We start from the raw sequence: 52,454 nt of genomic DNA, 5'->3' as shown, positions 1-52,454 counted from the left end.
TATTACTGTATATCTAATAAAATAATTAAATTCTAATTACGGTAAATAAAAACGCCTGAACGATTATTTTTCACTTTTCCTTTTTGGTAAGTTAACTCACCATTTACAAATACACTTTCGATTCCCTCAGCAACTGACATAGGATTTTCAAATGTTGCTGTGTCTTTAATATTCTTTGGATCAAATAAAACTAAATCGGCAAATGCGTCTTGGCGAATCTCACCTCTTCCCGCGAGGTTGTAGCGCTTCGCAGACATTCCGGTCATTTTGTGAATCGCTTCTGGCAGCGCAAACAGTTTTTCATCTCGGCAGTAGTGGCCTAAGACTTTCGGGAAAGTGCCCCACAATCTTGGATGTGGATGCGGGTCATTTGGTAAACCATCAGAACCAACCATGGTCAGCTTGTATTTCAATACGCGCTTTACGTCGTTCTCATCCATGCAGTGGTAAACCGCACCGGCTGGTTGAAGCGCTTTTGCTGCGTCCATCAGTGGTAGGTTCATCTCATCAGCAATCTGCTTAAGCGTTTTGCCTGCATGTTCAGGCTTTGCTTTAGACCAAGTGATGAAGATGTCGAAATCGTCTGTCACCTGTTTCAGATCTAATGTCGAAGAGCTCGCTGAGTATGGATAGCAGTCGCAAGACACATCTTGGTGCTCTGAAACCTTGTCCATCAAATCAAGCACTTCAACAGTTCTGCCCCAGTTGCCTGCACCTGCACATTTAAGGTGAGAGATAACAACCGGTACTTTCGCGTATTGGCCTGTCTCAAACGCCTCTTCCATCGCGCTTAAGATCTCTTCAAATTCGGTACGCATATGCGTGGTATAGATGCCGCCATGGCTAGACAGCACTTTGGCTAACTGCATCACCTCATTCGCGTTGGCTTGCTTCGCACTTGCGTAAGCCAAACCAGAACTCAAGCCTAATGCGCCCTGCTCCATTGCTAAATCAAGGTTGCTTTGCATTGCTGCAATTTCTTCTTCGCTTGCGGTGCGTTGTAGGTCGTCCATCACTTGGTTACGCAGTGTGGTGTGGCCAACTAACGCTGCTACGTTCACCGCTGGTTGCGCTTGCTCTACCGCTTGTGCATACGCCGCAAAAGTTGGGTATTTAAAATCAGCCTGCGCACCTAAAAGATTCATTGGGTCAGGTGGATCGCCAGCCAAAACCGTTGGCGATGCGCTGATGCCACAGTTGCCAACAATCACGGTTGTCACACCTTGGCTGACCTTAGGTAGGCAGTCTGGGTAACGAATTACGTTGGTATCGTCATGTGTATGTACATCGATAAATCCAGGAGCCAATGCTAAGCCTGCTCCCTCAACCAACTGGCCACAATCTTCGTGATCGATTTGACCAATTTCGGCGATTTTTCCATCAAGGATTGCTACATCGGCACAAAACGATTGTTCGCCGGTGCCGTCAAACACCTCTACATTTTTGATTATCGTATCGAACAACATTTTTCACTCTCTCAATCCACTGTGTTGATGGAGCTATATTAGAAATCCAGCCGATTATTTTCAGTGACAAAACACACATAATATTTTAATTTGTGTGATAGTTTCTATCACAAAACACATTATAGATATATTTAAACATTAAATAACAACCACTTAAATCATGTTAGGAATCAGCAATGAAACATAACCCTGCACAAAAAGATGTTATAAAGTATCAAAAAGATAGTTTCATCTTGACTGAAAAAGGCCAAAAAGGGAGAGCAGTATCACAATCTGAGAACGGTGTTTATCGACTGGTTGATGAAGACATTTCGCTTCCGGTAGCAATTATCAAACAATCAGCGTTGACCAATAACCTGAATTGGATGCAATCATTCGCCGATCATCATCAGGTTAAATTGTCGCCACATGGCAAAACATCGATGACGCCTGATTTCTTCCGTCAACAGCTAGAAAATGGCGCTTGGGGAATTACCGTTGCGACACCTGCACAAGCAGAAATTGCAGCAATGGCAGGCGCAAAAAGAATCATCATGGCTAACCAATTGGTAGGTAAAACCAACATGGCGATCATCGAACAGCTTATTAGTGAGTTCGATGTTGATTTCTATTGCTGTGTGGATTCATCGGTAAACGTGCAGCAACTCAACCAATACTTCGCCAACAAAAAGCAGACGCTAAAAGCTCTAATCGAGTTTGGTGTTCCGGGTGGCCGTTGTGGTTGTCGTTCACCTCAAGAAGTTTTAGAACTGGCTCAAACCATTCAAGATACGCCTGCACTTTCGCTAGCGGGTATTGAGGTGTATGAGGGCGTGATTCATGGCGACAATGCCGAGCAAGACATTCGTACCTTCTTAAACCAAGCGCTGACCTCGGTCGAAAGCCTCGCGTCAGATGGCCTAATTGCAGGGCAACCTATCATCACGGGCGCTGGTTCTGCTTGGTATGACGTGGTTGCAGAATGTTTGGCGAACCTAACCGATTACTTGGCGATCATCCGCCCGGGCTGCTATGCCATTCACGACACAGGCATTTACCTAGACGCACAAAGCAAAGTGTTGCAGCGTGCCCAAGCAAACCAAGGTTACGCGTGTGAATTGGGTGGAGATCTGGAATCGGCACTTGAAGTATGGGCGTATGTAATCTCTCGCCCAGAACCGACCAAATTAGTGGTTGGGTTAGGCAAGCGTGATGTGGCCTTTGATGCGGGTTTACCTATTGCCGAACGCGGCTATCGCAGCGGCGAAGCGATCTCAGTGAAAGGGCTGACTGCTACCTCCGTGATGGATCAGCATACTTTTGTTGAAACTGACGGCTCTTCTGAGATTGAAGTAGGAGACATGATTGCCTTCTCAACCTCACACCCGTGTTTAACCTTCGATAAGTGGCGCTACATTGCCATCAGCGATGACGACCATCAGGTAATAAACTGGGTGGAAACCTGTTTCTAAATCGAATTCTCGATAAGCTAGAATCAGCGAAACAATAAGATATACTAACGGGGCTAAGCTTTAGCGACCAATGACTAGGTATTAGCAAATAGCCCCATCAACAAAGGATCAGGATTCTTGAGTTTAGAAGTAGATATCATTTCACAGATAACAGAGCGTTTCCCTGTTCTTCGTGATGCAGAGAAAAAAGTCGCTAAGCTGATCATGGACGACATTGATTTTGCTGCCAATGCCAGCATCACAGAGCTTGCTGAAAGCGCTCAAGTGAGTGAAGCCACCATTACACGTTTTGCTAAAGCGATCGGTTGCAGCAACGTACGTGATATGAAGATTAAGTTGGCTCAGACGCTAACCGTTGGCCAGCGCTTTATCCTCGAACCGGTTGACCAAACGGGTTATCAAGGTATCTACGAATCGATCAAGCAAAGCCTAGACATCAACCGCACCTTGTTCAAAGAGCAAGACGTTGAAACCGCAGTCAGCTGGCTGCATAACGCCAGACAGATCATTGCTATTGGTATGGGTGGTGGTTCAACCATTGCTTCTCAAGAGCTGCAACATCGACTGTTTCGTTTAGGCTACCCAGTGGTGTCGTACAACGATGGCTTGATGTCACGTATGGTTGCTGCTACGGCAGATGCTAATGACGTAATGGTGATGATCTCTGCGACTGGCTTTACACCAGTGATCACAGAAACGGCAGAGCTGGCTAAGCAGTACGGACTTAAGATCATTGCGATTACCCCACAAGATACACCGCTAGCAAAAATTGCCGATATCTTGTTACCCATCAAGCATATGGAAACCGACTTCATCTACAAGCCGTCGGCTTCTCGCTACGCTATGTTGGCGTTAGTGGATGTGCTTTCTATGGGAATCGCAGTCAATCACAAGAACCGTTCGCGCGACAAACTGCGTCGCTTGAAAGTTGCGCTCGATTCTTACCGAGGCGGTGGCGATAGACAGCCTCTCGGTGATTAACGAATCAAGGATAGAATGAGCTTAAATTCACGCGCGCGGCAGTCTTTCACAAGCTCGTATAAGCTCATTTCTAATCCTGTGATTTGGATACCAGCATCCATTAGTCGACGGATTGCCAGATCTTTGTTGAGTGCCGTTCGTGAGCTAACACAGTCGCCAACTACCTGAACCTTGTACCCAAGTTCCAACAACCCCATTGCGGTTTGATAAACACAAATATGAGCCTCAATACCACACACTAACCAAGTCTCTACATCCTTGGCTTGAACCGCCTCAACAAACTTGGGCTCATCACACGCGTTAAACGTGAATTTAGGTATTGGTTTAACATCACTCAAAAGGTCATTGAGTTCATCAACCGTCGCACCTAGCTTCTCTGGATTCTGCTCCAAACGAATAATTGGCAGACCCAAAACCTGTGCGCCCTTAATCAACTTTCCACAGTTAGAAATAAGTGTCTCATTCTCATCAACAAGGCGTGCAAGCTTACCTTGCACGTCCACAACCACCAAACATGTATTTTGTTTCATTAGCATGTGTATTCCTTGTTTTTGGCAGCCTAACTCACTACGCAACCGGATGAGCATTTTTTCTACTATGTAACGATTCAACTTACAAAGCCATACAGTAATAGGTACAAGACTACGGAATAATACTCACCAACGGTCGAAAGGTCGCAAAACAAAAATAATTGATACTGGCATGACATTTAAGAGTGAGTAACAAAAATGAACAAGATAACAAAATCAGCATTAGCACTGGGTTTAATCAGCGCAGTTTCTCTTCCAGCTTTAGCAGCAGGTACTGACGGCGGTGCGTACATTGGTGGCGGACTTAGTGTCTACCAAGATTCTGACACAGACGGTCACGGTAGCTTAGATTCAGATGGCATGGGCTACAACCTATACGGCGGCTACCAATTCAACCGTATCGTAGGTGTTGAACTTGGCTACACAGATTACGCAAACTACAAAAATAGCGCTGAAAAGCTGTCTCCGACGTCTGTTTCTTTGTCAGCAAATCTTGGTTACACATTCGACAACACAATCCGCCCATTCGTATTGGCTGGTTTAAGCTCTGTTGACCTAAACGCAAATAAGAGTGCTGGTTACGCTGATGACAGCGGTACGGGTTTCCACTTTGGTGTAGGTGTTGAATACACGCCAATCGAACACCTAACGCTACGCTTAATCTCGCAAGCGGATGCAGTAAGCGTAGACGACACGGTCCAATTTAAGAACTCTCAGATATCAGCTGGTGACCACACGCTTGCCTTCAAAAGCATTAGCTTCGGTGGTTCATACAACTTCTAATGTGATTGAACCACATAGAATAAGCTGAACATACTAATTCACTTTGCTGTTCCACCTTGTCATGAAGGTCACTCAGTAAAGTAAATTTTTTGTATCTACACACCTTAGCGTCATTTCACTTTAGCCAGTTTATCGCTCAGCGCCTTCTATTTGAGCTTTATGCATTGATATTAGAGTTTTCTTGGTAGCGAGACTAAAATAAAGGGATAAGTGACACAGGAAGACAAGACCTATGAATCTACCACGCTTAAACATGTCGATAAACAAACTCCCTTTCGTTTTGGCAGTGTATTACCTGCTTGTCATTAACTTGCCTATCTCACGCGAACTGTTCAATATTCTTAGTGCCTCACAAGCCGAAAGCATTGGGTTTATCATCTCGATCCCATTTTTCTTTCTCGCCGCATTCAACTTTATCTTTCAAGTATTCAACTGGCCGATATTCGCCAAAGCTTTTTTTATCTTGTTACTACTTACTTCCTCTTTAGTCAGCTACAGCATGTTCAACTACGGCATTTTTGTAGACTATGGAATGATAGAAAACGTCTTCGAAACCAACAGCGGAGAGGCTGCTAGCTACCTAAGCAGCTATTCTATTTTATGGTTTGTTCTGATGGGAGGAGTCCCGTCACTGCTGCTTTTATTTACGGATCTTGAAAGAGAATCTTGGAAAGATTTTGCTATTGGGAAGGCGATTGGATTGCTCTCTTCGTTGATCGTCATTGCCATCATTGCCGGGTTGTTTTACAAAGATTATGTGTCGATTGGTCGTAATAACTCTCATCTTAAAAAGATGATCATTCCGACCGAATACGTAGCATCAACAGTCAAATACATCAATAACACCTACATCAAACAGCCCATCCCCTATCAAGAATTGGGATTAGATGCTCAACTCAAGCCACAAGCAAAAGCGGCAACCAAACCGACCTTATTGGTGTTTGTTCTTGGTGAAACAGCACGTGTATATAACTACCAATATTATGGCTATGAGAAAGAAACCAATGCTCATACCAAACCCTATAATCCGATCTTTTTCTCTGATGTTCAGTCATGCGGAACAGCCACTGCGGTTTCTGTGCCGTGTATGTTTTCTAACATGAACCGAAGCAACTACGATCGCGACAAAGCCTACAACCAAGATAACGTAGTCGACATTATGAACCGCGCGGGCATTCACTCTATCTGGCGAGAGCACGATGGTGGAGACAAGGCGGTCGCACATCGAATCAAAGAGATGACTCTCGTCGCCAAAGACAGCGACCCGCTGTGTAATAAAGATGTGTGCTATGACACAGCCATGCTAGAGAACTTCGAACAAGATACTCAAGTTCTTAAACAAGATAGCATCATTTTCTATCATATCTCCGGATCTCACGGCCCAACTTACTTTGAGCGATACCCAGAAGATCATAAGAAGTTTGTGCCAGACTGCCCACGTTCTGATATCGAAAACTGCACCAAAGAGCAAGTGGTCAACACCTACGACAACACCATCTTGTACACAGATTTCTTTCTATCACAGGCTATTCAGAAGCTAGAGAAACTCACCGATAAGTACAATGTTGCGCTGATGTACATTTCCGATCACGGAGAATCATTGGGAGAAAATGGCGTCTACTTACACGGCATGCCTTATTCATTGGCACCGAAAGAGCAAACCCATGTGCCTATGATAATGTGGATGTCTGATGGTTTCGCCGAGCAGAAAGGGATAAACCAGACCTGCTTAAGAAAGGCAGGCAAAGAACAGAGCTTCTCCCAAGATAACCTGTTCGACTCTTTACTCGGCCTAATGGATGTACAAACCAAAGAATACCGAGAGAACCAAGACATTTTTGCTTCTTGTCGCTAGTGCTTTTGCTTATGTAAACCATCGGAAAACTCGAGTTGCCTGAGCAAGCTCTCAGCAACCTCCCCTAAAAAGAAAAGACCTCGGTCTTTTCTTTTTTTTGTCGCTAACATGGAGCCAGAGTGCTAATTTATAACGACGAAACAATGAGCTACATTTAATAGAGACAATAATGGAAGAGTCCGTCGTACTCCAAAGGCCAACATGTCTTATTAGACTTCATCTCACTCACATCGCTCATTGAACTTACCACGATTAAGCTCAGTTCAATACCGCGCCTGAATGGCGCCGCAATATCAATGTTTACGTCATATCATTAAGGACAAATGAATGGACGCTTTCATAATTTCAAGCTGGCAATTTTCTGAGGGTGTGGCACATGAACACACCACCAGCCCAACCTCATTCGAGCAATCAACTTGGTATCACTGCCAAAGAGATGCTGACGGTTTGAGAGAATGGCTCCACAGTAATACGGTTCCAAATGCCATCATCGATTCATTACTCACCGATGACACCCGCCCTCGATTTGAACAATTTGGTCACGACTGTTTTTTGATGATTCTGCGAGGTATTAATCTAAACGAAGGTGCTAACCCTGACGACATGCTTAGCCTACGCATCTTATGGTACAAAGGCACTTTAATATCGACACGTAAAGTTCCTTCAAAAGCGGTCAGTAATCTGATATCTGATCTCAAACAAAACCAAGGCCCGACATCATTACCTGATGTATTACTGGGCATGATACGTGGAATCAACCACAGTATTTCAACCTTCCTAGCACCCGTCGAACTATTAATTGACGAGTTAGAATCTACATCCAATATCGACATAAGATCCATTAACGCTCTACATTCAAGGCTACTCAGACTAAGGCGTTATTTGAAGCCACAGAAATACGTTTTTGAAGATTTAATGAGTGACCTACCTGCGCCATTGAGTAAGCACAACAGTCATATAAAGAACAGCCTTGATACCATCCTGAGAATTAACGAGTCTGTTGAGTTTTACATCGAACAAATTAATGTATTTTTAGCGAGCCTAAGTCAGCAACAAGCTGAAAAAATGAATAGAAATACGTACCTATTTTCTATCATTGCAGGTATTTTCCTCCCTGCTGGGTTTTTCACCGGTTTACTGGGTGTCAATATCGCTGGGATACCCGGAACAGATAACCCGATAGCATTTCCACTATTTTGCGTTGGGCTGCTCGTGGTCATAGCGGCAGAGGTCGTTATTTTGAAAAAATTGAGGTTTATTTAATGGTTGAGTTTTTGCAATCCAATATGTGGCTTAGACAAGTAGTTTTAGGTTTACTTCTTATCACTGTGTATTGGGTGATCAAACGCTTAGGTAAGAACTGGATAGAAACATTAGCGGAAAATAAGCGTGTCGAATTGAAGCGAAAGCAGTTCGTGATTAAGTGTTTCAATATTGTTCTGTTTCTACTCTTCATCGCTGTGTTTACGATTGTTCTTAACTTGGGTTTTGGTGATATTTCTCTGTTCTTGTCTTCGATATTTGCGGTGCTGGGTGTCGCTTTATTCGCGCAATGGTCGATTCTAAGTAACCTCACAGCCAGCGTACTAATATTTTTCGTCTTCCCTTATCGCATTGGCGACAGAGTAAGAGTCGCGGAGAAAGACGAAGACATCAGCGGTGTGATCATCGATATCACCATGTTCCATGTTATTCTTCGACACAGTTCGGGCAACATTATCACCTACCCTAATAACCTGATCCTACAAAAAGGCGTAATCAAAGTTTTGGTTGAACCGGAAGCAAAAAGTGAAGCAGGTGATACTGAGCTAACCAAAACTGAAAATTCAGAATCATAAGATCTACTGGTGCCTTAGATATCGGCAAGTCAAACAGATAGACACAGCGAACTGATTCGTAAGATATTAAAAGAGCTTAGTTCGACATGGATTGCAAAACTTGGCGATAAAGGACATTAGAGAGAAGCTTCAATAAGGTAAAAAGTCTAACACCCAATACTTACGCCAAACAAGGCGGATTAACCATAGATGTGTATGGTGGAGTGAGATCTGACTAACCCACCTTTTCTCTATGACGAACGCACTGTTTATAACGTACACCTCTGTCTTTTGTGCCCCATTCGTAGCAAGTTTTATTGAGTTTAGAATTGCGACTCCATATACTGAAAACACCATCAGACGGAGGACAAAAATGAATAATAAAAACAAACATATAGTTTTAATTCATGGTCTATATATGCCTGCGTTGATCATGCAGTATCTGGATAGAAACTTCAAAAAACGCGGCTTTACAACGCACAAGTTTGCCTACAACTCGCTGCGTTTCCCTTCTGCAGCCAAACGCCTCAATCGCTTCGTAAATGCTCGCTTTAATGAGTACGATGAGGTCTATTTTTTTGGTCACTCACTCGGTGGCTTGCTGATTCGCCACTACTTTAAGTTCTACCAACCCGACTTTGCAGACACCTGCATTATTACCGCAGGTACGCCGCACAATGGGGCAACCATAGCCAAAACGTTGTCGAATCATGGTCTTGGCTTTATCTTTGGCTCGAGCAAGATGATCTTAAGTGATGGCTTGGGTGATTATGATATTGATGTGCCGATTGGCGTGATTACCGGCACCTATGACGCTGGTGTAGGGCGCATTGTATTGGGCAGAAACCCAGGTGATGGCACGGTGACGCTTGAAGACGCGAACCTGCGAGGCGCAACAGACACCTGCGCCCTCAAGCTCAACCACACGGCGCTTGTCTACTCCAAAGAAGTCGTAACACTGTCGGCTCAGTTCATCGAACACAGAGCTTTTAAGGACGCTTCATAGCTTATTTCCATTAGCTTTTGCGCGTTGACTCCTGTATCGAGCTCTGTTCTCTTATATGTGAAAGACAAAAACAAAAATACCACTCTGCGATAAGAGTGGTATTCAAAGATTCATTACTGAAAGTGAGTGCTTGTTATACTTTCTATACTTGTTACAAGCGATTAACTCGTGTTGGTAGGAACACCTCACCCAACATGCATCGCACCGAACCACCACCAATGTCTTCAATCGTTTTCACGTTAAATGGTAGCAGCTTGCCATGTGTCGAAAGCTGAGCTAGTTGGGCTGGAGAAAACGCATCGTAAGCCGATTGAGACATCGCGATCACCTTGTCGCCATTCACGGTTTCAAGCTGCAGGATGTTGCCACAGAAACGGTTCATCTGATCAATTGAGATAGAGATAACCTGCTTATCTTTAGCAAGCGACTTCACCACAAAGCGGCGTTCAAACTCAGGAATCACTTCATCACAGATCACGCAGAAGTTATCGCCAATCGCCATCATCACATTGGTATGGTAAATCGGTTGGCCAGACGGTAATGCCGTTTGGAACGAGACCACGCGAGAATAACCAATGCGCTTCGCATAATCTTCTAACACTTCGCGGTCACAACGCTGAGAAAGCGCAGCGTAGATGGTCTTGTTGATATGGTCGATAACCATCACGCCCGTGCTCTCTAGATAAGAACCTTGCGCGATGTAAGACTCTAGAGACTCGCTATGGTTAACAATGCGACCCGACGCTTCTAACGCTTCAATAAGAGCATTTAGCTTAACTTCATTCTGACGGTTTTCACACGCCATAGGGAACGTGAATAAGCTTCCATCACTACAGGTACTGAACCAGTTGTTTGGGAAAACAGCATCCGGAGTTTCAACGCCCAATTCTGGGTAATCAAACTCTACAACTTGCACACCTTCTTTACGCAACGAAGCGACCATAGCTTTAAATTCGGCCATCGTTTCTACTTTCACCTCAGCTTCGGTCAGATTAACTCTGTGCTGAAATTCGTTATCACGTGCTGTTTCTTCGTTAAATTTAAACTCTTTTGGTGGCACCATAACAACGCAATTGGCGTTTTGAACATTAGTGATATGAAGTGATTTTTTGTGTAGGTTTAACATTTCAACCGTCCCTATCTTTTATTTACTTAAGAATTGTAAACAACTTGTTACGACAAGATTCACTGAAAAGAATATTTATTTGAATATTTATCCCAAACAATTACTGCAGATCTTAGATTAATCGGTAATTTTTACTGCAAGATAACAGCACATCAGAAAGAACCAACTGTATGCATATTCGTTAAGTCACTTTATGGATAAATATTCTGATTCCATTTTCTCGCCCATCACGAGTTTTGATTACAATTCAATCCATTTAACGTTAGGATTATCACCGTTGCATAACAATCAATTACGTTTGAAATAAGCTTAACTTTTCCTGTCTAATTCAATCTAAAATAAGCGTCATGAAAGACACTCTTTGGACCTTTCCTGTATCGCTTAGACAAAGTTTTAGTGTTTTAAAGCCAAGTGCCTAAATAGGCGCTAGAACAAAATCCATCGAATGACTTAATACTGATAAGAACCCATGGGCGCTTATATAATTTCAAACTAAGACAGTTAAATTTCGAATCAAGACCATAAAAACAAAGCTGCACCAACGATGCAGTCGCTTATAGATGCACTAGTTTATAAAGGGAAATCTATGTACAAGAAATTTGAAGGCTTTACTGAAGCCTTTCCAAAGGGAGAGCCGATACAACCTCCTACTGGCATACTGGCATTCTGCCGCCATTACACTCGAGGTTTTGAAAAACCGTTAATCTTGCTCGGCCTAATGAGCATGACCATCGCGATCATCGAAGTCGCGTTGTTCGGTTACATGGGCCAACTGGTTGATTGGCTATCAACCAGCAACCCAGAAACCTTCTTAGCAGATAACCAATCCACACTCATGGGGCTGGGTGTTCTGTTATTGGTCGTGATGCCGATCTTGATCAGTGTTTACTCGCTTTTGCTTCACCAAACCTTGCTGGGCAACTACCCGATGTCTATTCGTTGGTTGGCGCACCGCTATCTTTTGAAGCAGAGCTTGTCGTTCTATCAAGATGATTTTGCCGGACGTGTTGCCACTAAAGTAATGCAAACATCGCTCGCAGTACGTGAAACCGTGACCAAAATGGTTGATGTGTTTGTTTACGTAACGGTTTACTTCACGGCAATGCTGTTCATGCTAGCCGAATCAGATTGGCGTTTGATGGCTCCGATGCTGATTTGGCTGTTCGTTTACATCGGTATCCAACTGCACTTCGTACCAAAGCTGAAAGACGTATCATCAGAACAAGCCGATGCGCGATCGTTAATGACAGGTCGTATTGTCGATAGTTACACCAACATCGCGACGGTGAAACTGTTCTCACACAGTAAAAGAGAAACCAAATACGCCGAAGAAGGCATGGAAGGCTTCCTAGATACTGTGCACCGTCAAATGCGCTTGGTAACTGGCTTCAACATCTGTGTTGAGTTCGCTAACTATCTATTGGTGTTCAGCATTGCTGGTATCTCTATCTACCTATGGCTAGATAGCGCAATCACCGTGGGTGCGATTGCGATAGCGGTCAGCTTGGCGCTGCGTATTAACGGCATGTCGAAATGGATCATGTGGGAAATTGGTGGTCTGTTTGAAAACCTAGGTACCGTGATTGATGGCATTAAAACCCTGTCTAAACCTATCGCTATCGAAGACAAGAAAGACGCGAAGCCTCTGGACGTTCCACAAGGCGGTATCAACTTCGATAACGTGAGCTTTAACTACGGTGAGAATAAGGGTGTGATCAACAACCTAAACCTCAACATCAAACCGGGTGAAAAAGTGGGCTTGGTTGGCCGTTCAGGTGCAGGTAAATCGACCCTAGTTAACTTACTGCTGCGTTTCCACGATGTAGAAAGCGGCCGCATCCTGATTGATGACCAAGAGATCTCGAGCGTTACTCAAGATTCTCTGCGCAGCAACATTGGTATGGTAACTCAAGATACCTCACTGCTGCACCGTTCGATCAAAGACAACATTCTTTACGGTCGACCAGAGGCATCAGACGAAGAAGTATACGCGGCAACTAAACAAGCACACGCGCATGAGTTTATCGAAACGCTAACCGACCCGTTTGGCAACGTTGGTTACGATGCTCAAGTGGGTGAACGTGGCGTTAAGCTTTCTGGTGGTCAGCGTCAACGTGTGGCTATCTCACGTGTTCTTCTAAAGAATGCTCCATTACTTGTTCTCGATGAAGCAACTTCTGCACTCGATTCTGAGGTAGAGGCAGCGATTCAAGAGAGCTTAATTGAGCTAATGGAAGGCAAAACGGTTATTGCGATTGCACACCGCCTGTCGACCATTGCAGCGATGGATCGCCTGATCGTACTTGATGCCGGCAATATCGTAGAAGAAGGCACGCACCAAGAGCTGATTAACCAGAATGGTATTTATGCGCAGCTATGGAATCACCAAACCGGTGGCTTCATTGCCGATGACCTTGAGCAAGCTACAAACGCTTAATTTTTGTGCTATTTTAAAAGTGCGATGTGATTCACAGCAATTTGTTTATTAGCGGTAAATTACACATGGCAGAATGTTATGTCGTAATTATATAATGACATTAACACCAAAGACGCCTCGCTTGCGCGTTCTGGAATAAGGCTAGACTTCGGGGGGAGGCTAGCCTTTTTTATGCCTGCTATTTGGCGCTCTTTGCTACCTGTCCAATAAACTTCATCGATCCTTTTGTTTTTTTCTTGGCGTTTTTTTCTTAAAATGCGCGCAATATTCTTTCTAGAGATCAACCATGAACAAAAGTGTCTTAACTAACGTTATCGCGTTAGCGCTGCTTGCTGGCGGCTATGCGACAGCAAACCAATACTTGCTTTATGCAGGCCTATTCGCCTTTTCTGGTGCCATCACCAACTGGCTTGCGATTCACATGTTGTTCGAGAAAGTACCCGGCCTATACGGTTCTGGAGTGATTCCAGCGCGCTTTGAAGAGTTCAAGGCAGCCATCAAGCAACTGATGATGGAGCAATTCTTTACAGAAAGTAACATCGACCGCTTCCTAAGCAGCGAGATGACAGGAAAGTCGCTCAATCTAGAGCCTGTGATTCAGAAGATCGACTTTAACCCTGCATTCGACTCACTGGTGCATGTTATCGAGAACTCTCAGTTTGGCGGTATGTTGGCAATGTTTGGTGGCACAGAAGCACTAGAGCCAATGAAAGCGCCGTTTGTTGAGAAGATGCAAGAATCTGTGATTGAAATCAGCAAGAGTGATTCTGTAAAAAATGCCATCAAAGACGAGCTAGAATCGCCTGCGATGATGGATGAAATCAAAGAAAACATTGAGGCGATCATCGATCAGCGCTTGAATGAACTAACACCTAAGCTGGTTAAAGAGATGGTTCAGACCATGATCAAGAAGCACCTTGGCTGGCTTGTGGTTTGGGGCGGTGTATTCGGTGGTGTGATTGGCTTAATCTCTGCGGCCATTACGCTTTAAGGCGAACAAGTTTATCGGATTGCTCTTTATCTGACGCTCAACAAAAAATGGAAGCTTATTGCTTCCATTTTTTATATCTAAATCACGTTGGTAAGCGAAATTAGGCCACTATTTTAGAGTTGCCAACAACTCAGGGTTCACGCCGAAGCCCTTTTTATGCTCTTCAATCACCACTTCACTACGTGTCTGAATCACACCAGGCAAGGTGCCCAACTTCGTTGCCATAAACGCTTGGTACGCCTTCATGTCTTTCACTCGAACCTTGATCATGGTGTCAAAGTCACCCGACAGTGAGTAGCACTCTTCCACCTCAGGCATCATTTCCACGGCTTGGGCAAATTTGTCGAAGATCGAAAAGCTAGTCTGATCGAGACGGATATGGATAAAGACTTGAACATCGAGTCCCAGCTTTTCTGAACAAAGCTCAGCATGATAGCCCGTGATGTAGCCCTCTTTCTCCAATCGCTTGAGTCTATCAGAGCAAGGTGACGTCGTAAGGTTGACCTGTTTTGCCAGTTCAACAACAGGTAAACGCCCTTTCATATGCAGAATTCTTAGTATCTCTTTATCGATACGATCGAGCTGATGCTGAGACATAACATTCCTTAAACATTCTAAATTCCGCTCAGTATATTCCATACCAAGTGCAATCGAAGAAAACCTCGCTCACACATTTAAAAACTAAATGCACGGATGATATTCACGCCAGATATAAACACATACAAATAGATAAGAACCCTTATAAATCAAACTCTGGTTATTAACAAATTATTATAGAAATGACCCGATTAACAAATAAGTTGAGCCGGAAACGAAAGAAAGGATATAGGCCAAAGTGAATAATATAATTATCAAAGAGAAAGGATGACTCTATTATGAAAACGCAAGAACTCGCATATAAACCTTACGGTATTGGTTCATGGACACACGTAACGGTATCAAAAGATGTTGCTCAGGCACTAGCAAATGAATACTCAAACTATGGATGGGAAGTGAAGATTGATGGCAATGCCATTAACAGCGAGATCGCACTAAAAGCGGCTTAAATGACAAAAAACCTCCCAAACGGAGGTTTTTTTGATATCGGTTAGTAAGCACTTACCATTAACTAAGCTAAGCCAACTTGGGGAACAGCACTTCCAGTTTCGCAACGACAATTGCACGTGCGGCAGAAGTGCTGAGTTTCCATATCGTAGTACAGGTTTCCACTAAATAGTTTTGACGTCCATTGCATCATACGGCCAGAAGCTGTCTCGGGCTCTGATTCACAACGTTTCATTATAGACTTATGTAGTGTTGTTTTTTTACATCCTTTGCAATAGAGATCAGGCATACCTTTGTCCTATAGGTCTTTAGTGGTTACTGACAATTGACACATCATGTCCAATTCGGTTCCACAATTCACCGAGCTAATGACAAAAGTGAGCGCCAAGTTCAAAAAATAGCCATTTTTCTGTTTTATTTTTTGACATCACACGCCATTGAGTAAGTTGATCTTTCCCTTCTCACGCAAGATCCTACCGCTTCGATTTACATTGTAAACCCCCATTTCAATATCAGAAAACCTCGAATAAACTTAATTTGAAATAAGACAAAGGTCGTACTCACATAAAAAAATAGAGCCACCGAAGTGACTCTATTGTTCATGTCTTTTGCTAATTCATTGGTATTTTTACAATGTAAATTAGTCTAGCTCAACAAGGTTCTTCTCGAACTCAGCGTGTTGCTTCTTTACTTCGTCTTCAGGCTCGCCAGTAATTAGGCTCACGATAACGATAGAAAGCGTCGATAGGATGATTCCCGGTACGATTTCGTACACATCGAACCAACCGCCCGTGAACTGTTTCCAAAGTACAATCGTCACACCACCAACCACGATACCCGCTAGAGCGCCGTTACGGTTCATACGAGACCAGTACAGGCTCAATACAATAGCTGGGCCGAATGCAGCACCAAAACCAGCCCATGCATAAGATACAAGGCCAAGAACTGAACTGTCTGGCGTCATCGCTAGCACAAGTGCAATTAGAGAGATTAGGATTACCGCGAAGCGGCCTACACGAACGATCTCTTCAGACGTCGCATCTTTCTTAAGTACTTGCTTGTATAGATCTTCTGCCATCGCAGATGAAGAAACAAGAAGTTGTGAATCCGCAGTACTCATGATTGCCGCTAGGATTGCAGCAAGTAAGATACCTGCGATTACTGGGTGGAACATCGCGTTCACAAGAAGCATGAAGATCTTCTCGCCATCGTCTAGCTTAGGCGCGCCAGAGTTAGTCACGTAGATTAGACCAACAAGACCTACTAGCATTGCACCAACCATAGACAGAGCAGACCATACCACCGCGATACGACGCGCTGTTGTTAGGTCTTTGTTGCTACGTGTTGCTTTGAAACGAGCAAGGATGTGTGGCTGACCGAAGTAACCTAGACCCCATGCCGCTAGCGAGATGATCGCGATAGCAGAAAGTGGCTCACCTTTCACATCATTCCATAGCGTGAGAAGCTCTGGGTTGATGTTGTGAAGATCAGTCGATAGCTGACCAAGACCACCGTTCATCGCTGCGATTGGTACAATCAATAGCGCAGCAGACATCAGCAGACCTTGAACCAAATCCGTCCAAGATACCGCAAGGAAACCACCAAATAGCGTGTAAGAAACCACACATACTGTACCGATGATTACCGCTGTTGTGTAATCTAGGCCGAATACTGTTTCAAACAATTTACCACCTGCTACCAAGCCAGAACTTGTGTAGAAAAGGAAGAATAAAAGGATAAAGAAAGCAGAAATTGTTTGGATCAGCTTAGAATTATCATTGAAACGACGAGATAGGAACTCAGGTAGCGTCAGTGACTCTGTTGTAATGCTGTAAGTACGCAGACGCTTAGCACTGATTAACCAGTTCGCCCAAGTACCAACTAGCAGGCCACCAGCAAGCCAGAATGCTTCAAAACCAGCAGCATAAGCGTAACCCGGTAGACCAAGTAGTAGCCAACCACTCATGTCTGATGCACCAGCAGAAAGTGCAGCAGGCCATGGGCCTAGCGAACGACCACCTAGGAAGTAGTCTGTCGAGCTAGAAGTACGTTTGTAAGCAATAACACCGATTGCCAGCATCATAATTAGATACGCAATGAACGTCGTCGTTATTGCAAAACTGTTTTCTATCATTTGATAGTCCTCATTTGTAAAAAGCCTTCCATACCTAATTCAATGCAAGACACTCACCGTAAAGGCAAGCGAGTGCATTGAGTTAGGTATTGAGGCTCCAAGGCACTATGAGTTAAATCCAAAGATGGTGAAACCAACAATGGAGAAAACAAAAGTGCTTAGAGCCAATGTTACTGAAGGTTAGTGAGCTTCGCTTCCAAGTTCGAGCAAGGTCGCGTTACCGCCCACGGCTGTTATATTTATAGTTCGCGTACGCTCGGTAATGAAGCGCAGCGATAGGTGTGGATCATTAGCAACATTCATTGCCGTTAGATCCGTTTCAGCTACTAAACCGACGATTGCACCGTCACGCTTAGCAAGTTGTAAATTGATAGCTTGAGCCGTTTGTGAATTACCCACGTAACCCGCACTTCGTACATCGCAAGACAGCAGCTGTTGAGCAGCGTCGTACGAGGCAACCTGCACCAAGTTCGTCGGTAAATTCGCTTGTTTCGCTGCATCAGCGATCAAGGTGTTGAATTGCACGTCATCACTGCACAATTGCACGCTGTTACCCGCTAATAGTGCTGCGGTAATCATCGCGGTTGCTGTTTGCAGTGCTGGCTCTTTGTCTTGGCAATCATCAACAATCACCAAAGCCACACCACGTCCTGCAGCATACAGCTCGTTTGTTTCACCAGTCGGGCCAGCCATTAGGTGCTGCTCAGAAAGCAGCGCAGAGGCTTGCTCTAGGTGATAAGTTGCCACTGCCGCCAAAGACGTAGATTGGCTTTCGATCTCTGATTTGAATGCAAGTACCTGAGCACTCTTATGATCAAAGTCGGTAAGATTCCATTGTTCCCACGCTAACAAAGCATCAGAAAAACCTGTCACTTGATGAACCATGATACTGCTCCTTATGCCTTGTCTTGTGATTGAGAAAAATGAACATCAGTAAAGCGGTATAGGTAGTGAGGACCACCCGCTTTAGGGCCAGTACCCGACAAACCTTGACCGCCGAATGGTTGAACACCAACAACAGCGCCCACTTGGTCACGGTTGATGTAGCAGTTACCCACACGAATGTGTTTCTCGATCCAACGGTAAGTTGTTTCGTTACGGCTGTGGATACCCATAGTTAGACCAAAACCGGTTTGGTTAATTTGGTCTACTACTTGTGTCAACTCACTCGCTTTGAAGCGAACGATGTGAAGCACAGGGCCAAACTGTTCTTCTGTCAAGCAGCTGATGTCATCGATTTCAAACGCACTTGGTGGAACAAAGTCACCATGTTCACAATCCGTACCTAAAGAAAGTTGAGCCACCTTCTTCTGGGTATTGGTCATGTTTTCTAAGTGCGCCATTAGCTTCTGTTTTGCGTTTTGGTCGATAACAGGGCCAACATCGGTTTTATGAAGGTGTGGAATACCAACACTCAACTCGTCCATTGCACCGTGAATCAATCCAACCACGCGGTCTGCAATGTCTTCTTGGATGTAAAGCACACGCAGTGCAGAACAACGTTGACCTGCTGAAGCGAATGCAGAACGAATAACATCACGAACTACCTGTTCAGGCAGTGCGGTACTGTCGACGATCATCGCATTCTGACCACCGGTTTCCGCGATAAACGGAACAGGCTTAGCGTTACGACTTGCCAATGACACGTTGATACGTTGTGCTGTTGGTGTTGAACCCGTAAAGGCAACGCCCGCAATGGCATCATGGCTGGTAAGTGCACTGCCGATCTCAGCGCCACGCCCCGGTAGTAACTGAATAGTGCCAGCAGGGAAACCCGCTTCATTCATCAGTTCAACGGCGCGAGCTGCAATTAAGCTTGTTTGCTCGGCAGGCTTAGCCACAACCGTGTTACCCGCAACCAAAGCTGCTGTAATTTGGCCAAGGAAGATAGCGAGAGGGAAGTTCCAAGGGCTAATACAAACGAACACGCCACGACCTTGTCGAGAAGCAATTCGTGTTTGGCCATCAAAACCTTTTAGTTCGAAACCTTGTAGGTTATCCGCTTGTTTTGCGTAGTAACGACAGAAGTCGACCGCTTCACGCACTTCATCAATGCTGTCGTGAATTGTCTTACCCGCTTCTTGATGACAAATTGCCACCAGCTCAGCCAGGTTTTCTTCCATCAGATCCGCCAACTTCTCAAGCGCAGCGGCTTTGGTTTCAACCGATGTCGCATTCCAATCAGCAAATGCGGCGTCTGCACCAGTGATCGCTGCGGAAACATGATCAAGGTTTGCAAAAGCCACCTGACCCACGCTAATACGACGATCGTAAGGTGCTGTTACTTGTTCAACATTCTGATCAGCCTTGATCATGCTTTCGGCAAGAGATTCGCCGTTGATCACAGGTCCAGCAGTCCATTGATTGTTCAAAAAGCCTTTTACTTGCTCTTCAAACTGATGCGCTTCGCTCTCGATATCAATGTTCACACCGTATGAGTTCTTACGCTCAGGGAATACCGCTGGCGGCAGAGGAATCTTAGTGTTGTTCAACGTATCGAATGCCAAAAGCATGTCGACTGGATGCTGTGTTAGCTCTGCTACAGGGCAACGAGCATCAACCAAACGGTGTACAAACGAGCTGTTTGCACCATTCTCTAACAGACGACGTACTAGGTATGGCAGTAGATCTTTATGGCTACCAACTGGCGCGTAAATACGTACCGACTGTTGGTAAGCTTCCATTGCATGGTTGTAAAGTGAATCACCCATGCCGTGTAAGCGTTGGAATTCAAAGTCTTTATGGTCTGTCATCACTGCAATAGCGGAAACCGTATGAGCATTGTGGCTAGCAAACTGCGGGAAGATATTGCCACGAACACTTGGGCTCAATAGATAACGCGCACACGCTAGGTAGGCTACATCAGTCGCTTCTTTGCGAGTGTAAACAGGGTAGTTATCGAAACCAGCTTGTTGTGACCATTTGATCTCACTATCCCAGTAAGCACCTTTAACTAGGCGAAGTGGGATTAAGTCACCCTGCTCTTTTGCTAGGCGGTTTAGCCAAACTAGAACCGGTAACGCACGCTTTGAATACGCTTGAATAACCAGACCAAACTTGCCCCAGCCTTTCACTAGCTCGCTGCGATACAGTTTTTCGAATAACTTAAGCGAAAGCTCTAGGCGATCCGCTTCTTCTGCATCAATCGTGATCGCAACATCAAGCTCAATCGCACGGCGCAGTAACTGCTCTAGCGTGTCGCATAGCTCAGTCAGTACGCGGTCTTCGTTCGCCACTTCGTAACGAGGATGAAGTGCAGAAAGCTTGATAGACACAGATGGCGCTGGGCTAGATTTTGAAGAGACATAAGTGTCTCGACCTACGGCTTCAATCGCCATTAGGTAATCTTTAAAGTACTTATTTGCGTCAGCTGTGGTCAGTGCTGCTTCACCTAGCATGTCGTATGAGTAGGTAAAGCCTTTGTCGCGCATCGACTTACCGTTCTTTTGCGCTTCAGCAATGCTGCGGCCAAGAACAAATTGGTGACCCATCACTTTCATCGCTTGGTGCATCGCTTTACGAATTACCGGCTCAGAAAGCTTGTTCACTAAACGGTTAACCGCTTGTCCAGCACTCTGCTCGTTCGATGAAAGTCCAACCACCTTGCCTGTTAGCATTAAGCCCCAAGTTGAAGCGTTAACAAAAACCGAATCAGAATTCTTTAGGTGAGACTTCCAATCCGCAACGCTTAGCTTGTCGCGAATCAGTGCATCAGCCGTTGCTGAATCAGGAATACGCATCAAGGCTTCCGCCAGACACATCAGCAAGATGCCCTCTTGAGTATCTAAGCTGTATTCAAGCAACAGTGCATCGATCATCTGGATAGAAGTCTTATCCGCACGGATAGCTTCGATCAAAGAAGTCGTTTTGTCTGTGATTTGCTGCTTTTCAGACTCAGAAGGGGTAGCTAGTGGCAGAAGTTGCTCTAGCCATTGGGTTTCATCCACCATATATAATGGTGAGATAAGCGTCCAAAGATCAGCAAGCGACTGCTCATTGAATTCTGGCTTTAACACATCAGTAGCTGTAAACATGCGTTTTCCTTAATCTCACACCCGAAAAGAGTTCGGGATCTCTACAATGGCTGCAGTGTATTTAGAGTATATAAGGATTACTTGTCAAAAACTCCGAGTTTTTTGCTAAAAACTCGCTTTATTAACAAAACAAACACAAGGTCACATATGAAACTTTAAAATAATATGCCGTTTTGTTTCACTATTTAACAGAAATTTTCTTTTTGTATTGGGATGGTGACATGCCTTGAAGGCGTGAAAAGGTGTGAGTAAAGGAAGATTGACCGGAGAAACCAGCCAGTTCAGCGACCTGACCAAGGCTTAGATTACCTTGTTCAATTAAACGACGAGAACGGTCGATGCGCTTGCCAAGAACGTACTGGTGAGGGGTAATGCCCATTTGCTCTTTGAATAACATATGGAACTGGCTTTCACCCAAGAACACACTACCCGCAAGCTGCGCGACGGAGATCTTGTTTGCTAAATGCTGTTCTATGTAGCGATCCAACGCTTCAAGATCAAAGCGTGAATCTTTGATTGAGGTTTCAAATGCCGAGATGTGCCTTTGCATCAATGCAATCACCGTATCATTGCACGCACGGCTTAATAACAGATCATCAGGACTGGCCTGCATCTCTTGCACCAACATATGGATAAGCTTTTGAATTTGCGCATCTAATTGGAAGTAGACGTTCGATGATTCTAACTGGTTAATCTTCTCTAGCATCAGAGGGTCATCATCGGTTGGCATAGGCATGTTGAGCACGAGAATATCCGACTGACCAACCACTCCGCCGAAAGCATGATCAGAGCTCGCTGTCACCACACAACCTTGTCCTGGGCCAACAAGATTCCCCTTACCACTCACTTCAAATTCCGCCTGACCTTTTAAACCAATCACCACCTGAGAATAATGGTGATCGTGGCAATCCATATGCGATGGCAAAGTGATGATCTCAGCAGGACGAGGGCCAGTAAGGCCTAGCGGAGAAAGGTCTAGGTTAGGAAAGGGTAAAGGTTTAGACATGACAGAAAAATACTCGGGTCAACATAGTAAGAATAATACTCTTAAATGCGCATAAGATGAATTTGTAAATGCTCATGAGAGTTATTTGCTCGCGAGAATGAAAAGATCATTATCGCGATCATCTTGATCATGCCTCCGGAAAGATGATCAAGAGTGTACAAACTACGGGCATTGTAAAACCAATCGTTCCGGCGAGTTTAGGGACTTCACAAGCAATCACACGAACACGAAAAACATTTTACAGGCTTCTACGACATGGTGGGTAATGTATGGGAATGGACAACCGTTCAGAAAGGCCTCGCGAAGGGTGGCGCGTGGAGCTTCTCTCCTGAAGAGGCAAAGGTGTTTAACGAACTGTACGTACCGCCTTCAACGGCAGCAAACTATCTAGGATTCCGAGTAGTACGAGAGCTCTAGGCTCCCTGTCACAGGCTCAAAATCCCAAATATTTACTCTAGGTTCTCAATTATCACATTGAGCAGCATTTATAGGGGAATTCCCCCCTTATGCATAAGCACTCCTAGGAGTAGATTCGTCGATAGAGTAGTAAGTCACTCTGGGTATCAAATTGATGCCTCAGTTTAATTTACCTGACCCTCGTAAATTAGACTGAAAATCTTCTACATGTCGACAAGGCATATCTTGTCTTTAGCCAGCCCCTCTTCAGGCTGGCTTTTTTTTGCCTGATTATCACCCTTTATGCCCATCGATTCTCCGTGATTGACACAGTTAGTCAGCAGTCCGTTTAACTGTCAGTCCCCCCTTATTTTTCGTACTCTAATTGCCATTGCAGCGCTATAAGAAACTGATATTATTGCAACATCGCAACACACGAGATAAAACCTTGCCAGATCCACTCAATTCCATACATCGTTCTTTATTCGAACAACTTCCAGGCTGCTGGGGCTGCAAAGATACTGACTCGGTCTTCGTGTATGCCAACCTTGCTTACAACCAATTGATTGGCTTAAAACCCAATGAGACTTGTACTGGCTTGACCGACTTCGACATGCCCAGTCAAACCACTGAGTGCGCACAAGATTTCAGGGCTCAAGACAAACATGTAATGGATACACGCAGTACCCTTAAGATTCTCGATATTCACCCCTATCCAGACGGACGCTGGCACGCCCATATCTTTACCAAAACCCCTTGGCTTGATGATGACGACAACGTCCAAGGCACCATCTTCTATGGCCAAGAGCTTACCGATACCGCGATCTTAGAGGTTGGTCATTGGGTTTGTCAGGCCACAGGAACAAAAGGCAATCAGGCATCGCTTGCGGGGTCAGAGCCGCGTGTGTCTAAACTGCAAAAGCGGCTGACTTCGAGAGAATCAGAGGTGCTGTTCTTACTGCTTTTCGGCAAGAAACCACAGTACATCGCGTCGACGTTAAACATTTCAATCAAAACGGTCGAAGGTCATGTCGCTAGATTGAAACAGAAGTTTGATGCACGCAGTAAAAGCCAATTGATTGAGTATGCGTTGGATTCAGGATTGGGCTCAGTGATCCCAGAAACTCTGCTCAAAAAACAGATCTCCGTTGTTCTGCACAGTGACTGATTGACTGTTCAGCTGAAAATCCAGACAAAAAAATGCCGTTGATTTGATCAGTCTAATCAACGGCACTTTTGGATCTGTTAAGCAGCTAAGCGATCAAGCAGCCTAAGGCGCTAGACGATCAATATCCCAACTGTTGTCTTGGCGAGAGAACAAGAAACGGTCGTGCAAGCGGTGTTCACCACCCTGCCAGAACTCAATGCTATCAACACGAACTCGGAAGCCACCCCAGAAAGAAGGCACGGGAATCTCGCCTTTGGCAAACTTCTGTTTAAGCTCTAGATACTTACCTTCTAAAATCCCACGCGCTGAGATGCGGCTACTCTGCTTACTTGCAATCGCGGCCAATTGGCTCTCTTTTGGACGTGACGAGAAGTACTTCATATTTTCCATAGCCGTCAGCTTTTCAGCCGTGCCCGTAATATGAACTTGTCGCTCAAGTGGATGCCAAGGAAAGTGCAAACTGATTTTGCTGTTGTGCTCAAGCTGGTGCGCTTTACGGCTACCTAGGTTGGTGTAAAAAACGAAACCGTCTTTATCCACATTCTTCAGCAGAACAATGCGTTGGAATGGCTGACCATTTTCATCAACCGTAGCAACTGTCATGGCAGTAGGGTCCGTCAACTTCGCTTCAATGGCTTGCTCTAGCCATAGGTTGAATTGCTCAATCGGGTCTGCGGCCAAGTCTTTACGTCTCAATCCACCCTTAGCGTATTCGCGACGAATATCTGTCAGTTCCATTTGGTTGCTCCTTTTAATTTTTTTGTGATTTTGCGCCGTAATCCTTTGAAACACAAGTCTAAGCCATGGTTTTGTCTCACAGAAGGTGCTCTGTGTTAACAAGATCTCGGTACTCTCTCCATCATATTGATAATCTTTATACAAACCGATGACAAGCTGAGATCCGAGTGACCAAAATACTGCCTAACCTAATGACGTCCTTTGTTTTATTCTCATTGTTATTGGGAGCTGCAGGGCTGACCGCAACCCACTTTATGGCAGTACAATTCCAAGAAAAAATCGTCACTCAGCAACTCGATGAAGCGGCGAATAAAGCCAATCTACAAATCGATTCTGAACTGGATAAATTCAAACAGATCCCGGATTTGCTCAGTCATGACCCGCGCTTGCTCTCTTATTTTGACTCATCACAACGAGCAAACAAGATTTCCGCTGCGCAGCTCAATCAATTGCTGTTTGAATGGTCGAATCAAAGCCAAGCCGACACCATCTATATTCATGACCCGAGCGGTACTGTGGTCGCTTCCAGTAATTACCAAAAGCCTCGTACCTTTGTAGGTGAGAACTTCTCGTTTCGTCCCTACTTTGCTTCTGCCATTCAAGGTAACAACACACAATATGTCGCGCTAGGCGCTCGTTCGAACGTACGCGGTTATTTTCTGTCTTCACCGCTGTATGTTGAGAATCACATTGTGGGGGTTATCACCGTAAAAGTGAGTTTAGAAAACCTCGAAAACATCCTGACCAGCGACGACTTTGAGATCGTAGTACTCGACTCGAACCAAGTGGTCTTTCTATCAAGCCAAGCTCCATGGCTTTATCATTCACTGTTGCCATTAACGCAGCAACAACAAACGGATATCGCACTTCAACGCCAATACGGTCAAAGCGAAATTTCGATCATCGAAGCCTTTCGTTCTTCAAGATCTCAGTCAGAAGCTAGCAACGCCAATCAATCTAGCAACCTTCAATCCAATGAAATCCGAAAAGAGCTCACCGCCAACCAGTTATTCAAGCTTGGTGCTTTTAATCTTTACCCCGCTACCATCAGCAACAACCAGTACCAAGTCGTCGCCCTAAAAGAGACCAGAGCTGAACTTATTAAAATCTTTCAGATCGATGTCATCTTCGTAGTGATTTACAGCTTGGTGATGCTCATCGCTTGGTCGTGGCGCCAGACTTATCTCGCGAAAGTGGCGTTGACCCGACTCAACCAAAACCTAGAACAAACCGTAGATAAACGTACCCACTACTTGAAGCAATCCAATCAACAGCTGCAACAAACCCTTTTTCAATACCAAGAGTCGCAATCCAAGTTGAAACAGACAGAGCAAGAGCTGACACAAACCGCGAAATTAGCGGTACTCGGTGAGCTGTCAGCCAGCATTAACCACGAAATCAACCAACCGCTTGCAGCACTGCGAACCTACAGTGAAAACAGCTTAAAGCTACTGGAAATGGAACGAACCGATTTAGTGAAAAGCAATCTTGAGAAAATGATTGGCCTCAACAACACCATTACCGACATCATCGCGCGACTCAAAGTCTTTACTCGCAAGGTCACCAAACAAGAACATCATGTGGCGAACCTGCATCAAGCGGTCAATAACGCCACTAGCATTCTCAGTGCGCTGATGATCAAGCAAGGCATTACGCTAAGGCTAAGCACGGTGCCAGATGACATCAATATTGCGATTCATCCAACCGAACTCGAACAAGTACTAGTGAACCTGATTCACAACGCGATTCAAGCGCTGCAACAACAAGTTCTTGAACAGAAAATCTTGCAGGAGCAACAAAACCTGGAAAGCGTTGACCAACAGGCTAGCCCACAGATAGGCATCGAATGGCAACTTCATCACAACTCTTGTCAGCTGATCATTTGGGATAACGGAATTGGCATGCCAGATGACAAACTAGAACAGCTGTTCGACCCGTTTTTTACCACCAAACCGGAAGGCTTAGGGCTAGGGCTTTCAATATCGAAACGGATTATTGAAGCGTATCACGGCACGATCAGCGCGAACCGATTAGAGCCTTCAGGCATGGTATTCTCGCTAAACATCCCGTTATATAACGATAAGGGCTAACACGCCGTTGTTATTGTTAACGGAAAACGAATTTCACATTACTGCTAATCTCACCTACAGCTAAGGACTCGACTTTTGCACTCTATGCCTAAACTCTATTTTGTCGACGATGAACCCGCCATTCGAGACTCCGTAGAACAAGCCATGCTCATTGAAGGCATCGATATTGTCTGCTTTCCCAATGCTATTGAGGCATTAAAGAAAATAGATACCACGCAAGCCGGAATTGTCGTCACCGATATTCACATGCCGGTGATGGATGGCATTCAATTGACGCAAAAGTTACTGAGCCAAAATCCTCATTTTCAGGTCATCGTACTTACCGGACATGGTGACGTGCAAACCGCGGTGTCCTCGATGAAAGCCGGCGCTTACGATTTTCTGGAAAAGCCATTTGTGGTCGATGCCCTACTCACTGCCGTTAAAAAAGCGGCGGATAAGCTCGCACTGGTTGAAGAGAACAACCTACTGCGTAAAGAGTTGGCAATGCAAAATCAGGTTGGCCCGAAACTGATTGGTCAATCACCATCAATGCAGGCATTACGCCGAGAATTGATCACCCTAGATACCAAAACTAACCCACTTCTATTATTTGTTGGTGATTTAGGGACGGGGAAAAGGGTCACAGCACAATACACCCATGATTTACACAGTCATCAAACCGCGGAGCTTTGCCCTGTCGCTGCGTTTAATTTGCCACGCAGTGACGAAGCGACATTCCATCAGTTTATTTTGCAACTGTTCTTGAAGCATCAAGGTGGAACACTCTATATCCATGAGACAGAAGCACTAACTCAGGATCAATGGCTGTGGTTAGCGAACCTAAAACCTACTCTACTTCGTGAAAACTCATGCAAGACCAATGCAACTTGTATCATTATCGCAACTACAGTAGTTCCTACTACAATTACAGGTGAACTGCGCCGATTTAATTTACTACCCTTGGCGCAAAGAACGGAAGATATTGGCTCTTTGTTCAAACACTTTGCTCGTGGTGCAGCCAGTCGCTATCAACTGCCGCCACCCGTCATTACAGAAAAAGAGATTCAGCGACTCATTGCAACGCATTGGACGGAGAACATTCGTCAGCTTCGCCAACATGCTGAACTCAGAGTGCTGACTCAAATTAAGCAGCCGTCGCTCGACAGCGATACTGATGAGCAAAATGAACTCGATATGAGCATTGAAGAGCAACAACAGTCGTTAAACCAACGCACCGATAGCTTTGAACAAATTATCTTGATTGAGGCACTACATCGCCATCAAGGTCGTTTAAAAGAGGTACAACAAGAGCTGCAGGTATCGAGAAAAACACTGTATGACAAACTAAGAAAGCACCAACTCGATAAAACGGATTTCAAGAACCGATAGGTCTTAAAAAATATATAAATTCAAAGATTTAAATGAGCAAAATCTTAACATTTATCAAAAGTAAGAATACACTCAATAGGCTTGCACTTTTATTTAGCGAACAAGGACTGTTATGAGTCAGAAAAATTTCAGCAAATTGAACGAAACCGAGCTTGAGTATGTCGATGATAAAACAGCGGCACTACTCCTCAATACGCCCACCAGTGCGCGAATTATGTTGTGGGTGATCGTTCTGTTTTTTATTGCTGCTATTGGGTGGTCTGCATGGGCAGAGATCGACAAAGTTACCGTTGGCCAAGGCAAAGTGATCCCCTCCTCTCAGATCCAAGTGGTACAAAACCTTGAAGGTGGCTTGGTTAAAGAAATCTTAGTTAAAGAAGGCCAACGCGTTCAAAAAGGTCAACAACTGCTGTTAATCGATGACACACGATTCCGTTCTGACTTCCGCGAACGTGAACAACAAGTCGCGAACTTGACCGCCAACGTGTTAATGCTTTCCGCTTCCCTGACCAGTGTTGTCATCAATGAAGAATTCTCTGAAAAAGAATGGAAGAAAAGTGTCACTCTCGATTATGGCAAGCTTGCGTTCCCACCTAAATTCTATGAACTTCAACCTCAACTGGTTAATCGTCAAAAAGCAGAATACCGTCAAGATCTCAATAATCTGAGAAACCAGCTTTCCGTTTTTGATCAACAAGTTGAACAGAAACAGCAAGACCTAGTTGAGATTAAAGCGCGTGTTCGAAACCTAAAACAGAGCTACCAGTTTGCTCGCCAAGAACTGGATATCACCAAACCTCTCGCCGATGAAGGGGTGGTACCACGAATTGAATTACTTAAACTGCAAAGACAAGTGAACGACACTCGCCGAGAAATGACTTCGAGCGAGCTAAAAATTCCTCTTTTACGCTCAGCCATCAAAGAATCCATGCTCAGCCGTATTGACGCCGCACTGAACTTCCGCTCCGAACAACAAGAAAAACTCAATCAAGCCCAAGACAAGCTCTCTGCAATGACCGAATCTGCCGTTGGCCTAGAAGACAGAGTAAACCGTACCGTGGTGGTTTCTCCTGTAACAGGCACCGTTAAAACATTGGGTATTAATACTGTCGGCGGGGTTATCCAACCGGGTATGGACATCGTTGAGATTGTACCAACAGAAGACTCTCTATTGGTTGAAGCGAAAATCGCCCCGCAAGATATCGCGTTCCTACGCCCAGAATTGACTGCCATCGTTAAATTCAGTGCTTATGACTTCACTAAGTACGGTGGTCTAGAAGGCGTGTTAGAGCACATCAGTGCCGATACCACTCAAGATGAAGAAGGCAATAGCTTCTATATCGTGCGCGTGCGCACCGAAAAACACAATTTTGGACAGAACGAAGAGTTGCCAATCATTCCAGGTATGACCGCCTCTGTCGATATCATCACGGGTAAAAGAACCGTGCTTGAGTACATGTTGAAGCCACTATTAAGCGCTCAAAACAATGCACTAAAAGAGTAATGACGTTTGATGTTTGATAACGCCTTTCAATACACAGCAAATAGACAAGAGCAGAGGCTATGAAGTCTCGGATTTCGCTATTGCTGCTGGTCCTCACCTCTTTCACCTCTGTGGCGCTCAACAAGAGCGACCAACGGTGGATAGATGCAGTGACCAAAACCTACGGCGATAGAGCCGGAAAGCGAGTGGCAACATGGCGCTCAAATATGACGTCATACGACGGATTAAGTGAAAAAGAGAAGCTCAGGTCGGTGAACCAGTTCTTCAACCAGATGTACTTTGTCGATGACAACATACTGTGGGGAAAGAATGATTACTGGGCAACACCACTGGAATTTTTAGGCAGCAACGCCGGTGATTGTGAAGACTTCACAATCGCAAAATACTTCTCTTTGCTTGAACTGGGCGTCCCAGATAAGAAATTACGATTAGTGTACGTAAAAGCACTGGAGCTAAACCAGTTCCACATGGTGTTGGCGTACTACTCAACACCGAGTGCAGAACCACTAATTTTGGACAACTTAAACCCTGAAATTAAACGCGGTTCCAAACGCCCAGATCTAAGACCAATTTACAGTTTTAACGGTAAAAACCTTTGGTTGATCAAGTCGGCAGCAGGCAGCGGCAAGTTGGCAGGGAAATCTTCAAGATTGAGCTTATGGAACGACTTACGTTCACGTGAGCGCTCTCTAAAATTAAACAAACCCATTATCAATTACGATGAGTAGGTACAATGACTTTATATAAACAGCTTGTGGTCGGGATGGTTGCAGTGTTCATACTGCTGATGACGTCAGTTTTTATGATCGAATTCAATACCACCCGTGGATACTTAGAGGAGCAGCAACGCTCTGAGGTAAGTAATACCATTAATACTGTTGGACTGGCTCTCGCCCCTTACCTAGAAGAAAAGGACAAGGTGGCAGTGGAGTCTGTTATCAACGCCCTGTTTGATGGCAGTTCTTACTCAGTCGTTCGATTGATCTTTCTCGATAGCGGTGAAGACATTCTCCGCTCATACCCTGTAAAGCCAACTGGCGTACCAGAGTGGTTTACCAACCTAAACCTGTTCGAGCCTGTTCATGACCGCCGCGTGATCACCAGTGGCTGGATGCAATTGGCCGAGGTCGAGATCGTAAGTCACCCAGGCCCTGCCTACGATCAACTTTGGCAAGCATTCATCCGCTTACTGAGCATATTTGGCACGATCTTCTTGCTCGGTTTGGTGTCTATCTCTTGGATCCTTAAGCGCGCTTTACGCCCGCTCTCGTTGATCATTACCAAGATGGATCAGATCGCCAAGAATCAGTTTGGCGAACCTCTGGCTCGTCCAAAGACAAAAGATCTCACCTTGGTTGTCGATGGTATCAACCACATGTCGACTCAAGTTGAACTGGCATTTAAAAACCAAGCGAAAGAAGCTCAGAAGTTACGTGAAAGAGCATATATCGACCCTGTATCTCAGCTAGGTAACCGTGCTTACTACATGTCTCAGTTAACTCAATGGTTAGAGGAGTCGAGCTTAGGTGGTTTAGCGGTACTTAAAGCGGAGTTTATCAGTGAAGAGTACGATGAAAAGGGCTATCAAGAAGGTGATGCCTTGGTTCATCAACTGGCTGAACAGCTGCAAGCTTCAATTTCATCTCCAGATATCACCATCGCTCGTATTTCTAGTGACGAGTTCGGTTTCATCATGCCAAACATTGATGAGAGCGAACTGAAACTTGTCGCGAGCAGCATCGTAAACTGTATCCAGAGCCTAGGTTCAGACCCAACAGGCACTGCGAATCCACATATTGCTCTTGGTGTGACCTACAGCAACAAGCGTAAAACCAGTACTGAAATCATGTCGCTGGTGGATAACGCACTCTCAAGTGCCAAGGCGAATCGAGAACTTGCTTACGGCTACGTAACCGCAGACGATCACGGCGCAGTGATGGGCAAACAACAATGGCGTATGTTGGTTGAAGAAGCGATCATCAACGACCTCATTACCTTCCGTTTGCAGGCTGCAAACAATGCCTTTGGTAAAACGTATCACCAAGAGGTGTTCTCTGCGATTGAAAAAGATGGCGTGCGTTACGGTGCTAACCAGTATCTATACGCGCTAGAACAGCTTGAAATGAGCCACATTCTCGACCAATACGTTATTGAGAAGATGGTTGAAAAGCTCAATGCAAAAGAAGTAACCAGCCCAGTCGCTATTAATCTCTCGCCAAGCAGTATATCTCAACCAAGCTTCATCCGTTGGATCGGTAAGACGCTTGAACAGAATGCTTCAATCGCTCACCTGTTGCACTTTGAGATTCCAGAAAACTGCTTCATCAACGTTCCGCACTACACGGCACTTTTGTGTAACACCATTCGCAACGCTGAAGCGGTGTTTGGTGTCGATAACTACGGACGTAACTTCCAATCACTGGATTACATCAACGAATACCGTCCAAGCTATGTGAAGCTAGATTACCTGTTCACACATAACCTTGATGACGAAAAACAGAAGTTTACCTTAACGTCGATCTCTAGAACCGCTCACAACCTAGGCGTCACCACCATCGCGTCTCGAATAGAAACTCAGACTCAGCTAGATATTCTGTCTGATAACTACGTAGAAGTGTTCCAAGGCTTCATTGTTGATAAATAGTTGTAAGGGTTATATCACATGCAAGATCCACTATTGAACTCACTGATCTACGTTAGCCGGTATTACGGGTTAGCTAACTCGCCCGAAGCGTTGATCAATGGGCTACCACTATCCGATGGAAAGCTAACCCCTTTCCTATTCCCACGCTCTGCTGAACGAGCAGGATTAGTGGCAAAAGAAAACCGTTCCGACTTAGAAAAGATTCCTCACCTGATACTGCCTGCGGTCTTACTACTTAAACAAGGTGAGGCGTGCGTTCTCAACAGTATCGATTTAGAGAAGCAAGAAGCGGAAATCATTACTGCGGAAAGCGGAATGGTGCCAATCATCATTCCTGTCGAAGAGCTGAAAGAACAATTCATCGGCCGCTACTTCTTGGTAAAGAAACAGTTCCGTTATGATGAACGTTCACCAGAAGTTCTAAAAACACGTAAAGGGCATTGGTTTTGGAGCACGATTTGGGAATCTAAAAACATCTACCGAGATGTGTTGATTGCCTCCATTCTTATCAACATCTTCGCGATTGCCGCGCCGATGTTTACACGCTTGGTGTACGACAAGGTAGTTCCCAACCTCGCCTTTGAAACTTTGTGGGTGCTGGCAAGTGGTATCTTTGTCGTGTTCCTATTCGATTTGCTGCTCAAATTGATGCGCAGCTACTTCATTGACGTTGCCGGTAAGAAATCCGATATTCTCATTTCCTCCAAACTGTTCAGTAAAGTACTGGGGATTCGTATGGAAGCGAAGCCTGCTTCTGTCGGTGCTTTCGCTAAAAACTTGCAAGAGTTCGAATCCATTCGTGAATTCTTTACCTCTGCAACCATTGGCTCGTTAATCGACCTCCCCTTCGCACTGATGTTCTTAGCGCTAATTTGGTTAATGGCTGGAAACCTTGTGTTTGTTCCCGTTGCTGGCGTGGTCATTTTGATCGTCTATGCATTGCTAATCCAAGGTCCACTGCGCCGTACCATTGAGGAAGGCTCTCGTCTTGCTTCGCAGAAGTACGCGAACTTAATCGAGAGTTTGGCAGGGTTAGAGACGGTTAAGCTGTTCAGTGCGCAAAGCCAATTCCAATTCCGTTGGGAAGAAGCCGTTGCTCACATGGCGAATTGGAATATCAAAAGTCGACGCATCACTGACAGCATCCAAAACACCGCCGGCTTTGTTCAGCAAAGTACTAACGTTGGTATGATCATCTTTGGCGTGTATCTAATTGCAGAAGGTGAACTTACGATGGGTGGCTTGATCGCTGCAACCATGTTGAGCGGCCGAGCGATTGGCCCGCTTGTTCAACTGTCTTTGCTTTCGACTCGTTACAACCAAGCGAAGTCATCAATGACTCTGATTGAGCAAGTGATGTCGATGCCAGATGAACAAGAAGAAGGTAAGCGCTACATCCACCGCCCTATTATTCAAGGTCATATCTCGCTCGACAAAGTGACGTTCCACTACCCTGATTCGCCCGTGGCTTCTATCAGAGATTTAACTCTGCATATTAAACCCGGTGAGAAAGTGGCGATCATTGGACGTATCGGTTCAGGTAAAACCACACTAGAACGTCTGATTATGGGCCTCTACAAGCCCACAGAGGGCCATGTACGCATTGATGACACGGATATGGAGCAACTGCATCATGTCGACGTACGACGCAATATAGGTTGTGTTCCGCAAGACAGTAACCTGTTCTACGGTTCAGTAAGAGACAACATTACTTTAGGTCGTCCTTTGGTGGATGACCGTGACGTGATGGATGCAGCAAACCGTGCAGGGGTAACCGCGTTTACTCAACAAGATCCTGCAGGTTTGGAACGCCAAGTGGGTGAAGGTGGTGCCTTGCTGTCTGGTGGACAACGTCAGTCAATTGCCATTGCTAGAGCCTTCCTTGGCCGTCCGCCAGTGTTGTTGATGGATGAGCCGACCAGTGCTATGGATAACCGTTCAGAGATGCACATCAAACACCAACTTAACCAATTGCTACCAAGCGAGACGTTAATTCTGATTACACACAAAACGTCGATGTTGGACATTGTCGATCGAGTGATCGTAATGGAGAAAGGCTGCATCATTGCAGATGGTCCTAAAGCACAGGTTCTTTCAGACCTTAAACAAGGCCGAGTGAGAGCCGTAAGTTAGAGCGCTCAAGCCATCTAAATAAATCATTATCAGTAGAAACCATAAGGGGAGCATCAGCTCCCCTTTTTCTATTTGTCAGTATCATCACCTAAGCCAAGCATCACTTATGTTCAACACAAAGCCTACAAAGCAATATCCTCTTGCTCCATCTTGAATGAACATTGGATCTCGTATTGGTTGAATGAGAAAACACTTCCGCCGTGAGTTCGCTTGGTTGTGACTGTCTCATCACCAAATTGAATCGTCACTCGGGTATACACTTTTTCGTGTACCTCTACAGTACATTCAGCAAGGTTGGTTTCAAACTCTGCTTCGAGTGTATCTAACTGCGACTTTGTGTTTTCAATTGCGAGATTATTCTTCTCACGTTGCTGCTCAATTTCTAGGGCTTGCTCTTCGCTTCTCTCGGTTTTAGGGCGCTTCTTAAATTCTAACTCTTGGCGAATTACACCCATGGTTTGCTCTTGCGTATGTTTATAAGTTTCCTTCAGCTCGGCTATCTTTTGGCGGTAGCCATCGTAGCGCGCAAAACCATGTACCTTGGTGGCGGTATCTCCCTCAACGCCTAAGAAGACACATTCGACCTTTCCGCCGACTTTGGCTTCACCACCGCTGAGCGTGCCGTGTTTTTTCAAACTGTCCATCACGATAAGGTTGTTACCACAGCGAATGTCATTACTCATACTGTGCACACCAAGTCGAAGGTCATTGGCCGTTTGTAGCTCAGCATTCTGTGCGTAACTTGCGGTGATAGAACCTTTGCTAAGTACTTTACAACTTTTTGGCTCCCCCTCTTTAGTCGTATGGCCGATAATGCCTTTGGCGACTTTGATATCCCCCTGGGCTTGAACTTCGGCCGATTCGATAAAGCCACCAACCGTAACACTTCCGGTCGCCTTGACGATCATCCCCGGCTCGATGTTGCCAGAGACGAAGACATTACCTTTAAATTTAACATGCCCAGTTGAGACATCGACGTTGCTGACACATAAGGCGTCATCCACTTCGATGGTTCGATCTTTAATGATGGGCAATCCAGGGTGTGAGGCGAGTAGTAAATTGGGATCTTCAGGGGAGATGTAGGTGCCCTTTCCTGGCTTGATTAAACTGTCTTGCCCAGGAAGCGGTGGGATAATTCGGCCTTGAACGGTAAAGCCAGCGATACCTTTGGTAGCGGGGGTACGTTTCATTAAGTGATCATTTTGACCAACGGTAATGGTTTGTCCCAAGTCTCGCATATCAATCTTGCCTTCGTCTTTGCTGCGAGGCTTCAAGACTTGGCGAGTAATATCTTCAACCAAAGCGGCAAACTTAGCATCCTTACCTTTTACTGGTTGTGTCCCTTTAGCGACGGGCTGAGTAAACTTTTCCCCGGGCTTAAGTTTGCTACTCATCATCAGAACTTTTCTGAGCGCTAACTTATTTATTCCTTTTGTTATTTGAGCTAGAGATAAGCACTGAATGATGTCGCTACCACGCAGTGGGTGTCCATTGTAGGGACCAGTGACCACGAGACTCGCCAACATCTCATCATCAGACAGTTCGACCGCAACAGTGGCATTTCGAACTTCAGCAATCAAGATTCCTTCATAAGCTTCACCCTTACCTTCTTTAGCAAGAGTAACGAAACGCAACACCTCTTCTTCGAAAAGAAAATAGTTTGATGCATTCAAAGCTTCCAAGGTTGGTGGCAGCGTCTTGTTATCAAAGCTTGCGTCAACCACAATCCCGGTTGGCAGACATGCCATTACTTGTTGCTTGTCTTCCGACAATGTAACGATGTTATCCCACATTCGAATTGAGTATCCCTAATGACTCAGTTGTTATTCAGTCTATATAATTCATTCTGCGCTGAGTATCACATTATTAGAATAATCAGCGTCACATCACTTACTTTCGATTCTGCAAACATGACTCATAAATAAGACTTACACATTTTATGATCTGCTTCGCCTTTACAAATACATAGGAAAATTTTTTCAGAATATTTCGTGCGATTGAATGTTGATTCGATGTAGGGCTAGATAGTAAAGGCGAATAGCTTTAGAAGATTAAAGGCTGTAGTGGAGAGATGAAACAGAAGTGATGTAACAGATAATCAGGGTAAAAACGGATTTGAATATGGAGCTTCAGTTTACAGTGTAAATCCAAGATTCTAATTTACACTGTAAATCTAATTTGTAGCGGTCAGTCTATTTAAATGATGGCTAGCCTATTTACACTGTAAATTTGCTAGCAAAACATCGACATCTTTACGAAACTGAATCTCTGCTTGTTTACGACCAACAAGATTAAACTGTTCAACACAAGTCCCCCACTCTTTCTGCTGAACAACCTTTGCGATGAGTAAGTCAGAAATACCTATGTTTCGATCGTTACTGAGTAGAATCAAGTTCAGTACGCTGAAGCTGATCGCATCATAACTGTTGCCACCGTTCACGTAATTTCTAACTAACTGAGTTTCAAACTCACTAACGGTGTGAACACTCTTTGGCAGCAGAGCTCGCACCATATCGGTTTCAAGTGAAACCAAAGAACCTGAAACAAGAAAACAGTAGCTACGCTCGAAGTGATTTTGAACTTGGTTTATCCAGCCTTGAGAGTTTGAGTTAAGCGCCTTAACCATCAGAACCGAGTGACAGCCACTGGCCTGATCTCGCTGGTGGCCGATGTGCACAGCTTCAAATTCACTACCACGCCAAAAAGAAATCAATTCGCTGGTCGCGCCAAAGCTTGTCGCCAGATAATCTGCTTGGCTGGTTTGCTGTGATAACTGAGCCAACATCCAACGGCCAATACCCAAACCTTGATGACGTGCTGAAACAGCAATGCGCATAACTCGAAGGCACCGACTGGTCGCCGCCTGAGTACAGCCAAATTGGTTTGCCAGTAATACAGAGGCAAGGTGACCTTGAGGCCTGCGTTTTCCAAGTTGAATTTGAGTAATCAACTCGCTGTCCAAACCACCCTCTTCCGTCACTAACATACAACCTAAACATTTATCTTGCTGCCAAGCGGCGTATAAACGGATTGCTGGATTGTTGAGAAATTGCATTAAGTCATTTGGCGAGGTCTGATAGTGCGCATCCACGAGAAGAGAAAAACATTGTTGTAGCTGCTCAGGATTAGCCAAGCATTCTGATTTTGATAACTCGCCCAAGTTTAATTGGTTGATTGCGTCAGCAGAAAAGCCTTCGATTTCATCAACCGCCGATTCAGTGACTGATGCGTCATTACCAAGTAGGAAGCAATCAAACAACCAAGCTTCTAGCGGATCGTTGCTATTCCAACGAATCGGTTGTTCGAGCTTAAAGCCTTTCCACCCCGGACGATGCTCAGAAAGCCAAGACTCAAACTTAATACCGAACCCTCGTCCACTGCCTTCGTAACCGTGTACCGTGGTCGAAAAAACCATACGGTGATAGATGTCGACCATGGATTTAAGCATCGGAATTGGAATTGTAGCCGCTTCGTCAACAAATAGAAGGTCACAATCGGGCTTGGATTTAAGTAATTCATCTGGCGCGACGAATCTCAAACTTCCCCCTTGATGGCGAATGTGAGTAGCGTTGACCACTTCGCAAGATTCTAACCCTTGGCCAGCATGAGAAAATACCGGCTCTACCGCTTTCACTGAAGGTGCAGTAACAATAATATTAAAACCGTGACGCTCAACTAACAGCTGCGCTGCGGCAATACCCAATGTCGAGCTTTTACCACGCCCTCTATCCGCAGTGAGAATCAAAGGACGTTTACGATGTCCAGACACCACTTTTTTGACTAATTCAACAGCCGTGTTTTGCTGTTCAAATTTATCCAATCCGTTTTGGGCGCTTTGCATCTGAGGAAGAGCGTGAGTTGCTTGAACTACATCGCCGGCTTCATTGTGTTGTGAAACAGAAATCAGTTTATCGAAATGACGTTTTAACCAACGTTGGCCAAAGCTTTCACTATCTTCAGAGGCATTAACTTTTGGCGGCAACACCAACAACAACCCACCACCAACTAACGAACCCAACGCGGCACTAAAACCATTCGCATCGAACTGCTCTCTAAAATCACAAACAAGAACTTGGCACTCACGACCAAGCAGTTGTTGGCCTTTTTTTACTGGAGCATGAATCACACCTTCAAATGGCGTACCGCCAACCTGGAAGATGCTCGGAGTGTTTGAATCTTGAAGGAAGGTAAAAACAGCAGAGTTTTGCCAATCAAAATCGCCATCAAAGACCACGCCGTAACGGTGATCGTTATGCTGAGCAATATTAGAAAGTGTATGTAGAAAAGTGTTGGTTGGGTTTGTCATAGTTAGCGTCCAGATTCATCTAAACACAGTTTATCACAGCCAAATAAAAAGCCGCATAAAGCGGCTTTAGAGGAGTAATGAAAAGTCGTCGACTTAGTCGAGCTTCGATTGTACGAAGGCGAGGATTTCTTCCATTGTTGCGTCATCAACTTTCTTAAGGTTCAACGCCAAGTTTGAACCCTTGCGGCTGTATGATACGCGGCCCTTAATAAGCTCCACTTTTGGAGAAGCTTTCTTCGCTGGCGCTGGCGCCAATTCAAGAATCCAACCTTCCAATGTTTCGGTCACGTCTTTGGTTAGACGAGTTACGCCTTGAGCTTCGCTACGCTGCCATACAAAACCTTCAGAAGCATCACACTTAGTCAGCAGTGTTTGCTGCTGTTCACTCGTCAATCCACCAAACTGCTTGTGCAGTTTAACAATAGTTGGACGACCAAGGTCGCTCACATTTGGGTAAGCTTGTAGCAATTCAAGTGGCAAAGCGGCTGCTTTCAATGCACCACTCACTAAAGCTTCACTGCACTGGAACATTTTAGCCAGTGCTTTCTGATCTTCAGCTTCGCCTTTATCCAGCTTCGCTTGCATCTCTTTGCCCTTCTCGTAAAGAGAAAGCGGTTTATGAGCGTTAGCTACGTCTGATAGGAACTTAGCGTGTTCGCCGTTAATGTTTTCAGCAACATAGATTAGGAACTCTTTGTCAGCCAAAATACATGACATACGACGACGGCTACCATCAAGAACTTCAATCTTACCGTCTTTGTTCTTACGACCAACCGCTGGGTATTGCTGACCACGTTCTTTCAATGTTGTAAGAACATCAGAAAGCGCGTGCTCGTTTAAGAAAGATTGCTCACGAGCGTTCTCTTCAAAAACAACCGTTCGAGTAGCCACTTCAGCCGCAGGAATTCGAACCAATTCAAATGAAACCAAATCTTCGCCAGCAACAGAAAGCTCAATCACTTGAGCCTGCTCTTTTGCCGCTGTTTGCGCTTCTTGTGGTGTTGCTACGCGACGTTTGTTTGCTTTACCAAATAGCTTTGCATTTAAGTCAGATGTTTTAATTGCCATTGTTGTTATCCCTGATTAAGTGAGGGCCAGTTGCTATGTAATACGCGCTCTAATTCTAGAGCACTTTTTTGTACTGCGTCTTGAGCAACAGCTAGAGTTTTCTTACCGCCCTCAAAGTCGCTCACCGTTAGATCGAAAACCGTGCTGTAAGTGTCGGCACAGGTTTCAAAAGCACGGCTTCTTGGAATGGTTGCCATCATTACTTGGTCATTCAACAGGTAGTTCATTTCAGTCAGAACTGACACCTGTTTCTTGTTGTCGTCTTCAAACATGGTTGGCATTAGACGAACAAATTCGAGCCCTTTCCAGTCATCCGGGAACATTTCGTAAACCGTTGGTAAGTGCTGGAAGAAGTTAACCGTTGAAGCCCAATCCAAACGCTTAGCTGCACATGGAATCAGAAGTGCGTTCGACGCGTACATTGCATTCCATACTAGAGGGTCAACGTGCGGGCCGGTATCAATCATAATCACATCGAAGTCATCGGCGATTTTGTCGATAAGCTTCTCTTTTAACAGACGAACAATATCAAGTGACTGATCTTGTGAAAGGCTTTGCCACGCTTCAGCGTTAAACATCGCATCTTCTGGGAAAGCAGAAATTGTCTTCAGGTTTGGATACTGAGTTGGCAATAGTACGTTCTTACGAAGAAACTCTAGATCGACATCTTGGCCTTCAGGCACATTGTCCAACATGATATCGACGGCAGAATAGATGCTGTCGTGCTCTGCCCCACTAATTTGTGGATTTAGGAACAGACGCAAAGAGCCCTGTGGGTCCAAGTCAATCAGACAGATACGGTAGCGCTTATCCAAATTCAGAGACAAACAAGCGGCTAAGTGAACTGCTGTCATTGATTTACCCGTACCACCCTTCTGGTTTTGTACGTTGATAATCCATGGCTTATTGTCAGCGTGCTGCTTACGTTCATGGAACTTCGGCACTTCTGCCGCGTCCATCAACATGTGAGCTTCTGTCAATGAAATCGAGTAATGATTAGCGTTGTTCTTTGTGAACTGATGGCCATCAGCTTCAAGTTTAGTGATCGCTTCATCGAGCTTACGACGCGTTAAACCAGAACGAGTCTCCATCATAGCTTTAGACATTGGAGGGAAATGTTCATCACTTCGCTCTTCCAAAATAATCTCAATTCGGTCAGCCTGAACTTGTTGAGTTTGTTCGGCTAGCTGATAGAGCTTATCAATCGTTTGTTCTCTTTTCATTGCCAGTTTCCGTAATGATTAACTAAGTACAAATTGTACAGCGATTAACAACAAACACAACAAAAACATGAACATACATTTATGAGTAAAATCACATAAAATAGACCGCGTTTTTACAATTTGATGAAACATCGCCTTAGACAAACACAAAAATGACTGTTTCTATCATGTATAACCATGCTATTTCTAGTCTACATTTTAAATGTTACAGCATCACTTATTTACAATGTAAATGGAATTTCAACGAAAAACCTTCGGAACGATTGAAATACAACCGTAGATTACGGTTGGTGTGATTTACATTCGAATTTATAGATTTTCAATCCAATAAAAATTAAAAAACACTCAATGACCAAAAAATTCAAAACAGAAGAGAAGATGGGGTGTCAAAAAACAACAGAGGATTGGAACCTAACCGGAAGAATGATCATGGAGCACATCCAGTGTAAGATAATTGATAACGCCAAATTATGAAGCATGATCAAGGTGTAAACTGAGCAATATTGATCCGAGCAACTGCACATTGAAAATGATCAACCTCCGGAAAAATGATCAAGTAAACATAGTTCCGGAAGCATGTAATTTATGAACTAAGTTACGGACAAATGCTTTTGGAATGGGGATTCAACGCCTATAAGGGCTCAATGATTGAAAATTCAATCGACACAGACCAAGAATACACAAACATGACAATTTCATGATCATGCTTCCTAGTTAAGACCCACCCGCTCTAAATACATCAAAGCAATCCATTTCCAGCGGATACAGACTAAATTTTGCACTCAATAGGGTAGGAACGATAAAAAAGTATGCTCTCTTGATCATTGTTCCGATAGATTGGTCACCACAAGTGTCCACTTAGACAAGTCAAAAGCGACTTAGAAACCGATGTTGAATTCCGATCTGTGGATAAGCTGTATAAGTATAATGATCATGCTTTCGAACCAATAATGATCATGCTTACAATGACTTAATGATCATCGTTCTGATGTTTAGTGATCATGCTTTCTTAAGTTTAATGATCATAGTTTCGGAACCTTTATGATCATGCTTTCCAAGGTGATTTATTTTAATGCTTTAAATTCAGCCACTTATAAGCAAAGTTACGTCCAGATCATTAGATCACTTAATCATTTAAGATCATATTAATCAAAAAGATCAGTTATTTAAAAGCCAATAAATTCTCTTTATTTATGATCATTCTTTCTTTATCATTCAGGAACTATAGTGAAATTACGGTTAGTGTGATACGGATCAAAAATGAAACCAGAAGAGAAATTGTTAATTAAGGCACGAAGCCACAAAGATGGTCATTTATTTGAGGTATCTGAAACAGCCGTTGAATGGATAGAACAATATCAACACTTCAAAGGTGTCACCAAAAGCATAGTTGAGCTTCTTAACCTAATTTCACTTCGTGGGTTTAGCAGTAAAGACGGGTACGTTTCCACCACTGAGATTATTGAATCAACCGATGGTCAAGTCACTCGCGCAGCCTTACAGCAAAGGCTGAGAGCTGCAGTTAATATCGGATTGTTCAAACAAATCCCCGTTCGCTTTGAAGAAGGCCTTGCTGGTAAAACCATGTTGCATCGCTTTGTGAACCCAAACCAATTGATATCGGTGCTGGGTGCCACCAGCTTAGTGACAGAAAGCGTGAAGCAAAATGAAAAGCAAAAGCGCTCTAAAGCCCTAGCTCAAACCAAAGTAAACAAGCGCTTACTGAATGAACATGGGTTGAATACCCCACCAACGATGAAAGATGAAGCGGATCAATTCATTGTTTCGCCAACCAATTGGGCGGGGATTATTGATCAAGCGTTAGCGCCACCTAGAACTCGTAAGAGCTACCAGAAATCCATGGTTTCGATCTCTGGCACTCGAGCTGTGATCGAGACACGATCTTCTAAAAATATCATGACCGTTGACGATCTGATGACGTTATTCGCGTTATTCACGCTCACCGTTCAATATCATGATCACCACCAAGATGATTACCATCTAGACGCGAAACACACGCCGAACAAAACACCACTCTACATCACTGATATTTTGTCTTTACGTGGCAAGAAAGACAGCGGCCCTGCTCGTGATTCGATCCGCGATAGTATTGATCGTATCGAATTCACGGATTTCCAACTGCACGAGCTTACAGGCCGTTGGCTTAGTGAGAACATGCCAGAAGGCTTTAAGAGTGATCGTTTCCGATTCTTAGCTAGAACCATTACAGCATCGGAAGAAGCGCCTACAGAGGGCTCTGACGGCGAAATTCGCATTAAACCGAACCTATACATCCTGGTTTGGGAACCTTCGTTCTACGAAGAGCTGCTGACGCGTGACTATTTCTTCCTATTTCCGCCAGAAATCCTGAAGCAACATACCTTGGTTTTCCAAGTGTATTCGTACTTTAGAAGCCGCATGGCACGTCGCCATTCAGATAGCATGTTGCTCAGTGAGCTCAACCAGAAATTGGCGCGTAACATCGATTGGCGTCGTTTCTCGATGGATCTGATCCGCGAGCTCAGAAAATTGGGTGAAGTCGGGGATCAAGAAGATACCTTCCTGGTTAATCTATGGGGTTATCACTTGACGATCACCGCGTTGATCGAAAAAGGGAAAACGACCGATTATCAGGTAGATATCAAATGTAATGTGGAAGAAGTATTACGTTACTCAAGAGCGCGTACCACTAACGCAGGTAAGCGTAATATGGCACCAACGCTGCCGAACCCACTTCGTAACGAAATGGTGTCTAAGCAGAAACTGGAAGAGCTGTCTGAGATTATCGATGGTGAGTTTGAACCCATTCAGCGTAAAGCACCGTCGCCAAGAGGCAAATTGGGACGTCGAGTTAAGCAGCGTAAACACTCTGTTGAGATCAACGCTGACGAGATCATGATTACTCTCTCTAAATATACCTCTGAAGAGGCTCTAGAACGCAGCATAACGGCTTTATCTGCTATGACAGGGCACTCACATGCCTCAATCAAAGAAGAGTGCTCAGAGCTCATTGAGAAGCTTGATTGGTTGAGAGTAGGGGAGGACGTTATCCCATACGAAACACTGAGTCGCTTGATTGAGCTATATAACGACCGAGATAGCACCAGCAATCGACATCTGTCCATTGAACGTTTGATCTCTGGTTTAGCGGTGCGTCGTAAAGTGTGTAAACAAGTTCATGAAGGTCATTTAGACGAAAACGTGTTCCTTGCGCTCGATGAAATGGCGATTGGCCACTAGTCATTATCCTATCGCGATAAGCCTGTTTTACCGTCGCTGAATGGATAGTTTTGAACACATTAGGTGCTGATTAAAATCGCACCTAACGCTGACAAAGTGATGACAAAGTAGCGCATCTAGTTGATTATTATTTATCCCGAATAGACAACCTTTGTCCTTTCTTGTGATTAATAGATTGGCTCATATTTTGTTACATCATACTGAATAGATTTTTGCGAGTTCCCAAGGGACTCGCTTTTTTTTGCCTAAAATTCAGTCAATCATTAAAATTCAATAGCTTACAGAGTTAAACGCCGAAGCATGATCAAGGCTCGATCATGCTTTCTACGGATCTAGCTCTGGTGAGATTCTGATTTGATGCTTGATCGAGAAGGGCTTGATCAGTGGAGATGGCGTTGAATAATTCCTTGATCATCGTTTCGGGGATGGGTTGCCATAAAGCGTACATGCGACTCGATCAATTTTTCAGACTCTGCTTTCCAACGTGGTTCTTGCTGTTGGTTCGTAAACTCCAAAGCCAATACACACAAGTGTTGTAGCCGCTGTGTACACCACTCTTGCAATCCTGCTTCTGATTTTGGGTCACATGACACCGCTTGCAGCTTACTGTAGGCAAACATTAGGTATTGGTAGGCTTTATCTTGATGGCTTGAGCTGTTGGCCTCCTGCGAAGCCAAGTCCGGATTCGATGAATCCGCGAGGTGGCGATAGAAAGTAAAGATTCTCAGGCATCCGTCTAGCCAACATGCGATGCCTTTGCTCTGCTCATCCGTGATCAATGGCCCCCAGAGCGCATCTGGAGGCGTTAAGATCAAAGGTTCTAACCGGTCCACTTGATCATGCTTTCGGTCTTTGTACCAATCTCCGATCCGCTCTAACCAAGTGTCTAGTTCATTCATGCAACGTTATCCCACTGTTTTACAAAGTGATTATCAGAAACTTGTTTGATTTCATGCTGTATTTCACTGCTCTGCTCTCGAATACGATCAGCGTCTATTGAATAGTTTGGCTCATTTTTGACGAGTTCGCCAAATGGCAGATCGGGATCTGGTACCGCAGAGATCAACAACTTAGTGTACGGGTGTCGTGGATTGGTTAAGATCGACTGGGTTGATCCCCATTCGACGATCTGTCCTTTGTACATAACCGCTGTCTCTTCTGCGATGTAATGTGCTGTGGCAAGATCGTGGGTTATGTACAAAAAGCCAATCCCCAACTCTTGCTTCATTTTTTGCATCAGGTTCAACACGCCAAGTCGAATCGAAACGTCCAACATCGAGGTGGGTTCGTCAGCAAGAATAACCTCAGCGCCAACGGCCAGTGCTCTCGCTAGGTTAACCCTCTGTCTTTGGCCTCCACTGAGCTCGTGCGGGTATTTGGCGAGCGTTTCGATGGGTAACTCCACCAGCGTTAATAACTCTTTGAGGCGTTCTGTGAGAGCCTGTTTAGTGGCTACCTGTTTATGGATCTTAAGTGGGCGCGTTAAATGGTGCTCAATGGTGTGAGTGGGATTAAGTGAACCAAAGGGGTCTTGAAACACCATTTGCACACGGCTGCGATAATCCAAGATATCTTTACGGCTTTTCAGCGTAGAGATGTCTCTGCCTTTGAACAGTATATCTCCCTCTGTCGCAGGGTAAACCTTGGTCATCAATCGTGCGCAGGTGCTTTTCCCGCAGCCTGATTCTCCGGCTAAGCCGAAAATCTCGCCTTAGCCTATGTGAAAGCTAACGGATTTGATTGCATTGAAAGATGGGAAAATGAGAGTTGGATCAAACCACATTTCTTATGGGGAATCTTTTAAATATAATTGCAGAAAATGGCTTTGGCAAAGTTTAAATGAGGCATTTATTAATTAGCTTTGTGAAGCGTCGGAATCATCACACTTCAGTACAGAATTTCTTAACAAGCGAAAAAGCATTTGCTACAGATTACCTGTCCATTACATGGTGCTTTTCGGAGGAAAACATGTCCATTAATTCTATCAACCATGATGAAATGACAAATATTGCAAACAAGTGGGATGCTGAAGAAGAAGTATCTTTCAAACCAGAAAAGAAAATGAAGTCTGCTGAAGCTCGTCGTCGTATCGAGACTCTAAGAGAAATTAGAGAAAGCGGTTTGAGTCTGGAAGAAGCGAGGGAGCTAGGTCTTATTCACTAATAATCCCCATTGCATTTAGAAGGGTGGCACAACGCCACCCTTTGATTTATAAGTGTTTTTTCATGTTTCCTATCCAGATTTAATCAACTCCTTGATTCTTTGGCTCACTGTTCCGTTTAGCCTATCCCTTGTGATATTACGCTTTTCAGATGAAAAACACGCACATGGCATACTCTTGAACTAAGTTGTTTGACAGTCATATTCAACGCCACTAATTTTAAAGTTAAAGCAAAAATATGCGATGTCGTTGGTAAGGAGAAGGCTATGTCTAATTCTGTGGCTCAAGCTAAAGAAGTGCTGTTTTACGAACCCGAAGATCCGAACGGATACCTGTCAAATTTTGCCGCTTGTCCTATCAAGGTAGGTGATCAAGTTTGGGCAACCAGCGAACATTATTATCAAGCGATGAAGTTTGCCTCCGAAGCGCTACGTAATACCATTTTGGAAGCCAGTACACCTGCTGAAGCGTTCTCTTTAAGTCGTGACTACGAAGACCAAGTTCGCGAAGATTGGTATGACATTCGTGTTGAAGTGATGCAGTTTATTGTGACGGAGAAGTTCAGACAGAATCCACAGTTTGCGCTGTTTCTTACCAAGACCGGAGATTCGGTGATCAAAGAACATTCGCACAAAGACCACTTCTGGGGCGATGGCGGCGATGGAACCGGCGAGAACCATTTGGGTAAGATTCTGATGGCAGTGCGTCACCAGCTTCGCACTCAGCAACTGCATTTAATTGCTTCGCACTGATTCGTCGATTCAGATAGCGGCATGCTTATCATTACTCCTTAGACGCATTTAAAAGGCCGCCCTGCTATCTAGTATGAAGCAGGGCGGCCTTTTCGGTTTTAGAGAGTCAGGCATCAACGAGAGTTAACGTACGTGACTAAGCTATCCGTTGATAAGTTCTACGTTACGCTGGTGCTATAAGTAACTCTGTACGATGTCGTCAAGCTGTCCATCGTCTTTCATTTGGTCTAGGCGTTGGTTGATGAAGCTTTGCAGCTTAGGATCCATCTCAGGGTCAAACGCCAAATGGATAGGGTAGTTATTGATGACAGAACCAAACTCATGCATCTGGTAATCATCAATACTCAGTTTTTGCTCGTTTAGGTTGTATTTGATTCGTGATTCCATTTCCACAAACACGGTGTCGCCAGGTGCTCGGTTCAGGACACGAAACGCAGCAGTGTAATCTTTTACTCGAATCTCGTTGAGCTTGCCCTGTTGGATATAAGATTCCAAGTTCGGATACTCAAATCCTTTCAGCAATACCACGGCTTTCCCATCGAGATCATCGATTGTATTGAACTCAAATGGCTTTTTACCGCTGCTGAGTAATACGTGTTTTACATTGTAAATCGGGTCTTCAGATAGGTTCGCAGATTGAATATTCCCCCAACTAGGGCTGCCATAGGTAACCCAGTTTGGATTCTCTCTCGCATCGAGCTTGTCGATCATTCGATTAAAAGGGTAGGTGTGGTAGTTGATCTCATATTGGCTGTCATCAAACACGGCTTCCACAATATCTGAAACAATTCCTCTGTGAGATGACCCGTCAGTTTCGATTTGAAAAGGTTGCGCTTGGCTCGCAATAATGTAGTAGTGAAGAGGTTCGTTTGCAGAAGCATAACTGCTTGAAAACAAACTGACTATGGATGCAACGATAAGATGTTTTTTCATAACCTTCCCTAGTTATTTGATGAATGACTACTATTATACTAGTTGAGTAATTGTAGTTTGCTAGGATAACAATAATGGTAATTTGTGTATGGTGACAAAAGGAAAACGCTACGTTGGACTCTCCCGACAGTTGATCGGGATGATAATAGCGATCAGTACCTTATTCACAGTTATAGTGACAGGTCTCGGGTTGTATGTAGAGTACCAAAGTCGAGTTTCTTTTATCAGCTCTCAGATCGAGCAGGTCAAGGCTGGCTACCTTTCTGGTTTAACGGCAAGTTTGTGGGTTGAAGATCGAGAGCAATTGTTTGTGCAAGCCGAAGGCATCTCTCGCCTCCCTTCGGTCAGTTACCTTCTTATCGAAAGTCCCGATGAAAAAATTCTAGAGTTAGGTCAAAAGACCGAAGGCCAATCTTATTCTCAGTCTTGGGAAATGGTGCACCAGATGGGCGGCACAGACTTCCCGTTGGCGACGCTCACGGTGCAATCAGACTTGAGCATGATCCTAGATGACTTTGAAGAACGAGTGTTATTGTTGCTCGCCTTCGAAGCCGTTAAAATCTTCTTGTTGTCTCTCGTATGTTTAACCATCGTCTATCGTCTTGTCGTAAAACGTTTGATGACTATGTCTTCCCAAATCAACCAACAACAGGTCGAAGACAACAAACCGCGCTTTATAACGCCAACTCACTCTACTTACAAAGATGAGATATCGACTCTAGAGAGTAGCTATAACCGATCGGTAGAACGTATTCGTCAACAATATCAAGAGCTGGAAAAAGCTAAAGATGTTGCTGAGGTGGCCAACCGCAATAAAAGTGAATTTCTTGCCAATATGAGTCACGAAATCCGTACACCAATGAATGGGATTATCGGGTTGTCGTCTTTGCTCTCTGAAATGGATATGCCGAAAGAGCAAAAAGAGTACATCAACATGCTCAACACCTCTTCGCTTACGTTGCTCGACTTAATCAACGACATTCTCGATTACTCGAAGATCGAAGCGGGGCGACTAGAGCTTCAGCAAGAGCCGATGAAAATGATGGGCATTGCGGCCGACGTTGAATCAACCTTTCGAGTGAAAGCTGAACAGAAAGGGCTTCGATTCCAATTAGCGATCGACCCTAAGATCCCAACCATGGTGATTGGCGACGGTATACAACTAAGACAAGTCCTAAATAACTTAGTAGGTAACGCGATTAAATTTACCGAGCATGGCCACGTCACGCTCTCGCTTCGTTTGGAAGAGGTGGTTGAGCCTGAGCAAAAACTCAGAGTGAGGTTCGAGGTTGTCGACAGCGGTATCGGTATTGCAGAAGACAAACAGAAATCGGTGTTCGATAAGTTTCAACAAGCCGACGGCAGTACCACACGTATTTATGGAGGCACAGGGCTTGGTCTAACAATATGCGAGAAGATAGTGACATTGATGGGCAGCAAGCTTGAACTCACCAGTGTTGAAGGTAAAGGCAGTACCTTCTATTTTACGGCTGACTTTGACCCGTGTTTAGAAGCCGATGAAAGCAATATCGATTTCAATAAGGTTTCGGTTCTGCTTGTGGATGATAGCCAGCTGAACATGCGTATAACGTCTACACAGCTTCAATCCTTTGGCGTTAAGTCTGAGTGCTGTGAAACGGCAAACCAAGCGTTAGAGTTGGTTTCAGAGTCTGTGGCTAAGTCATCACCTTATGATCTCGTTCTGATAGACAAAGTAATGCCGTCCGTTGATGGCTTTCAACTGGCGAGAAGCTTAGTTGAACGCTTTGGTAGCGAGTGTCCCAAGTTAGTGATGATCTCTGCTGACCCTAGAAAGCAAGATGAAGCTCGTGCTAAACAAGTCGGTTTTGTTGCCTACATTGCGCGTCCTTACCAAGATAATCAGCTTAAATGGACCATCAGTGAGGTACTCGCGAGAGCGGCTGATACTTCAGTCTTTACCTATCCGAACAGAGGAGAGGTTGCGTTTAAAGACAATGAACCTGTGCCGTTAAGTAAACCTGCAGCGGTTGTTAAAGATGCTCCCATTGTCTCTGTAAACGCCACACCAGCCGATAAACAAGCTCCAATTCAAGCAGAGTCAAAACCTGTCGCAGTTGCCGGAGAATTTAGTGGTACAGTTTTAGTTGTTGAAGACTCGCGAGTAAACCAACAAGTCGCCAAGATGATGCTCAAGAAGCTTGGCTTTGAGGTTGATATTGCCGACAACGGTGAAATTGGTGTCGAGAAATTCAAAGCCAACGAATACGAGATGATTTTTATGGATTGTCAGATGCCGGTTCTCGATGGCTTCGAAGCGACCAAGCAGATCCGAGCGCTCGAAGAAGGGGCTGCAAAGCATATTCCAATCATTGCGCTGACGGCCAACGTCGTGCAGCGAGACAAGCATTTGTGCTTCGATGTAGGCATGGATGAGTTTTTACCTAAACCGGTTAACCAAGGCAAACTGAGAGAGATCGTAGCGAGTTTCTTGTCGAAAGAGACGGAATCAAACAAAGAACATGAGCAGCAAATTGTTTAGTTGAGTATCTCTAATCTTACTTTCATTAAAAGAGTAATGAGGCGAATTAGACATAGTCTTTTATGCCGTTGGTTATACTTGAAGTATCGTGTGAAAGAAATGATAAAGGTGGCCTGAAAAGACCACCTTTTTTGTATGTGTCGGTTTGAACTTAATCTCTATCGATTGCGAACGCAGACCATGCTTGACGTGTCGGCATCACTTCGACTCGGTTAATGTTGATGTGATCTGGCAAGGTTGCGATATAAAACATCTGCTCGGCAATATCCTCTGCTGACAACGGTGTAGTGCCTTGGTAAAGGTTGTCTGAAGCCGTCTGGTTACCTTTAGTTCTTACAAGAGTAAATTCCGTTTCTGCAATACCAGGGGAGAGGTCAGTCACTCGTACCCCTGTGCCTTGTAAGTCACAACGTAGGTTGTAACTGAACTGCTTTACGAACGCTTTGCTGGCACCATACACATGGCTTCCTGGGTAAGGCCACTGTCCGGCGATTGACCCAACATTGATGATTGAGCTTCCTGCGCCTTTTTTAATTAACGTAGGCAACAGCGCATGAGTAACATTAACCAAGCCTGTGACATTGGTATCGATCATAGTGTGCCAGTCTTTCAAGTCCACATCAGGCGCGCCTTCTGGCGCCAAAGCTAACCCAGCATTATTGACCAATGCGGTAATCGATGAAAATTCAGCGGGTAATGAATCAATGGCTTGTTTTACGGCGTCTGCGTCTCGAACGTCGAGTTGAATTACATGCACAGGCACCGTTAATTCTTCCTTTAGGTCGAGTAGCCTTTCGATTCGACGACCAGACAGCACTAACGACCAGTTATCTTCTGCGAAACGTTTTGCTGCCGCTTTGCCGAAACCAGAGGTTGCCCCTGTAATGAACGCTATCTTATCCATAAATACATCCTTCTAATTTGAAATTAACATAAGTAGTGCCATGCCGATCAAAATCGGCGCGGTCGTTGTTTTTGCAGACAAGTTCGGTACTGATAGATACAGTTTTTGCCCCAGTACATTGCCAATCAAAGCTGCCGGTAATAGCCATAAACCTGTGATGAACGATTCTTGGTTAAATGCGCCAATCCATATGAAGCCGATCAGTGAAATCGCTGAACTCAGCAGAAAAAACACAATCGCGGTGGCTCTCTGTTCACTGGTTTTAATGGTCAGGTTCATCAAATACGTCACTAATGGCGGACCTCCTGAAGAAGCGGTGGTCATGCTAAACCCCGAAATGGCTCCCGCCCAAAACGCGTGTCGTTGGTGCAACCAAGTGAGGCGTAAGTCCAAAATAATCAGCGTGCCAGCGACCAAAGACATCATCGCGATAAAGGCCTTCAAGCCTGATTCCGATATCGTGCTAATGAAATACAGCGAAAAAGGCACCGCAACCAACATGCCAATACACAGCGGCGCAATAAGCCGGATATTGATGGTGGTTTTACTTCGCTTGAGCAGAGGAAAGGCACTTAAAAAGTCCAACAAGATAGCGATGGTTACCGCTTGCAATGGTGGAACAATAAAGCTGAGGGAAAGCG

The 52,454-nt window shown here is 44.6% G+C and carries 38 protein-coding genes and 3 pseudogenes (1 of these 41 cut by a window edge); 23 read left to right on the top strand and 18 right to left on the bottom strand.

Features of this window, described 5'->3' with window-relative positions:
* Positions 1 to 32 precede the first annotated feature (32 nt).
* Entirely contained in the window at positions 33 to 1,466 is a 1,434-nt protein-coding gene (locus tag AB4185_RS16115; protein WP_372135656.1) for an amidohydrolase family protein, read from the bottom strand.
* A 176-nt stretch (positions 1,467 to 1,642) separates the two neighbouring features.
* Between AB4185_RS16115 and AB4185_RS16110 the strand changes: the two genes are divergently transcribed.
* Entirely contained in the window at positions 1,643 to 2,917 is a 1,275-nt protein-coding gene (locus tag AB4185_RS16110) for an amino acid deaminase (protein ID WP_372135655.1), read from the top strand.
* A 117-nt stretch (positions 2,918 to 3,034) separates the two neighbouring features.
* Positions 3,035 to 3,898, top strand: a complete 864-nt coding sequence (locus AB4185_RS16105) for a MurR/RpiR family transcriptional regulator (RefSeq protein ID WP_229647596.1) — start codon at positions 3,035 to 3,037, stop codon at positions 3,896 to 3,898.
* On the opposite strand, the gene AB4185_RS16100 is transcribed toward AB4185_RS16105, so the two are convergent.
* Positions 3,895 to 4,434 carry a hydrolase gene (locus AB4185_RS16100; protein ID WP_229647595.1) on the bottom strand — a complete coding sequence of 180 codons (540 nt, stop codon included), beginning with the start codon at positions 4,432 to 4,434 and terminating at the stop codon, positions 3,895 to 3,897. The two genes, AB4185_RS16105 and AB4185_RS16100, sit on opposite strands and share 4 nt — an antisense overlap.
* A gap of 192 nt (positions 4,435 to 4,626) precedes the next feature.
* On the opposite strand from AB4185_RS16100, the gene AB4185_RS16095 reads away from it, so the two are divergent.
* From AB4185_RS16095 to AB4185_RS16070, 6 genes and pseudogenes are all read left to right on the top strand, one after another.
* Positions 4,627 to 5,211 (top strand): porin family protein, encoded by a 585-nt coding sequence (locus AB4185_RS16095; RefSeq protein ID WP_065584469.1) that lies wholly within the window; start codon positions 4,627 to 4,629, stop codon positions 5,209 to 5,211.
* Positions 5,212 to 5,443: 232 nt separating this feature from the next.
* Complete coding sequence (locus tag AB4185_RS16090; protein ID WP_372106678.1) at positions 5,444 to 7,066, top strand: phosphoethanolamine transferase; 1,623 nt, start codon at positions 5,444 to 5,446, stop codon at positions 7,064 to 7,066.
* 327 nt (positions 7,067 to 7,393) lie between these two features.
* Entirely contained in the window at positions 7,394 to 8,329 is a 936-nt protein-coding gene (locus AB4185_RS16085) for a CorA family divalent cation transporter (protein WP_065584471.1), read from the top strand.
* Entirely contained in the window at positions 8,329 to 8,904 is a 576-nt protein-coding gene (locus tag AB4185_RS16080; RefSeq protein ID WP_017070158.1) for a mechanosensitive ion channel family protein, read from the top strand. Before AB4185_RS16085 ends, AB4185_RS16080 begins: the two co-directional genes overlap by 1 nt.
* Before the next feature lie 18 nt (positions 8,905 to 8,922).
* Positions 8,923 to 9,122, top strand: a pseudogene (locus AB4185_RS16075) (AraC family transcriptional regulator); the annotation flags it as partial.
* Positions 9,123 to 9,256: 134 nt separating this feature from the next.
* Positions 9,257 to 9,889 (top strand): triacylglycerol lipase, encoded by a 633-nt coding sequence (locus AB4185_RS16070; RefSeq protein WP_017067109.1) that lies wholly within the window; start codon positions 9,257 to 9,259, stop codon positions 9,887 to 9,889.
* A gap of 151 nt (positions 9,890 to 10,040) precedes the next feature.
* Here the strand turns inward: AB4185_RS16070 and AB4185_RS16065 are convergent, their stop codons facing one another.
* The gene (locus tag AB4185_RS16065; RefSeq protein ID WP_372135654.1) at positions 10,041 to 11,015 is read right to left on the bottom strand and encodes an arginine deiminase-related protein; all 975 of its coding nucleotides are present in this window, start codon (positions 11,013 to 11,015) and stop codon (positions 10,041 to 10,043) included.
* Positions 11,016 to 11,601: 586 nt separating this feature from the next.
* On the opposite strand from AB4185_RS16065, the gene AB4185_RS16060 reads away from it, so the two are divergent.
* Positions 11,602 to 13,452 carry an ABC transporter ATP-binding protein gene (locus tag AB4185_RS16060; RefSeq protein ID WP_372135653.1) on the top strand — a complete coding sequence of 617 codons (1,851 nt, stop codon included), beginning with the start codon at positions 11,602 to 11,604 and terminating at the stop codon, positions 13,450 to 13,452.
* Positions 13,453 to 13,738: 286 nt separating this feature from the next.
* The gene (locus tag AB4185_RS16055) at positions 13,739 to 14,443 is read left to right on the top strand and encodes a hypothetical protein (RefSeq protein WP_017065155.1); all 705 of its coding nucleotides are present in this window, start codon (positions 13,739 to 13,741) and stop codon (positions 14,441 to 14,443) included.
* A 108-nt stretch (positions 14,444 to 14,551) separates the two neighbouring features.
* On the opposite strand, the gene AB4185_RS16050 is transcribed toward AB4185_RS16055, so the two are convergent.
* On the bottom strand, positions 14,552 to 15,040 hold the full coding sequence (locus AB4185_RS16050) for an Lrp/AsnC family transcriptional regulator (protein ID WP_004732526.1): 489 nt from the start codon (positions 15,038 to 15,040) through the stop codon (positions 14,552 to 14,554).
* A gap of 278 nt (positions 15,041 to 15,318) precedes the next feature.
* Here AB4185_RS16050 and AB4185_RS16045 point away from each other — a divergent pair, with 278 nt between their 5' ends.
* The gene (locus AB4185_RS16045) at positions 15,319 to 15,489 is read left to right on the top strand and encodes a hypothetical protein (RefSeq protein WP_004736895.1); all 171 of its coding nucleotides are present in this window, start codon (positions 15,319 to 15,321) and stop codon (positions 15,487 to 15,489) included.
* Positions 15,490 to 16,127: 638 nt separating this feature from the next.
* On the opposite strand, the gene putP is transcribed toward AB4185_RS16045, so the two are convergent.
* From putP to AB4185_RS16025, 4 genes are all read right to left on the bottom strand, one after another.
* Positions 16,128 to 17,618, bottom strand: coding sequence for a sodium/proline symporter PutP (gene putP, locus AB4185_RS16040; protein ID WP_029236483.1), 1,491 nt, complete (start codon positions 17,616 to 17,618; stop codon positions 16,128 to 16,130).
* 183 nt (positions 17,619 to 17,801) lie between these two features.
* Complete coding sequence (locus tag AB4185_RS16035; protein ID WP_102333569.1) at positions 17,802 to 18,506, bottom strand: 1-pyrroline-5-carboxylate dehydrogenase; 705 nt, start codon at positions 18,504 to 18,506, stop codon at positions 17,802 to 17,804.
* 11 nt (positions 18,507 to 18,517) lie between these two features.
* On the bottom strand, positions 18,518 to 21,655 hold the full coding sequence (gene putA, locus AB4185_RS16030; RefSeq protein WP_102333570.1) for a bifunctional proline dehydrogenase/L-glutamate gamma-semialdehyde dehydrogenase PutA: 3,138 nt from the start codon (positions 21,653 to 21,655) through the stop codon (positions 18,518 to 18,520).
* Positions 21,656 to 21,836: 181 nt separating this feature from the next.
* A complete protein-coding gene (locus AB4185_RS16025) occupies positions 21,837 to 22,661 on the bottom strand; it encodes an AraC family transcriptional regulator (protein ID WP_017065150.1) in 825 nt (274 codons plus the stop codon).
* Positions 22,662 to 22,901: 240 nt separating this feature from the next.
* Here AB4185_RS16025 and AB4185_RS16020 point away from each other — a divergent pair.
* Both AB4185_RS16020 and AB4185_RS16015 read left to right on the top strand, forming a co-directional pair.
* Positions 22,902 to 23,078 (top strand): annotated as a pseudogene (locus AB4185_RS16020) (SUMF1/EgtB/PvdO family nonheme iron enzyme); the annotation flags it as partial.
* Positions 23,079 to 23,442: 364 nt separating this feature from the next.
* Complete coding sequence (locus AB4185_RS16015) at positions 23,443 to 24,225, top strand: helix-turn-helix transcriptional regulator (protein ID WP_102332341.1); 783 nt, start codon at positions 23,443 to 23,445, stop codon at positions 24,223 to 24,225.
* Between the two features lie 102 nt (positions 24,226 to 24,327).
* On the opposite strand, the gene pdxH is transcribed toward AB4185_RS16015, so the two are convergent.
* Positions 24,328 to 24,963 (bottom strand): pyridoxamine 5'-phosphate oxidase, encoded by a 636-nt coding sequence (gene pdxH / locus AB4185_RS16010; protein WP_017061203.1) that lies wholly within the window; start codon positions 24,961 to 24,963, stop codon positions 24,328 to 24,330.
* Positions 24,964 to 25,130: 167 nt separating this feature from the next.
* On the opposite strand from pdxH, the gene AB4185_RS16005 reads away from it, so the two are divergent.
* The 6 genes from AB4185_RS16005 (at position 25,131) to AB4185_RS15980 (ending at position 34,705) form a co-directional block, all read left to right on the top strand.
* The gene (locus AB4185_RS16005) at positions 25,131 to 27,053 is read left to right on the top strand and encodes an ATP-binding protein (protein WP_102332340.1); all 1,923 of its coding nucleotides are present in this window, start codon (positions 25,131 to 25,133) and stop codon (positions 27,051 to 27,053) included.
* Positions 27,054 to 27,137: 84 nt separating this feature from the next.
* Complete coding sequence (locus AB4185_RS16000) at positions 27,138 to 28,424, top strand: sigma-54 dependent transcriptional regulator (protein ID WP_102332339.1); 1,287 nt, start codon at positions 27,138 to 27,140, stop codon at positions 28,422 to 28,424.
* 112 nt (positions 28,425 to 28,536) lie between these two features.
* Complete coding sequence (locus tag AB4185_RS15995) at positions 28,537 to 29,928, top strand: HlyD family type I secretion periplasmic adaptor subunit (protein WP_017061206.1); 1,392 nt, start codon at positions 28,537 to 28,539, stop codon at positions 29,926 to 29,928.
* Between the two features lie 59 nt (positions 29,929 to 29,987).
* On the top strand, positions 29,988 to 30,656 hold the full coding sequence (locus AB4185_RS15990; protein WP_019823329.1) for a transglutaminase-like cysteine peptidase: 669 nt from the start codon (positions 29,988 to 29,990) through the stop codon (positions 30,654 to 30,656).
* Positions 30,657 to 30,661: 5 nt separating this feature from the next.
* Positions 30,662 to 32,572, top strand: a complete 1,911-nt coding sequence (locus tag AB4185_RS15985) for a LapD/MoxY N-terminal periplasmic domain-containing protein (protein ID WP_017061208.1) — start codon at positions 30,662 to 30,664, stop codon at positions 32,570 to 32,572.
* A gap of 18 nt (positions 32,573 to 32,590) precedes the next feature.
* Positions 32,591 to 34,705 (top strand): type I secretion system permease/ATPase, encoded by a 2,115-nt coding sequence (locus AB4185_RS15980; RefSeq protein WP_372123608.1) that lies wholly within the window; start codon positions 32,591 to 32,593, stop codon positions 34,703 to 34,705.
* A gap of 122 nt (positions 34,706 to 34,827) precedes the next feature.
* Here the strand turns inward: AB4185_RS15980 and AB4185_RS15975 are convergent, their stop codons facing one another.
* The 4 genes from AB4185_RS15975 to AB4185_RS15960 all read right to left on the bottom strand — a co-directional run bounded on the left by AB4185_RS15975 (position 34,828) and on the right by AB4185_RS15960 (position 41,302).
* Entirely contained in the window at positions 34,828 to 36,498 is a 1,671-nt protein-coding gene (locus tag AB4185_RS15975) for a DUF342 domain-containing protein (protein ID WP_372135652.1), read from the bottom strand.
* 419 nt (positions 36,499 to 36,917) lie between these two features.
* Positions 36,918 to 39,011 carry a GNAT family N-acetyltransferase gene (locus AB4185_RS15970; RefSeq protein WP_372135651.1) on the bottom strand — a complete coding sequence of 698 codons (2,094 nt, stop codon included), beginning with the start codon at positions 39,009 to 39,011 and terminating at the stop codon, positions 36,918 to 36,920.
* A gap of 93 nt (positions 39,012 to 39,104) precedes the next feature.
* Positions 39,105 to 40,079 carry a ParB/RepB/Spo0J family partition protein gene (locus tag AB4185_RS15965; RefSeq protein ID WP_017061212.1) on the bottom strand — a complete coding sequence of 325 codons (975 nt, stop codon included), beginning with the start codon at positions 40,077 to 40,079 and terminating at the stop codon, positions 39,105 to 39,107.
* Between the two features lie 5 nt (positions 40,080 to 40,084).
* Complete coding sequence (locus tag AB4185_RS15960) at positions 40,085 to 41,302, bottom strand: ParA family protein (RefSeq protein ID WP_017061213.1); 1,218 nt, start codon at positions 41,300 to 41,302, stop codon at positions 40,085 to 40,087.
* 1,260 nt (positions 41,303 to 42,562) lie between these two features.
* Between AB4185_RS15960 and AB4185_RS15955 the strand changes: the two genes are divergently transcribed.
* The gene (locus tag AB4185_RS15955; protein WP_102332336.1) at positions 42,563 to 44,542 is read left to right on the top strand and encodes a replication initiator protein RctB domain-containing protein; all 1,980 of its coding nucleotides are present in this window, start codon (positions 42,563 to 42,565) and stop codon (positions 44,540 to 44,542) included.
* Positions 44,543 to 44,922: 380 nt separating this feature from the next.
* Here AB4185_RS15955 and AB4185_RS15950 read toward each other — a convergent pair whose 3' ends face one another.
* Positions 44,923 to 45,441, bottom strand: coding sequence for a transcriptional regulator (locus AB4185_RS15950; protein WP_102320933.1), 519 nt, complete (start codon positions 45,439 to 45,441; stop codon positions 44,923 to 44,925).
* Positions 45,438 to 46,325: pseudogene (locus AB4185_RS15945) on the bottom strand (ABC transporter ATP-binding protein). The gene AB4185_RS15950 and the pseudogene AB4185_RS15945 overlap by 4 nt, the downstream one beginning before the upstream one ends.
* Positions 46,326 to 46,510: 185 nt before the next feature.
* On the opposite strand from AB4185_RS15945, the gene AB4185_RS15940 reads away from it, so the two are divergent.
* Entirely contained in the window at positions 46,511 to 46,705 is a 195-nt protein-coding gene (locus AB4185_RS15940) for a hypothetical protein (RefSeq protein ID WP_017061218.1), read from the top strand.
* Positions 46,706 to 46,894: 189 nt separating this feature from the next.
* Positions 46,895 to 47,455, top strand: a complete 561-nt coding sequence (locus AB4185_RS15935; RefSeq protein WP_032546895.1) for an NADAR family protein — start codon at positions 46,895 to 46,897, stop codon at positions 47,453 to 47,455.
* Between the two features lie 174 nt (positions 47,456 to 47,629).
* Here AB4185_RS15935 and AB4185_RS15930 read toward each other — a convergent pair whose 3' ends face one another.
* On the bottom strand, positions 47,630 to 48,388 hold the full coding sequence (locus tag AB4185_RS15930; RefSeq protein WP_102332335.1) for an ABC transporter substrate-binding protein: 759 nt from the start codon (positions 48,386 to 48,388) through the stop codon (positions 47,630 to 47,632).
* An 88-nt stretch (positions 48,389 to 48,476) separates the two neighbouring features.
* Here AB4185_RS15930 and AB4185_RS15925 point away from each other — a divergent pair, with 88 nt between their 5' ends.
* A complete protein-coding gene (locus AB4185_RS15925) occupies positions 48,477 to 50,909 on the top strand; it encodes a response regulator (protein ID WP_229647583.1) in 2,433 nt (810 codons plus the stop codon).
* A 151-nt stretch (positions 50,910 to 51,060) separates the two neighbouring features.
* Here AB4185_RS15925 and AB4185_RS15920 read toward each other — a convergent pair whose 3' ends face one another.
* Both AB4185_RS15920 and AB4185_RS15915 read right to left on the bottom strand, forming a co-directional pair.
* On the bottom strand, positions 51,061 to 51,813 hold the full coding sequence (locus tag AB4185_RS15920; protein WP_017061222.1) for an SDR family NAD(P)-dependent oxidoreductase: 753 nt from the start codon (positions 51,811 to 51,813) through the stop codon (positions 51,061 to 51,063).
* A gap of 12 nt (positions 51,814 to 51,825) precedes the next feature.
* On the bottom strand, positions 51,826 to 52,454 hold the 3' portion of the coding sequence (locus AB4185_RS15915) for a sulfite exporter TauE/SafE family protein (RefSeq protein ID WP_017061223.1). The gene runs 67 nt beyond the window's last position; 629 of the gene's 696 nt are visible here — the last part of the coding sequence; its start codon lies off the right edge, out of view — the gene reads right to left on this strand; it ends in the stop codon at positions 51,826 to 51,828.

Source organism: Vibrio sp. 10N.286.48.F5 (assembly GCF_041469785.1).
Classification (GTDB): domain Bacteria; phylum Pseudomonadota; class Gammaproteobacteria; order Enterobacterales; family Vibrionaceae; genus Vibrio; species Vibrio crassostreae_C.
This window is presented reverse-complemented; position numbering and strand designations above follow the sequence as displayed.

What these genes read in the sequence shown, in the direction of transcription:
- AB4185_RS16035 (WP_102333569.1), bottom strand. Translation starts at nt 18,506, where the DNA reads ATGGTTCATCAAGTGACAGGTTTTTCTGATGCTTTGTTAGCGTGGGAA.
- AB4185_RS15940 (WP_017061218.1), top strand. Translation starts at nt 46,511, where the DNA reads ATGTCCATTAATTCTATCAACCATGATGAAATGACAAATATTGCAAAC.
- AB4185_RS16000 (WP_102332339.1), top strand. Translation starts at nt 27,138, where the DNA reads ATGCCTAAACTCTATTTTGTCGACGATGAACCCGCCATTCGAGACTCC.
- AB4185_RS16115 (WP_372135656.1), bottom strand. Translation starts at nt 1,466, where the DNA reads ATGTTGTTCGATACGATAATCAAAAATGTAGAGGTGTTTGACGGCACC.
- AB4185_RS16055 (WP_017065155.1), top strand. Translation starts at nt 13,739, where the DNA reads ATGAACAAAAGTGTCTTAACTAACGTTATCGCGTTAGCGCTGCTTGCT.
- AB4185_RS16100 (WP_229647595.1), bottom strand. Translation starts at nt 4,434, where the DNA reads ATGCTAATGAAACAAAATACATGTTTGGTGGTTGTGGACGTGCAAGGT.
- AB4185_RS16045 (WP_004736895.1), top strand. Translation starts at nt 15,319, where the DNA reads ATGAAAACGCAAGAACTCGCATATAAACCTTACGGTATTGGTTCATGG.
- AB4185_RS15970 (WP_372135651.1), bottom strand. Translation starts at nt 39,011, where the DNA reads ATGACAAACCCAACCAACACTTTTCTACATACACTTTCTAATATTGCT.
- AB4185_RS16060 (WP_372135653.1), top strand. Translation starts at nt 11,602, where the DNA reads ATGTACAAGAAATTTGAAGGCTTTACTGAAGCCTTTCCAAAGGGAGAG.
- AB4185_RS16095 (WP_065584469.1), top strand. Translation starts at nt 4,627, where the DNA reads ATGAACAAGATAACAAAATCAGCATTAGCACTGGGTTTAATCAGCGCA.
- putA (WP_102333570.1), bottom strand. Translation starts at nt 21,655, where the DNA reads ATGTTTACAGCTACTGATGTGTTAAAGCCAGAATTCAATGAGCAGTCG.
- AB4185_RS15920 (WP_017061222.1), bottom strand. Translation starts at nt 51,813, where the DNA reads ATGGATAAGATAGCGTTCATTACAGGGGCAACCTCTGGTTTCGGCAAA.
- AB4185_RS16110 (WP_372135655.1), top strand. Translation starts at nt 1,643, where the DNA reads ATGAAACATAACCCTGCACAAAAAGATGTTATAAAGTATCAAAAAGAT.
- AB4185_RS15930 (WP_102332335.1), bottom strand. Translation starts at nt 48,388, where the DNA reads ATGAAAAAACATCTTATCGTTGCATCCATAGTCAGTTTGTTTTCAAGC.
- AB4185_RS16080 (WP_017070158.1), top strand. Translation starts at nt 8,329, where the DNA reads ATGGTTGAGTTTTTGCAATCCAATATGTGGCTTAGACAAGTAGTTTTA.
- AB4185_RS15965 (WP_017061212.1), bottom strand. Translation starts at nt 40,079, where the DNA reads ATGGCAATTAAAACATCTGACTTAAATGCAAAGCTATTTGGTAAAGCA.
- AB4185_RS16085 (WP_065584471.1), top strand. Translation starts at nt 7,394, where the DNA reads ATGGACGCTTTCATAATTTCAAGCTGGCAATTTTCTGAGGGTGTGGCA.
- AB4185_RS15975 (WP_372135652.1), bottom strand. Translation starts at nt 36,498, where the DNA reads ATGTGGGATAACATCGTTACATTGTCGGAAGACAAGCAACAAGTAATG.
- AB4185_RS15960 (WP_017061213.1), bottom strand. Translation starts at nt 41,302, where the DNA reads ATGAAAAGAGAACAAACGATTGATAAGCTCTATCAGCTAGCCGAACAA.
- AB4185_RS16070 (WP_017067109.1), top strand. Translation starts at nt 9,257, where the DNA reads ATGAATAATAAAAACAAACATATAGTTTTAATTCATGGTCTATATATG.
- AB4185_RS15950 (WP_102320933.1), bottom strand. Translation starts at nt 45,441, where the DNA reads ATGAATGAACTAGACACTTGGTTAGAGCGGATCGGAGATTGGTACAAA.
- AB4185_RS15955 (WP_102332336.1), top strand. Translation starts at nt 42,563, where the DNA reads ATGAAACCAGAAGAGAAATTGTTAATTAAGGCACGAAGCCACAAAGAT.
- AB4185_RS15995 (WP_017061206.1), top strand. Translation starts at nt 28,537, where the DNA reads ATGAGTCAGAAAAATTTCAGCAAATTGAACGAAACCGAGCTTGAGTAT.
- AB4185_RS15990 (WP_019823329.1), top strand. Translation starts at nt 29,988, where the DNA reads ATGAAGTCTCGGATTTCGCTATTGCTGCTGGTCCTCACCTCTTTCACC.
- pdxH (WP_017061203.1), bottom strand. Translation starts at nt 24,963, where the DNA reads ATGGAACTGACAGATATTCGTCGCGAATACGCTAAGGGTGGATTGAGA.
- AB4185_RS15985 (WP_017061208.1), top strand. Translation starts at nt 30,662, where the DNA reads ATGACTTTATATAAACAGCTTGTGGTCGGGATGGTTGCAGTGTTCATA.
- AB4185_RS16050 (WP_004732526.1), bottom strand. Translation starts at nt 15,040, where the DNA reads ATGTCTCAGCATCAGCTCGATCGTATCGATAAAGAGATACTAAGAATT.
- AB4185_RS16065 (WP_372135654.1), bottom strand. Translation starts at nt 11,015, where the DNA reads ATGTTAAACCTACACAAAAAATCACTTCATATCACTAATGTTCAAAAC.
- AB4185_RS15980 (WP_372123608.1), top strand. Translation starts at nt 32,591, where the DNA reads ATGCAAGATCCACTATTGAACTCACTGATCTACGTTAGCCGGTATTAC.
- AB4185_RS15925 (WP_229647583.1), top strand. Translation starts at nt 48,477, where the DNA reads ATGGTGACAAAAGGAAAACGCTACGTTGGACTCTCCCGACAGTTGATC.
- AB4185_RS16025 (WP_017065150.1), bottom strand. Translation starts at nt 22,661, where the DNA reads ATGTCTAAACCTTTACCCTTTCCTAACCTAGACCTTTCTCCGCTAGGC.
- AB4185_RS16090 (WP_372106678.1), top strand. Translation starts at nt 5,444, where the DNA reads ATGAATCTACCACGCTTAAACATGTCGATAAACAAACTCCCTTTCGTT.